This window comes from Blastococcus sp. TF02A-30 (genome assembly GCF_003319185.1).
In the GTDB taxonomy this organism is placed as follows: domain Bacteria; phylum Actinomycetota; class Actinomycetes; order Mycobacteriales; family Geodermatophilaceae; genus Blastococcus.
The window spans coordinates 274,434-330,484 of the sequence record NZ_QOHJ01000003.1; the positions used below are offsets into that span (position 1 = coordinate 274,434).

The window sequence follows — 56,051 nt, forward strand, 5'->3', positions numbered from 1 at the left end:
GAGCAGCTGGTCGGCCTGCTCGTCGGTGAGGGGGCGGCCGCGGCCGAACAGGCCGGTGGCGAGGTTCCGGCGCACCGCCTCCAGCTGCGCGCGGGCGCCGTCCTCGGTGTCGTCGGCGATCACGTTCACGCCGGCGATCACGTACGGGCGGTCCAGCTGCTCCGACGGCTTGAACTCGCTGCGGTAGGCCTCCACCGCGGGCTCGAGCATCTGCGGCGCGAAGTGCGAGGCGAAGGCGTAGGGCAGCCCGAGGGCGGCGGCCAGGGTGGCCCCGAACATCGACGAGCCGAGGATGTACAGGGGCACCCGCGAGCCCTTGCCGGGGATGGCGTCGACGCCGGCCACCCGGGTCTCCCCGTTCAGGTAGCCCTGGAGCTCCACGACGTCCTGCGGGAAGCGGTCGGCCGAGCGCGGGTCGCGGCGCAGCGCGTACATCGTGTTCTGGTCGCTGCCGGGCGCGCGGCCCAGGCCCAGGTCGATCCGTCCGGGGTACATCGCCTCGAGGGTGCCGAACTGCTCGGCGATGGTGAGCGGCGAGTGGTTGGGCAGCATCACGCCGCCGGCGCCGAGCCGGATGGAGCGGGTCTGCGCGCCCACGTGCGCGATGAGCACGCTGGTCGCGGACGACGCGATGGTCGGCATGTTGTGGTGCTCGGCGTACCAGACCCGCTCGAAGCCGTGCTCCTCCGCGCGCTGGGCCAGGGCGACGCTGGCCGCGATGCTGGTGGTCACGGTCTCCCCGCGGACGATCGGGGCGAGGTCGAGGACGGACAGCGGGATGCGCATGGGGGGCTTGCCTTTCACGTCGGTTGCCCCTTCCAACCGACGGGGCGGCCGGAGGCTTCCCCGGCCGCCCCCGCGATCAGCGGCTCTGCAGCGCGTCGAGGGCGACGGCCATCGACGCGGCCACCCGGAAGTCCAGCCGCGGGTCCGGGACGGTGACGACGTAGCGGTCGCGGATCGCCTTGCGCCGCTCGCTGGTCATGACCACGGCGCCGGTGGCGGTGTCCTGGAAGTCGAAGTGGAAGACGAACGGCACCCAGACGTCGCCCAGGTACGGGATGAGCTCCCAGAACCGGCGGAGGATCGCGATGACCGGCCGCCGTTCCCGCCCGATCGCGTCCACGCCCGGTGCGGAGAGGTTCCAGGTGGACCGCAGCAGGCTGGCGCCGAACTGCTTGCTGAAGTAGCCGATGACGGTGCCGAACTCGTCGCGCACGTCGTGCTCGGCGCGCACGTCCAGCCGCTGGCGGGCCGTGAAGGAGAACACCGGCCGGCTCTTCGACTCGTCGGCGTAGAAGACCACCTCCTCCTTGAGCTTCATCCGCTTCTGCTGGGCGAACGCCAGGAGGTGGCCCTCGCTGCCGTCGGGGTTCAGCGCCCGGATCTCGTAGCGGTTGACCATCACGGTGATCCGCTGGGAGATGGCGAAGGCCGGCACGTGCATGGCGGCCGGCTGCGGCTGCGAGGACGACGTCACGGGAGCTCCTGGTCGGATCGGAGGGGGCGCGTCCCATCCTGGCGCACGCGCCGTTCCCAGATCCCTTTCCCCCGCCCGGTGTCCGTGGTGCACTGCGCTCGTCGGAGGACGCTCGACGACGAGCAGCACCCGGGAGCCCGCATGGCGTGCGCGCAGGACGAGGAGGCGGCCCCCGCCGGGAACGGCGGACCGGGCCGGGCGGTCCGGTGACCGCGACCGCGCCGCGCGGCACCGGGGCCGTCGTCCCCGGCTCGGGGAACGGCATGCCCCCGCCGCGCCGCGCGGCGATCACCGCCCGCACGCTGCGCGCCGACCGCTGGTGGCTGCAACCGCTGGTCACCGTCGGGGTGCTCGTGCTGTTCATCGCCTACTCGACGTTCCGCGCCTTCCAGAACGCGCACTACTACGCCGAGCCCTACATCTCGCCGTTCTACTCGCCCTGCATCACGACCCGCTGCGAGGGCGACAGCTTCCCGGAGTTCGTCACGGGCCCGGCCTGGATCTCACCGGCGATCTACATCCTGGTGCTGCCCCTGGGGATCCGGCTGACCTGCTACTACTACCGGAAGGCGTACTACCGGTCGTTCTGGCTGGCGCCGCCCGCGTGCGCCGTCGCCGAGCCGCACCGCCGGTACACCGGGGAGACCAGGCTGCCGCTGCTCGGGCAGAACGTGCACCGGTACTTCCTCTACGCCGCCCTCGTCTTCAACGTCATCCTGTTCTACGAGGCGATCCGGGGCTTCCGCGACGAGAGCGGCGAGTGGGGGCACATGGGCCTGGGCACCCTGGTGCTGCTGGTCAACGCCGTGCTGCTGTTCCTGTACTCGGTGTCCTGCCACTCCTGCCGGCACATCGTCGGCGGCCGGCTGAACCACTTCTCGCGGCACCCGCTGCGCTACCGCGCGTGGACGCTGGTGTCCCGGCTGAACGCCCGGCACATGCAGTACGCCTGGGCGTCGCTGTTCACCGTCGCGTTCGCCGACTTCTACGTCTTCCTCCTGGCCACGGACACGATCAGCGACCTGAGGTTCTTCTGATGGAGCTCGAGCGGCACGAGTACGACGTCGTCGTCGTGGGGGCGGGCGGGGCGGGGCTCCGGGCCGCGATCGCGGCGCACGAGCAGGGGGCGCGCACCGCCGTCGTCTGCAAGTCGCTGCTCGGCAAGGCGCACACCGTGATGGCCGAGGGCGGGATCGCCGCGGCGATGGCCAACCTCTACCCCGAGGACAACTGGCGGGTGCACTTCCGCGACACCATGCGCGGCGGGAAGATGCTCAACCACTGGCGCATGGCCCAGCTGCACGCCCAGGAGGCGCCGGACCGGGTGCGCGAGCTGGAGGACTGGGGCGCGCTGTTCGACCGCACCCCCGACGGGCTGATCAGCCAGCGCGACTTCGGCGGGCACCGGTACGCCCGGCTGGCGCACGTCGGCGACCGCACCGGACTCGAGCTGATCCGCACGCTGCAGCAGCGCACGGTCGCGCTCGGCATCGACGTCTTCATGGAGTGCACGATCACCCGGCTGCTCACCGACGACGAGGGCGTCACCGGAGCGTTCGGCTACTGGCGGGAGAGCGGCCGGTTCGTCGCCTGGCAGGCGCCCTCGGTGGTGCTGGCCACCGGGGGGATCGGCAAGTCCTACAAGGTCACCTCGAACTCGTGGGAGTACACCGGCGACGGCCACTCCCTGGCGCTCCAGGCCGGCGCGACGCTGGTCAACATGGAGTTCGTCCAGTTCCACCCGACGGGCATGGTCTGGCCGCCGTCGGTGCGCGGGATCCTGGTCACCGAGAGCGTCCGGGGCGACGGCGGCGTGCTGCGGAACTCGGCGGGCAACCGGTTCATGTTCGACTACATCCCCGACTTCTTCCGCAAGGAGACGGCGGAGACCGAGGACGAGGCCGACCGCTGGTACGAGGACAAGAAGAACAACCGGCGGCCACCCGAGCTGCTCCCCCGCGACGAGGTGGCCCGGGCCATCAACAGCGAGGTCAAGGCCGGCCGCGGCTCGCCGCACGGCGGGGTGTTCCTCGACATCGCCTCCCGCCGCTCACCGGAGTACATCCGCAAGCGGCTGCCGTCGATGTACCACCAGTTCAAGGAGCTGGCCGAGGTCGACATCACCGCCGACCCGATGGAGGTCGGCCCCACCTGCCACTACGTGATGGGCGGGGTCGAGGTGGACCCCGACACCGAGGCCTCCCGCGTGCCGGGGCTGTTCGCCGCCGGTGAGGTCGCCGGGGGCATGCACGGGTCCAACCGGCTCGGTGGGAACTCGCTGTCGGACCTGCTGGTCTTCGGCCGGCGGGCCGGGCTGGCCGCGGCGGAGCACGCCGTCAAGCGCAGCGGGGCGGTGGCCCTCGCCGAGGCCGACCTGGTGGAGGCGGCGCGCGCGGCGCTGGCCCCGTTCGAGCGGGAGGGTGGCGAGAACCCGTACACCGTCCAGCACGACCTGCAGCAGACGATGCACGACCTGGTCGGCATCATCCGGACCGCGCCGGAGATGGAGCAGGCCCTCGCGCGGATCGCGGAGCTCCAGGAGCGGGTCGCCACCCTCTCCGTGGAAGGGCACCGGCAGTACAACCCGGGCTGGCACCTCGCCCTGGACCTGCCGCACATGCTGCTGGTCAGCGAGTGCATCGCCCGCGCCGCCCTCGCCCGGGAGGAGAGCCGCGGCGGGCACACACGGGACGACTTCCCGGCCACCGACGCCGGGTGGGCCCGGACCAACCTGATCTGCTCGCGCGCGCCCGACGGCTCGGTGGCGCTGGCGCGGCAGCCGCTGCCCGAGATGCCCGCCGAGCTCGCGGAGATCTTCGAGGAGACCGCATGAGCTACGACGCGCGGTTCCGGGTCTGGCGGGGGGACGCCTCCGGCGGCGATCTGCAGGACTTCACCGTCGCGGTGCACGAGGGCGAGGTCGTGCTCGACGTGGTGCACCGGCTGCAGGCCACGCAGGCCGGCGACCTCGCCGTCCGGTGGAACTGCAAGGCCGGCAAGTGCGGGTCGTGCAGCGCGGAGATCAACGGGCGGCCGCGGCTGATGTGCATGACGCGGATGAGCACGTTCGGCGAGGACGAGACCGTGACCGTCACCCCGCTGCGCGGGTTCCCGGTGATCCGCGACCTGGTCACCGACGTGTCCTTCAACTACGACAAGGCCGCCCAGGTGCCCGCGTTCACCCCCCGGCCGCGTGACCCCGACGGCAACCACCGGATGCAGCAGGTCGACGTCGAGCGCTCGCAGGAGTTCCGCAAGTGCATCGAGTGCTGGCTCTGCCAGGACACCTGCCACGTCATCCGCGACCACGAGGAGAACAAGGCGGCCTTCGCCGGGCCCCGGTTCCTCATCCGGCTGGCCGAGCTGGACATGCACCCGCTGGACGTCGTCGACCGCCGGGACGCGGCGCAGGACTCCTTCGGCCTGGGGTACTGCAACATCACCAAGTGCTGCAGCGAGGTCTGCCCCGAGGGCATCCACCTCACCGACAACGGGATCATCCCGCTCAAGGAGCGGGTGGTCGACCGGAGGTTCGACCCGCTCACCTGGCTGGGGTCGCGGATCGGCCGGCGGCGCGGTGACCCCGGTCAGGGACCGTCGCCGAAGTAGGTGCCCGCCGGCGGCAGCGGCCGGCGGACCACCGGCCGCACCCTGCGGGCGGCCCCCAGCCGGCTGGTGTAGCTCGCTGCGTCGGCGCGGATGTGCGCCAGGTCCTCGTCGGTGGTCGGCCGCACGACCTTGGCCGGGACGCCGGCGACGACCGACCCCGGGGGCACGGTCGCGTTCGGCGGGACGACCGCCCCGGCCGCGACGATCGACCCCGCGCCGATGTGCGCACCGTTCATGACGATGCTGCCCATCCCGACCAGGACGTCGTCGTCGATCCGGGCGCCGTGCAGCACGACCCGGTGGCCGACGGTCACCCCGCCACCCACCTGCAGCGGGAAGCCGGGGTCCGAGTGCAGCACGCACCCGTCCTGCACGTTCGTGCCGGGTCCGATGACGATGGTCTCCTCGTCGGCCCGGATCACGACGCCGTACCAGACGCTGGCCCCGGCGTTCAGCGTGACGGCGCCGACCACCACCGCGGTCGGCGCCACGAACGCCTCGTCGTCGATCTTCGGCGCACCGAAGTGCAGTTCCGCGATGTAGTTGTCCGCCATCTCCCGCGCCTCCCGGTCGTGCCGTCGAGTGTCGCGGAGACGGGCGCGTCCGAGGAGGGGTTCGGCCGCGCCGCTGACGGGGTCGCGCGGAGGGCGGACGTCCACACCGGGACGGTCCACGGGTTCACGGGCACGCCGCGGCCTCAGGCGGCCGGGCGCTGCCGGCTGCCCGACACCGCGCCGTTGATCCGGCGGGCCAGCCGCTCCGCGGCGCTGACCGGTTCGTCCGCCGCGGACGGCGCCGGCGGGAGCAGCACCCACAGCAGCAGGTACAGGAGGACGGCGGACCCGCCGACGAACGCGAAGCACACGAAGCCGACCCGCCAGAGCACGGCGTCGATGCCGCTGTACTCGGCGAGGCCGCCGCAGACGCCACCGGCCATGCGGTCGGTGCCGCTGCGGCGCAGGACCGGGCGAGCGGGGGCGGGGGCGGGGTTCAGGGGTGCAGTCATGCCACCAACCTGCCGCGCCACCGCCGTCCCCGACCATCGGGTGACGCCCTGATCCGTCCCCGGTTCCCGGAGGCCGGGGACCCCAGGGAGGTCCCCGACCGGCGGGTCAGCCGCGGTGGGCCAGGGCCTCGGCGTCCTGCCCGGTCCCGGCCTCCGCTTGGGACCCGGCCTCGATCGCCGGCATGGGCCCGGTGCCGTCGTCCGGCGGCAGCTCGCGGGCGACGTTCGCCGCGGGTGCGGGCCGGTTCGGGGCCCGTCCCGGAGGCTGCGGCAGCGCGCCGGGGTCGGCGCGTCCCCACTCGTTCTCCACGTCCGTGAGGAGCGCCTCAAGGTAGGAGCGCAGCTGCACGCGGCAGGCCTGCGCGAACGCCTTGAGGTAGGCGACCTGGTCCTCCAGCTCCTGCGGCGTGAGCCCGCTGGGCGCGGCGGCCGGCCCGGCCTCGGCGGTCATGCGGGTGGCGGCTTCCTGCGCGGCCTGGATGATCGCGCCGGCCGTCTCGCGCGCGTGGCGGAGCTGCTCCTCGTGCTGCGCGCGGGCATCGGCGGTGACCTGCCGGCTGAAGTCCTCGGCCTCGGCGACGTAGGCGTCCGCCGTCTGCTGCGCGGTGGCCAGCAGCCGGACCGCCTGCTCGCTGGGCGGCAGCGGGGCCTCGGCGGCGCCCTCCACCTGGGCCTGCAGCGCGTGCACGCGGTCGCGCAGCTCGGCCTTCTCGGCGTGCAGCCGGGCCAGCTCCTCGCCGAGCCGGTTGAGGAACCGGTCGACCTGGTCCTCGCTGTACCCCGGGCGCAGCATCGTCCCGCGGTCGAAGCGCACGTCCTGCACGTCGGCCGGGCTGATCCTGCGGCTGGAACCGTTCTCGGTGCTGGTCATTCGGTCACCTCTCCGTCTGCGCTGGGCCCCGGCCGGCTGGGGGCGAAGATCTCTGTCCTGATGCGCTCGCTGCGCAGGCCCGAGGCGCGCAGCCGGCCGGCGGTGTCCTCCACCATCGCGGCCGGCCCGGCGACGTAGGCGTCGCGGCTGAGCCAGGGGCCGTGCCGCAGGACGACCTCCCCGACGTCGCCGTGCTCCAGGTCGGACTCCTTGTCGTCGGAGACGGCGAGCGTGACCGACAACCAGGGGTGCTCCCGGTCGAGCCGGGCCAGCTCGGCCCGGTCGTAGAAGTGGTCCTCGGTGCGGGCACCGAGGAACAGGTCCACCCGCCGCGGCGGGCCGTGCCGCGCGATCTGGTCGACGACCGCCTTCACCGGCGCCCAGCCGGTGCCGCCGGCGACCAGCAGCAGGTCGCGGTCGGAGTCGGGGTCGAACGCCAGGTGCCCGACCGGCGGGCCCAGCCGCAGGATGTCGCCCTCGCCGGCCTGGCGGACCAGCGCGCCGCTGACCGGGCCGCCGTCGTGCGCCTTCACGTGGATCTCGAGCAGCCCGTCCTCCCGCGGCACGTTGGCCGGCGAGTAGTAGCGCCACAGCCGCGGCCGCAGGTCGCTCTCCAGGGAGATGGAGTCGCCCGGCAGCCAGGTGAGCTCCGGTTCCGGGCGCAGCCGGAGGACGGCGGTGTCGAAGGTGCGCCGCTCGTGGCTGACGACCTCCGCCTTCCACCACGGCGGCTCGTCGGAGGCCTCCTCGGCCGCCTCGACCATGACCTGGGCGACGAGCTCGTAGGCGGCGGCCCAGTCGGCGGCCAGCTGCTCGTCCCACTCGTCGTCGAAGTGCTGCAGCGTGGCCAGCAGGCTGGCGCCGACGGCCGGGTAGTGGGCCGGCAGCGCGCCGAACTTGCGGTGGTCGCGACCGAGCTGCTGGAGGATCGGCACCAGCGAGGGCAGGTCGTCGACGCGGGCGACGACCTCCCCGAGGGCGGCGAACAACCGGTCGCGCTGGTGGGCCATCGAGACCGGGAACATGCTCCGGGTCTCCGGGTGGGTCAGGAACAGGTGGGCGTAGAAGTACAGCGGCGCCTCGTCGCCGGCCGCGGCGGCCTTGGCGAAGTTGGCCCGCATGGCTGGGATGTCCACGACAGGTCTCCTCGGGTGCGGACCGCGGTCAGCCGGCGGTCGGCCTTCGGGTGCCCTGCTGGTCGGGACGGTGGTGGAACGACATCACTGCTCCTGCTCTCCCCCGTGACGTCGGTGCTGTACCTGCGTGGCCCTCCGATCGGTCACGCCGGTCGGACGGAGCGACTACGGAGAGCGTAACGAGGGTGACGGCTGACCACGACTCGTCACGGAGCGATGCATCACGGCGACTCTGCGTGAAGCCTCTCCTCTCTTCCACGATCCCCCGGGACCGGCGAGCATGCAGGGGCGGGAAGGAGGCAGCCGTGGCGGAGAACCCCCGGATCGGACCGGTCGAGCGGGCCACCGGTCGCGCGTGGGACGAGTGGATGCGCTTCTTCGAGGGCATCGGTGCTGCGGATCTGGACCACTCCCAGATCGCCCTTCGCGTCTACGAGCAGCTCGACGGGACCGTGGAACGGGTGGGCTGGTGGACCCAGTCGGTGACGGTCGCCTACGAGCAGCACATCGGCCGGCGGGTCCCCGGCCAGCGCCCCGACGGCACCTTCCAGACCAGCGTCAGCCGGGCCACGCCCTTCGCCATGCGGGATCTGATGGACCGCTGGGTCGCGTTCGCCACCGACGACCCCGTCGTCCGGGACGTCGTCGTACCGGAGGCGCCCAAGGTCAGCGGCACCGACCGGCGGATCACCTGGCGGACGAAGGCCGCGGACGGGTCGTCGGTCGTCGTCACCAGCGAGCCGAAGAGGAACGGGACGGCGTCGCTCGTCGCCACCCAGATCGGGCTGGCCACCCCCGAGCTGAACGACGCCGCCCGTCAGCGGTGGACCGAGGTGGTCGAACGCTTCCTCGCCGGTCTCACGGACTCGTAAGGACGACGAGCTGCTGGGTCGCCCGGGTCATCGCGACGTAGCGGTCCACGGCGCCCTCGACGCCGGCACCGAACCCGTCGGGGTCCACGAGGACGACCAGGTCGAACTCGAGCCCCTTCGCCAGCACCGGGGTCAGCGACCGGACGCGGTCGGTCCCCCGGAACGACGGGGAGCCGATGACGCAGCCGATCCCCTCGGCGTGCTCGGCCGCCCACTGCGCGAGGACCGCGGGCAGCTCCGCCGTCGTCCCGTGGCGGACCGGGACGCCGCTGCTGCGCACCGACGTCGGGACGTTCGCGTCCGGGAGCGCGGCCCGGATGACCGGCTCGGCCTCGGCCATGACCTCGGCCGGCGTCCGGTAGTTGATGCTCAGCGAGGCGACCTCCACGCCGCGCAGCCCGATCCGCGCCAGCCGCTCCTGCCACGACCCGGCGAAGCCGTGCCGCGCCTGGGCCCGGTCGCCGACGATCGTGAAACTGCCGGACGGGCAGCGCCGGAGCAGCACCTGCCACTCGGCGTCGGTCAGCTCCTGCGCCTCGTCGACGACCACGTGCCCGAAGGGTCCGGCGAGCAGGTCGCGCGTCGCCGCGGGCAGCGCTGCCTCGTCGACCAGGGCGTCGCGCAGGTCCGCGTGCCGGAGGCTCGTCATCAGCAGCAGCTCGGAGTCGTCGGCCTCGATCAGGTGGTCGATGACGTCGGCCATCCGCGCGCGCTCGAACGCCGCGGCGGCCTCGGCGCGACGGGCGCGGCGGGAGTTCTCCGGATCGCCGAGCCGGGCGCGGGCGGCGTCCAGGAACGGGAGGTCGGGCACCGTCCACGCCGATGCGTCGGCGCGCTGCAGCGTGCGGACCTCGTCGGCCGTCAGCTCCGGGGCGCACGTGCGCAGGTAGGCCGGCACCGACCAGAGGTCCCCGACCAGCTCCGCCGGCTCCAGCAGCGGCCACGCCCGCGAGAACGCCGCCCGCAGCTCGCGGTCCCGAGCGAGCACCTCCCGCAGCTCGCCGTCGTCCTCGTCTGCGGCCTTGTCCTCCAGGACGGTGAGCAGCGCCTCCCAGACCTGCTCCCGCGCGTCGTTGTGCGGGGTGCCGGGGTCGGGGGCCTCGAACGCCTCGGCCCAGTCGTCGGGGCCGAGCCGGAGGTCCGACCACGGCGTCTCGACGACGAGCCCGCGGGGAGGTGGCTGCTCGTAGAAGCGCACGGCGGCGTCGACCACCGCCTCGACGTCCACCCCCGCCTTGAGCCGGGCGACGTCCGGGTCGCCCTCCTCCGCCGCCGTGGCGCCCTCGGGGACGAGGTCGCGCAGCGTGCAGGTGCGCACGCCCTCCTCGCCGAGACCGGGCAGGACGTCGGAGACGTAGGCGAGGTAGGGCTCGTGCGGGCCGACGAACAGCACGCCGCCGCGCGCGGCCAGCCGCTGGTCGGCGTACAGCAGGTAGGCGGTGCGGTGCAGGGCGACGACGGTCTTCCCCGTGCCCGGCCCGCCGTCGACGACGAGGGCGCCGTCGGAACCCGCGCGGATGATCGCGTCCTGGTCGGCCTGGATGGTGCCGAGGACGTCGCGCATGCGGGGTGACCGGTCGCTGCCCAGGCTGGCGATGAACGCGGACTGGTCGTCCAGCGCGGCGTGCCCCTCGAGGCCTTCTGCGGTGAAGACCTCGTCCCAGTAGTCGGTGATCCGGCCGCGGGTCCACCGGTACCGGCGGCGGCTGGCCAGGCCCATGGGGTCGGCGTGCGTGGCGGCGAAGAACGGCGCCGCGGCCGGCGATCGCCAGTCGACGAGCAGCCGGCGGCCGTCGGGATCGGTGAGCCCGAGCCGGCCGATGTACAGCGGCTCGCCACCGTCGGTGCCGACGATGCGGCCCAGGCAGAGGTCGAGGCCGAACCGGCGCAGGGTGCGCAGCCGGGAGGTGAGCCGGTGGATCTCGAGGTCGCGGTCCAGGGCCTCCTGACCGGATCCACCCGGCGCCCGGCGCTCGGCGTCGAGCCGCTCGGTCAGCCGGGCGATCGCCTCGTCCAGGCCGGCGGTCATGGCGGCGAAGAACTGCTGGTCGGCGGCGATGAGGGCGGGGTCGTCCTTGGCCGCGAGGTGGTCGGGGAGGTCGAACGGGGCGGTGGTCAGGGCGCTCACGGCGGGCGATGCTCCACCCCTCCCCCGGTCTTGCCGCAAGCCCCGGGGTCGGCTATACGTTGAAGTGGGAAGAGAACCGTGGGCCCGCGGCCATGGCCTTCCCCCTCCACCAGGTGTCACAGCCGGCCTCGGGCCGGTGTCTCCATGTCGACCCGGATCGACGACCTGGAGGAGACATGACCAGCACCCGCATCCCCGCGACCGAGATCACCGGCCTCTACGGCACCCTGCTCAAGGCGATCAGCCGCAAGCTCCTCGGCTCGGTGCCGGAGGGCGCGGCGGTGATGTGGCACTACCCCGCCGTCCTGAAGGACTCGATGGCGTTCGGCCGCAAGGTCGATTCGTGGAACCGGCTGGATCCGCACCTGGCCACCTTCGCGAGCATGGCCGCGGCCGGTGCCATCGGCTGCAGCTTCTGCCTGGACCTCCACTACTTCATGTCCCACGACCGCGGCCTCGACCAGGCGAAGGCGCGGGAGGTGCCGCGCTGGCGGGAGTCCGCCGTCTTCACCCCGCTGGAGCGGCAGGTCATGGAGTACGCCGAGGCGATGAGCGCGACGCCCATCACCGTGACCGACGAGCTGTCGGCGGCGCTGCTCGAGCAGCTCGGTGCGCCCGCGCTCGTGGAGCTGACCGCCCGGATCGGCTTCATGAACTCCAGCGCCCGCGGGAACGTCGCCCTCGGCATCCGGTCGCAGGAGTTCGCGGCGTCCTGCGGGCTGCCGCCACTGGCCGCTCCCGCCACCGAGGGCGCCACCCCGGCATGACCGACGACCCGTTCCTCGCCCACCGCGGCCTGCTCTTCACCGTCGCCTACGAGCTGCTCGGTTCCGGCGCCGACGCCGATGACGTGGTGCAGGAGACCTGGCTGCGGTGGGCGGCGGTCGACCAGGCCGCGGTGCACGACCCGCGGGCGTACCTGGTGCGGATCGTCACCCGCCAGGCGCTGAACCGGCTGCGCACCGTGTCGCGACGGCGCGAGGACTACGTCGGCGAGTGGCTGCCCGAGCCGCTGCTGACCAGCCCGGACGTGGCCGAGGACGTGGAGCTGGCCGAGAGCGTCTCCATCGCGATGCTCACCGTGCTGGAGACGCTGGGGCCCACCGAGCGGGCTGTCCTGGTGCTGCACGAGGTGTTCGACGTGCCCTACGACGAGATCGCCGCCGCTGTGGGCAAGACAGCCGCCGCGGTGCGGCAGATCGCGCACCGGGCGCGGGAGCACGTGGCGGCGCGCCGGCCGCGGATGGCGGTCAGCCGCTCCGAGCAGCAGCAGGTCGTGGAGCGGTTCCTCGCCGCGCTCACCGCCGGGGACCTGCAGGGACTGCTCGACGTGCTGGCGCCCGACGTCGTCGTGCTCGCCGACGGCGGAGGGCTGGCGCCGGCGGCCCTGCGCCCGATCGCCGGCGGGCGGCGGGTCGCCAACGCGCTGTCCCGGTTCGCGGAGCTGGTCCCGGACGTGCCCATCACCACGCCGCTGCTCAACGGGACCGTGGGCGCGCGGATCGACCCGGGCGGCGAGTTCGACACGGCGATCGCGTTCGTCGTCCAGGCCGGCCGGATCACCCGCATGTACGCCATGCGGAACCCGAGAAAACTCGGCAGGCTCGACTCCGTAGCCGAGCTGCGGCGGTGATCGAGCCCGCGGCCCTCAGCGGGGAGAGCCGTGGACCGCAGCGACATCCTGATCATCGGTGGCGGCAACGCCGGCATCTCCCTGGCCGCGCGGCTGCTCCGCGACGGCGTCCGCGACGTGGCGCTGGTGGCGCCGCAACCGGTGCACCGCTACAAGCCGCTGCTCAACTACGTCGCCGCCGGGCAGGCCGCCATGGCCGGCCTGGAACGCCCGATGGCCGACGTCGTCCCCGACGGGTGCACCTGGATCCGCGACGCCGTCGAGGCCGTCGAGGCCGTCGACCCCTCCGCGATGACGGTGCGCACCCGCCGCAGCGGGACCCTGCGCTGCTCGACGCTCGTCGTGTGCCCGGGGCTGGTGGAGGACTGGGACGCTACGCCGGGGCTGCAGCAGGCGTACGCGGACGGGTGGGCGGCGTCGTCGTACGTGCCCGGCAGCGCGCCGCAGGTGTGGCCGCGGCTGTCGGCGCTGCGCGAGGGCACGGTGGTCTTCACCGTGCCGCCGGAGCCGGCGTCCTGCTCCCCGACGGCGCTCAAGCCGCTGCTCATGGCGTGCGACTCCTGGCAGCGCGCGGGTGTGCTGCCCTCCCTCCGGGTGCGGCTGGTGCTCCCGGAGGCGACCGCGACGGGGCTCCCGGAGGCGGACCGGTACCTGGAGGAGGCCTTCCGCGGCTACGGGGTCGAGGTGCTGCGGGAGGCGCGGATCGAGCGCGTGGACTCGGACACCCACGCCCTGTCGATCACGTCGCGGACCGGCCGGCACGTGCTCGACGACGTCGTCTTCGCGCACGCCGTGCCGCACTACCGGGCGCCGGGGTTCATCGCCGACGCCGGGCTCGCCACCGATCCGGCGCCCGGGCTGGTCGACGTCGACCCGGAGACGCTGCGCTCCCGCCGGCACGACGCCGTCTGGGCGATCGGCGACGCCGCCGACCTCGCCACCCGGCCCTCGGGCGGGGCGCTGCGCAAGCAGGTCGACGTCCTGGCCCGGAACCTCGCGGCTGCGCGGAAGGGCCGGGAGCTGGAGCGCTACGACGGCTACACGGTCATGCCCATCACCGTGAGCCGGCGGAAGCTGATGCTGAACGAGGTGACCCGCGACGGGAGCCCGAGCCCGTCGGTGCCGTTCCTCGACCCGTTCACGCCGCGCCGCTGGCAGTGGTCGTTCGACCGCTACGGCCTGCCGCAGGTCTACTGGCGCCGCATCCTGCGCGGCCGGGTCTGACCGGCCCCCCTTCGAGAGGTCGACGAAGGGTCGGGCGTGCGAGCGGATCAGGCCATGCCGGCGGGTGCGCTCTCCATCGCCCGCATGACCACGGCCCCGGAACGCAGCGCGAGGACGCGCCCCACCGCACCGCTGACGTCGCGGGACGGTGCGCTGGCCGCGTCCAGCCGAGCCACCAGCTCGGGCTCGAGGACGCCCTGGGCGGTCCGGGCGCCGGTCTCGGCGAACACGCTCCGGACGCGGTCCACCGAGCACGGCTCCACGACGGTGACCATCGCGGAGGACCGGCGCACCATCCGCTCCCCCAGGTCCCGGATGCCGTCGGTCGCGAAGCCGTGCTGGTGCGCCTCGGCGGCCAGGGCGCCGTCCACGCCGGGTTCCAGCACCAGCCACCCGATGCCGCCGATGAGCATCTCCACGCCGGCTGCGAGCACGGCACCGCCGGCCGTCGGCCGAACCGCGTCCGGCCGCTTCACGTCGATGGTGCGCAGCGAGCCGTCGCGGCTCACCACGAGGGTGGCGGCCGCGTGGATCCCCACCGTCCTCTCCCGCCGCGCGACCTCGAGGCTGTGCCAGGCGCGCTCCGCGCCGGCGGTCTCGGACCACACGGCGACGACGAGACCGAGCGGGGCGGCGGCGATGAGCATGACGGGACTCCTCCGGGGCGGATCGACGGATCGAGCGTCGACGCGGCGCTCCGCGGGCGCCTCACACGGCACGGGCGAGATGCGGGGGCAGCGGTCAGACGAGGCCGAGCTGCCGCGCCCGCCGGACGGCGTCGTTGCGCCGGGACACCCGCAGCTTGCGGTAGATGCCGCGCTGGTGGGTCTTCACCGTGTTGACGGAGATGAAGAGGTCGTTCGCGATGTCCTCGACCGACATCGCCTGAGCCATGCAGGCGAGGACCGCCCGTTCCCGCTCGGTCAGGGGCTCCAGCGGCGGTTCGGCCAGCTCCGCAGCGCCGTCCCCGGCTCCCCGCCCGCGGGCCGGGCCACCGAGCCAGGGGTGGGCCGAGGCCACATCGGGGAACGAGGCGAGCAGGTCCCTCCCGAGCGGTCCCGGCCGCAGCAGGAGCCGGCGCCGGCGCTCCGGCCGGGCGAGGTCGAGGGCCTCGCCCAGCGCCGCACGGGCCCCGATCACCTGCCCGTTCCGCTGGTGGATCCGCGCGGAGAGGAGCCAGGCGGCGATGCGGGCGTCCTCCTGGTCCGCGCTCCGATCGACGAGCACCGGAGCGAGCAGCTCCTCGGCCTCGGGCACCCTGCCGCCGGCCAGGGCGAGGCGGGCGCGCGCCACGGCCCACCCGGTGCTCTGGTTCCGGACGGTGCCCAGGGCGGCCTCCGCTGCCGGGGCGTCGCCCCGCTCGAGGTGCACGGCAGCGGCGGTGAGCGCCACCCGGTCCGCCAGCCAGACCGGCATCGCCCGGTTCGGGACGGCGGTGGGCACCCTGTCCAGCGCCGCGAGGGCTCGACGGAAGTCCCGACCGTCCGCGTGCTCGACCGCGCGCAGCAGCGGCACGAACGTGGCGACGAACGGATCGTGCCGCGCTCCCACGCTCCGCTCCGCGTCGTTGAGGTGGGCTCGGGCGGTCGTCGGGTCCCCCCGCTCGACGGCCACGAGCGCCAGCGCCAGGTGACCGGCCGCACCCGGCCGCGCGGGAGACGGCGAGGCCGCGGCCCAGGGTCTCCTCGGCAGCGCCGACGTGCCCCGTCCACAGCTCGACGGTGCCGACGCTGGACAGCAGGAGCGCCAGCAGCTCGGGGTGCTCCTCGGCGTCCGGCACCGCGGCCAGCGCCACCTCGCCGGTGGCCAGGGCGGACTCGGCGGCGGGCAGGTCCCCTGCCACCCGGGCGAGGATCGCCCGGATGGCCGCGACGGACGCCAGCAGGGCCGGCTGCTCACCGGGTGGCTCGCCCTCCGCCGCGGCCTCGGCCAGGCGGACCTGCTCCTGGCAGGCCGCGAGGTCGAGCCGGCTGAGCGCCTGCGCTGCGCGCACCACGGCCGGCCCGGCCCCCGTCACGGCATCGGGCAGATCGGCGAGGATCCCCGCCAGGTGGGCGCCGCCCCCTCCGGCGAGCAGAGCGCCGACCGCCAGCTTCCGCACCACCGTCGCGCACACCAGCTGCCAGTCCCCCGCAGCCGCCGCGTGGCGCACCGCCTCCACGACCAGTCCGGCAGCGTCGAACCACGCCGATGCCCGCAGGTGCAGCTCGGTGACCAGTTCCGGGTGCTCCCGCCCGAGCTCGTCCTCGAGGACCTGCACCAGCAGCGGGTGGTAGCGGTACCACCCGGGCGCCTGGTCGATGGGGGTGGTCAGGACGTTGTTCGACTGCAGCCCCCTGAGGACCGCCTCGCCGTCGGCCCGCCCGGTCAGGGCCTCCGCGAGCGCTGGGCACAGCCGGTCGACGATGCAGGTCCGCCGCAGGAAGTCGCGGACGTCGGGTGCCTGGACGTCGAGCACCTCGTCGACGAGGTAGGCGGTCAGGGCGGCATCGGCCGTGGGAAGACCGCCGAGGAAGGCCTCGGGTGAGCCGCGACGCTGCATCGCGACCGCGGACAGGCGCAGTCCCGCCGCCCACCCGTAGGTGTGCTCGGTCAACGCCGCGAGCTGCTCCGGCTGCAGCTCGACCCGGTGCTGGCGCAGCAGATCGGCTGCCTCGTCGGCGCTGAAGGCGAGATCCGCGCCCCGGATCCAGGCCACCTCGCCGCGCAGCTCGTAGCGGTGGAGCGGTAGAGGGCTCTCGTTCCGCGTCAGGAGCACCAGGCGGAGCAGCGGGGACGCGGTGCGGAGGACGAAGTCGAGGTCGTCGCCGATCTCCTGGTCGGTCACGACGTCGAACTGGTCGAGCACCAGGACCACCGGCTCGGTGCGCGTGGCCAGGGCGCGCGCCAGCCGGCCCAGCAGCTCGCGCGCGACGCTCCGGCCGAGGAACGGCTCCCCCACGTCGTGGGCGATCGGCACCCCGGCCCGTCGCAGCGCGGCGATGACGTAGGCCCAGAACACCCCGGGCTCGTTGTCGTCGGCATCCAGGGTCAGCCAGGCGACCGGGCCGGGAGCGCGGCCGGTCGTGCACCAGGTCGCCAGGAGCAGGGTCTTGCCCGACCCTGCCGCCGCGCTGACCACCGTCAGCGGACCCTCGACGCCGGACGACACGTCGTCGAGCAGCCGGGCGCGGTCGACCACCGGCGTGCGGATCACCGGGACCGACAGCTTGGCCGCGAGCAGGGCCTCGCCGGTCCGCCGACCGTCACCCGACGCTCCCACCACGCCCATGGGCCCCTGCCCCTCCCCGGGGAAGCCGCGCCCCACCCAGGACCGGGCCTCCGGTCCAGGGTGCGGCACGAACTCGCGGCGGGAGCCGGGCCACCAGGGCCGTCTCCCCGGGACCAAGGGCCCGGCGGGAGGCGGTCAGACGTTGAAGCGGAACTCCACGACGTCGCCGTCGGCCATGACGTAGTCCTTGCCCTCCATGCGGACCCAGCCACGGGACTTCGCCTCGGTCATCGAGCCGGCCTCGACGAGCTGGTCGAAGCTCACGATCTCGGCCTTGATGAAGCCGCGCTGGAAGTCGGTGTGGATGACGCCGGCGGCCTGCGGGGCGGTGGCGCCGACCGGGATCGTCCAGGCGCGGGCCTCCTTGGGCCCGGCGGTGAGGTAGGTCTGGAGGCCGAGGGTGCGGAAGCCGACCTTGGCCAGCTGGTCGAGCCCGGGCTCGCTCTGGCCGATCGACTCCAGCAGCTCGGCCGCCTCGTCGGCGGGGAGCTCGATCAGCTCGGACTCGGTCTGCGCGTCGAGGAAGATCGCCTCGGCGGGGGCCACCAGCGCGCGCAGCTCGTCGAGCTGCTCGGTGTTGGCCAGCTCGTCGGCGTCGACGTTGAAGACGTAGAGGAACGGCTTGGTGGTGAGCAGGCTCAGCTCGCGCAGCGGCTCGGGGTCGACGCCGGCGGCGAAGAGGGTGCGGCCCTCGTCCAGCACCTTCTGGGCCTCCAAGGCGGCGGACAGCAGCGCGGCGCGCTCCTTGTCCTTCTTCGCCTCCTTCTCCAGCCGCGGGACCGCCTTCTCCAGGGTCTGCATGTCGGCCAGGACGAGCTCGGTGTTGATCGTCTCGATGTCGTCGGACGGGCTGACCTTGCCCTCGACGTGCACCACGTCCGGGTCGGTGAAGACGCGGATGACCTGGCAGATCGCGTCGCTCTCGCGGATGTTGGCGAGGAACTTGTTGCCCAGACCGGCACCCTCGCTGGCGCCGCGCACGATGCCGGCGATGTCCACGAAGGACACCGTCGCCGGGATGATCTTCTGGCTGCCGAAGAGCTCGGCGAGCTTCGCCAGCCGCTCGTCCGGCACGCCCACGACGCCGACGTTGGGCTCGATGGTGGCGAACGGGTAGTTCGCCGCGAGGACGTCGTTCTTGGTCAGGGCGTTGAACAGCGTCGACTTGCCGACGTTGGGCAGGCCGACGATGCCGATGGTGAGACTCACGAGGATCCAGCGTACGGGGCGGGCTCACCGGCCCGGGACGGCGTCGCGGCGTCGGCTGCACGGCGCAGTGCCGGCGTGAGGCAGAACGAGACCGCGAGGGACGCTCCGGCGAGCACCGTCATCGCAGTGCCGACCGGGATCAGGTCGGCCAGGGCTCCGGCCAGCACCGCGCACACCCCCTGCAGCGTCATGCGCAGCGACGACTCCGCACCGAGCACCTGCCCGCGGAGGTCCGGCGCGGTGAGCGCGACCAGCCACTCCTGCTGGGTGAGCGACGCCGCGTACCCGGCCGTGGCGGAGGCGACGAGCACGCAGGCGACGGGCAGCGGCGGTTCGAGCACGAACACGAGGAAGGGGGCGGCGAGCAGGAGGCGCAGCGGCGTGCTGGTGCGGCGCCGCGCCTCGGCGGTCAGGAACCGGCCCACGACGAGGTCGCCGGCCATCATGCCCACTGCTCCGGCGGCCAGCAGCCACCCGCCGCGCTCGCCGGCGTAGGGCACGAACAGCGCCTCGCACCCGACGACCAGCCCGTTGGGCACCGCGAGCGCCACCAGCAGCGTGCGGGTGTGGCGGTGCGCGAGCAGTTCCCGGTTCCCGCGCCAGGTCTCGCGGATACCGGCCCGCGCGGTGCGCCGCGGTGCCCGCTCGGAGATGCCGAACCGCAGCACCGGCACTGCAGCCGCGGACACCACCGCTGCCAGCAGGAAGACCTGCGACGCCGTCAGGCCGGCCAGCAGCAGGCCGCCGGTCGCGAACCCGACGACCTGGAACGCGCCGACGGCGACGTTCATCGTCGACCGGGCCAGCGGGAAGCCGTCGGTCGGCACGATCTCGCTCAGCAGCCCCCACCGCGCACCCGAGCCGACCGAGAGCACGTACGCCGAACCGAGGACGAGCAGGAGGCGCGTCGTCGTCCCGAGGTCGGGGATCGTCTGGAGGCCGAGCACGCCGGCGCCGAGGAGCCCGACGACGGTCAGGGTGCGCCGCGGCGGGCTGGCGTCCGCGGCCGACATCAGCGTCGTCGCCCCCAAGACCTGCGCCACCGACGGCCCGAACATCGCCACCGCGGTGAGCAGCGCGGAGCCGGTCTCCCGGTGGACGACCGTCGCCAGGGCCAGGCTGGACGTGGTGGCGGCCAGCGTGGAGAGGGCGCTGCTGGTCCACAGCGCCCGGAACTCCGGCTGGGCGAAGAGCGCCCGGTAGGTCAGCACGCGGAAACCGTCCCCCGTCGGCTGTGCCGCACCCAGAGTTTCGCCTACGGTCGAAACGTGGGTGAGTTCGTCGTCGACGCCGACGTGATGGCCCGCGCCCGATTCGGGACCTCGCAGCTCACCGAGACCCTCGCCGGGCTGAAGCTGCTGCTCCAGCCGGCCGTCCCGCCCTGGTACCGAGACTGGCACGCCGCCCACGCGCCGGCGCTGCGCGAACGGCTGGCCGCAGACCCCGTCGCGGCGGCGATCCTCGGCGCCGCGTTCCGGCCCACGTGGACCGCCGACTTCCTGACCGTGCCGCCCACCGCGCCCGACCAGGCGCTGGACGAGGAGCTGCGCTACCTCGAATCGCTGGACGACGACCGGATCCGGGCGGACCTGGAGTTCACATCGGGGCCGCTCCCGGTCGAGCTCGCGGCGACGGGGCTGGCGCGAACGGCCTCCGACGTCCTGCGGTGGACCTGGGAGCACGCGATCAGGGCCGACTGGGAGCGGCGGCTGCGGGTGCTCCGCGCCGACGTCGTCTCCCGGACGTCCCGGCTGAGCAGCAAGGGGTGGTCCGGTGCGCTGGACGGACTGGCGCCCGGTGTCCGGTGGCTCGCGCACGGCCGGCTCCAGGTCAACGCGCACCCGTACCCGCCGCGGGACATCCGCGGCCGGGATCTGATGTTCATCGCCGCGCACACGCCGGGGAGCTGGGTGAGCTGGCGGCAGCCGGACGTGTTCGCGGTCGTCTACCCGGTGACCGGCGTCTTCGCAGCCGGGCCGGCTCCGCTGCCCCAGCCGCTGGTCCGGCTGCTGGGTCGCAACCGGGCCCGCCTGCTCGCCGCGCTCGGCACGCCCCGGAGCACCACCGCACTGGCCGCCGAGACCGGCCTTCCGCTGGGCAGCGTCGGCGGGCACCTGCGGGTGCTGCTGGACGCGGGCCTGCTCGAGCGCCGCCGGTCGGGGCGTGAGGTCCTCTACTGGCGCAGCGACGCGGGTGAGCAGCTGGTAGCCGTCTCGGGCGGCCTCAGCTGAGGAGGAGGAAGGGTTCGCCGAAGAGGATCTCGGTGCCGTCGGGCCGGTAGGTGTGCCATCGGCCGGCGGGATCTCGGTCGATCCGGAAGCCGTGGTGGACCTTGGTGTGGTGCCGTTCGCACAGCAGCCCGGAGTTCTCCAGGGTGGTCTCGCCGCCGAAGAGCCATTCGAAGAGGTGGTGGACGTCGCACCACCACGACGGGGCGTCGCAGCCGGCGAACACGCAGTGCCCGTCGCGCTGCTCCACCGCCCGGCGCAGCCCGGGTGGGGCGACCCGCTGCTCCCGACCCAGGTCCAGGGGTTGGGAGTCCGGGCCGAGCACGATGCGGGTGACCTGCCCGTCGCAGGCCAGCCAGCGGGCCTTCGCCGCGGAGATCACCGCGCCGAACCCGGTGCGCCCCGCACCCTGCCCGACGGCGGGGTCGACCAGGTCGGCCAGCGGCACGGTGACCGCGACCTGGGGTTTGCGAGTGCGCAGCACCGGCAGCGTGGCCGAGGCCAGCGCGTTGTCGCACAGCTGCACCAGCGCGTCGGCCTGCCGCTGGGACCGGCTGCGGTCATCCCCGGCCGGGCGGGAGGCCTGCAGGATGGACTCGACCGCGGCGAGCAGCTTCTCCCCGCCGATCGCGTCCAGCTCGAACCGGCCGGACATGCTGCCGTCGTCGTGCCGGGTCCAGGACAGCCGCCGGGACTCGGTGGGGTCGGGCTCCGGCCCGTCGGGGTCCAGCCGGGCCAGGTAGTGGGCGACCACCTGCCGCAGCTCGGCGTACGGCCGGGTGGCCGCCACCCCCGCGAGCAACCGGTCCACCTCACCGACGTCCACGCCCTGCTCGGCCGCGGCGGCCAGGTTGCCCGGTTCCACCACCGGCGCCACCGCAGCCAGCGCCTCCACCGGCAGTGCACCCGCCGACGCTGCTTCAGCGATCGCCGGTAGCTGTTCCAGCGCCCGGCCGGCGCGCACCAGCTGGTTCGCCGATCCGGCCGGCAGCCGCGCGTGCCCGCGCAGCCAGGACGCCATCGTCGCCTTGCCGTCGTGCTCGCCGGCCCCGGCGACCTCGCAGCGGCGCACCGTCCGGGCCACCTCCGCACCCACCCGGTTCAGCACCGCCAGCAGCGGACCCAGCCGCTCGATCAGCGCAGGCCCGGCCAGCTCCTCGATCGGCTCCGCGGCCAGCTCGTCGAGCGCACCGGCCACCCGGTCCACAGCCGACGAAGCGTTCGAACCCATGTGCGAAGTCTAGCGCCGATACACGTGCCACGCAGAACGTTTCCCCAGTTCAGCAGCCTGTCCACAGATCTGGCGACACCCTTGACAGGCGGTCCGTCAGCGACCCATCAGCGACCTGGCGACGGCAGCAGCCCGCGCTCCACCGCGACCAGCACCGCCCGCGTCCGGTCGTCGACACCCAGCTTCGCGAAGACCCGCAGCAGGTGCGTCTTCACCGTCGCCTCGCCGATGTAGAGCTCCCGCCCGATCTCGGCGTTCGTCAGCCCGCGAGCCACCCCGGCCAGCACCTCGAGCTCGCGCGCCGTCGGCACCTCGGGCAGCGGCGCGCGCAACCGCGACACCAACCGCGCGGCCACCGGCGGCGACAGCACGGTCTCCCCGCGAGCGGCGGCCCGCACCGCGTCGGCCAGCTGCGGGAGCGGCGCGTCCTTGAGCAGGTAGCCGGTCGCCCCGGCCTCGACGGCGCGCACGATGTCGGCGTCGGTGTCGTACGTGGTCAGCACGAGCACCCGCACCGACGGGTGCGCCACGGCCAGCCGCTCGGTCGCCGCGACGCCGTCCATCCGCGGCATCCGCAGGTCCATGAGGACGACGTCCGGCGTCGTCTCCGCGGCCCGGGCCAGCGCCTCCAGCCCGTCCGCCGCCTCGCCCACCACCTCCAGGTCGGGCTGCTGCGCCAGCCACCCGACGAGCCCGCCGCGCACGACGGGGTGGTCGTCGACCACCAGCACCCGGACGGTCACGCGCCCGGCACCCGGACCGTGACGCGGGTCCCCGCCCCCGGCACCGACGCCACCTCCAGCGCACCGCCGACCTGCCCGGCGCGGTCGCGCAGCCCGTCCAGCCCCGAGGCCGGGGTGGTGTCGGGGTCGAACCCGACGCCGTCGTCCTCCACGTGCACGGACACCTGCCGGTCGCCCAGCCTCCCCACGGCGGCGAGCCGGATGACGACGGCGCTGGCCCCCGCGTGCCGGCGGACGTTGGTCAGCGCCTCCTGGGCGCCGCGCAGCAGCACGACCTCCTCGTCGCGGCGCAGGGCCAGCCCCTCCCCCAGCGCGCTGGTGTCGACGCGCACCGCCGTCCCGGTCTCCCGTCCGAACCGGTCGGCCAGCCGCTGCAGGGCCTCGACCAGCGTGGAGCCGTCGAGGTGCACCGGCCCGAACGCGGCGACGACGGCCCGCGCCTCCTGCAGGTTGTCCCGCGCGACCTCCTCGATGAGCGCCAGCCGCTCGCGGGCGCCGTCGACGTCGCCGTCCAGCTGCCCGGCGGCGGTCTGGGCCAGGACGACGATGCTCGTGTAGCCCTGGGCGAGGGTGTCGTGCACCTCGCGGGCCAGCCGCTCGCGCTCGGCCAGCACACCCCGCTCCCGCTCGGCGGCGGCCAGCTCGGCGCGGGTGCTGCGCAGCTGCTCGATCAGCTCGGCGCGCTGCTCGCTCTGCGCCAGCACCCGGCCGATCCAGAGCCCGAGGGCCAGGCTGAACACCAGGCTCACCCCGGTCTCCAGCACCACCTCGCCGGCGTTCTCACCCGAGTCCGGCCGCAGCAGCGGCCCGAGCGTCGTCGCCCCCGCGAGCAGCACGGTCCAGACGACGCCGGCCGGCCGGCCCTGCACCACGAACCACACCTGCGGATAGGCGAGGAAGAGCAGGAAGAGCAGCGAGGGCGCCACCCAGCCGAGCACGCCGAACCCCGCGACGAGCGCGCCCAGGTAGCCGACGGCGTGGACGGGCCGGCCGCGCAGGAGCGCCGGCACCCCCAGCAGCACGTACGCCGCGGCCAGCCCGCCCAGGGCGGCGAGGGCGAACACCCGGTCGGTACCACCGACGTCGTTCTGACCGAGGAGGGTCGCGACGACGGCCAGCCCCCACATCGCCGCCGAGATCAGGTGCATCCCCGCGACCGTGGTCCGCCATCCCCGCTCGGACAGCGGCGCGGCCGCCTCCTCGTCCCCGGCCGGGGGCAGGAAGGCGGCCGACCACCGGCGCGACGTCACCCGTCGCCCCGGCGCCACCGGAACGTGCGCACGCAGACCACGACACCGATGATCACCCATGCCCCCAGCACCAGGGCAGTGGTGCCGTGCTCCCACGAGCCGGCGACCTCGCCCGCGGCGGCGCGATCGGGCAGGAAGACCGACCGCATGCCCTGCGTGAGCCACTTGAGCGGGAACACCGCGGCCACCTGCTGCATCCACGACGGCAGCTCCGAGAAGACGAAGAAGACGCCGGAGAAGAACTGCAGGACGACGGAGAACCCGGTGATCCCGGCGGACGCCGCCCGGGCGCTGCCGACGAAGGGCGAGACCGCGATGCCCAGCACCGTGCCCGAGAGGATGCCCAGGACCGCGACCCACCCGAAGGTGGCCCAGCGCTCCGCGTCGGCCGGCAGCGGGACGTCGTAGGCGACCGCGGCCACCGTCAGGAGCAGGGCCAGCTGCGCCGCCGTCGTGAGCACCACCTGCCCGGCCTTGCCGATCACATAGGACGTCGGCGGGGTGCCGAGCACCTGCAGCCGGACCAGGTCGCCGCGCTCCCGCTCCTCCGCGATCGCGATGCCCACCGCCTGGAAGCTGGTCAGCATGATCCCGGTCGCGGCGATGCCGGCGAGGAAGTAGTCCTCGAACCGCACGTCCGGCCCGGTCGTCTGCCCGCCGAACACCGAGCCGAAGATCAGCAGCATGATCACCGGGTAGGCGAAGGAGAACACCACCTGCCCGGGATCGCGCAGGTAGAGCCGCAGCTCCAGGCCGATCCGGGCGAGGCCGATCGGCAGCGCGCCGGGAGGCGCGGGGCGGACGGCCGGAGGAAGAGCGGTCGCGGGCAGGGCGGTCATCGGGTGCCTCCGTCGGCGTCGGTCGCGGTGCCGGACGCCGGGACGGCGCCGACGAGCTGCAGGTAGACCTCTTCGAGGCCGGGGCGGGTGACGGTCAGGTCCGGCAGCTCCGCCAGGGGGCGCGCGGCCAGCAGATCGCGCAGCACGGCCGACGGCTCGGTGGTGACCACGGTCCGGAAGCCGTCCCCCTCCCGCCAGCGGACGGTGGACCGCGCGCGCAGCTCGCCGCCCATCTCCTCCGGCGGCGCGACGTCGACCAGCCGGCCCGCGTCGATGACCCCGACGCGGTCGGCGAGGTGCGCGGCCTCGTCCAGGTAGTGGGTGGTCAGCAGGATCGTCGTGCCACCTGCCCGCAGCCGCTCGAGCACCGTCCAGAACTGGCGGCGGGCCACCGGGTCCAGGCCGGTCGTCGGCTCGTCGAGGAAGAGCAGCTCCGGGCGCCCCTGCATGCTCAGCGCCACCTCGAGCCGGCGGCGCTGCCCACCCGACAACCGGGCGGATCTCACGCCGGCCGCCTCGGTGAGGCCCACCGCCGCGATCAGCTCGTCGGTGCCCTCGGCCTCCGCGTGGTAGACGGCGTAGTGGTCCAGCGTCTCCCGGACGGTCAGCGCGTCCCCGGCGCCGGTGGCCTGGCCCACCACCCCGATCCGGTCGCGCCACGACCGGCCGGCCGTGGCCGGGTCCTCGCCGAGGACGAGCACCTCGCCGCCGTCCCGTCGACGCAGGCCCTCGAGGATCTCGACCGTCGTCGTCTTGCCCGCCCCGTTGGGGCCCAGCAGCGCGAAGACCTCGCCGCGGCGCACCTCGAGGTCGATGCCGTCGACGACGGTCCGCTGCCCGTACCGCTTCGTCAGGCCGCGCACCCGCACGGCCGGGGATCGCTCGGCCGCCGTCGCCCCGGGGGCCGGCGCCTGCTGTGTCGTGGTCATGCTCCGACCCTCCCGCTGCGGGCGACCGCCCGGGACGGCCGAACCGCTGGTCCGCCGTCCACCGATCGGTGGACCCGGTCAGCGCCCTCCCGGCCCGGTCGGCGTGAGCACCGCGAGTTCCTGGGTGCACCGGGTCAGGGCGACGTAGAGGGCGTTCCACCCGCGCGGCCGGGCGGTGATCCCGTCGGGGTCGACGACCACGGTGGCGTCGAACTCCAGGCCCTTGGCGGCCTCGGAGGTGAGCACCGGCACGTCGTCGTCGACCGCCGCCCGCAGCTCGGCCAGCCTGCCGGGCGCGGTGATCACCCCGACCGTGCCGCCCGCGTAGCGCGCGCGCAGGGTCCGCACCGTCGCGCCGGCCACGTCGGCCAGGGCCTCGTCGCCGCAGGTTCGCCGCCACGGCTCTATCCCGGTGGTGCGCACCGCTCGGGGCGGGCGGTTGCGGCTGCCGGCCCGCTCGAGCACCTGACCGGTCAGCGCCATGACCTCGCGAGGCGTGCGGTAGCAGATGGTCAGGTGCGCCGGTCGCCAGCGCCGGCCGAACGCCGGCCGGAGCGCGTCGGCCCAGTCCGTGTGCGGGTGCGGCGCTCCCGTCTGGTCGATGTCGCCGACGACGGTGAAGCTGCGCGTCGGGCAGCGGCGCACCAGCATCAGCCACTGCATGGCGGAGAGCTCCTGGGCCTCGTCGACGACCACGTGCCCGTACACCCAGTCCCGGCGGGCGGCCGCACGTCCGGCGGTGAACGCGCCGAGCGGCCGCGGCGTCTCGTCCCCCAGCAGATCGGTGAGGGCGTCGAGCAGCGGGATGTCGCCGGACGACCAGCCCTCGGGCTGCCGCACGAGCGCGGCGACGTCGTCCGCGCCGAGACCGGGGGCGAAGCGGCACAGGAGGTGCCCGTCGCCGAGCAGCCGCCGCAGGAGCGCGGCCGGGTCGAGGCGTGGCCACCAGGTGGCGAGGGCGGCCGCCACGCCGCGGTCGCGGGCGATCCGGTGCCGCAGGAGTTCGACGTCGTCCTCCGACAGCACGCCGTCGACGTCCGAGCCGCGGACGCCGAGGTGCGCACCGCGGTCGTCGGCGCGCGCCAGCCCCGCGTCCACGCGGGCGAGCACGTCCTCGAACCCCTCCTCGGCCCGCGCCAGGAGCTCCTCGGCCCGGTCGGCGACGGCGTCGGCGAGCGCGTCGTGCACCTGCTCGACGAAGTACCGCCTCGCCGAGTGGTACGACCGCCCGTCCGACCGGGCCGCGCGCAGCGCGACCGCCACCCGACGCTCGGGCAGCTCGTACTCCTCGCCGTCGAAGGTCAGCCGGAGGGCGGACGCGCGCGGTGTCACGGCGTCCACGTAGGCGGTGAGCGCCGCCTGCCACAGCGCCCGGCCCTTGATCTCGGCGACCACGCGCTCCTCGGTGCGCTGGACGGCCACGCCCGGGAGCAGCCGGTCGCACGTGGTGGCCACGACCTGCGTCTCGCCCAGCGCGGGCAGGACCTGACCGACGTGGTCGAGGAAGCGGCTCGACGGCCCGATGACCAGCACGCCCCGCTCGGCGAGCTGGGGGTGGGTGAACAGCAGGTAGGCCACCCGGTGCAGCGCGACCAGGGTCTTGCCGGTACCGGGGCCGCCCTGGACGACGAGCGCCCCGTCGGCAGCGGCGCGCACGATCGCGTCCTGCTCGCGCTGCAGCGTCGCGACCGCCGTGCCCATGCGGCCGGTCCGCCGCTGGGCGAGGGCGTGCAGCAGCGCACCCTCGCCCACGAGGTCGCCATCCTGCGCCGACGGGTCCAGCGGCTCGTCGTCGACGCCGACGACGCGACGCCGCTCGGTGCGGATGTGCCGCCGCCGCGCCTGCCCCTGGGGATCGAGCGCCGTCGCCGTGTAGAAGGGCCGGGCGGCCGGTGCCCGCCAGTCCACGACGAGCGGTTCGGAGCCGGCACCGCCGTCGTCCGCGGGTATCCCGACGCGGCCGAGGTGGCGCACCGTGCCGTCGAGCCCGTCCAACCGTCCGAAGACCAGCCCGTCCTCGGCGCCCTCCAGCTCGTCGAGGCGCCGGCGGAGCAGCCGCGCCCGCGGCTCCGCGTCCGCCGCCCCGGCGGAGAGCTCGGCCAGGCTGCCGCGCAGCCCGCCGAGCAGCTCCTCGCGGCGGACGTGGGCGCGGTCGACCACCGCCTGCTCGGCGGCGATCGCACCTCCCCGATCGGCGCGGCTCACCGGGAGAGCGCCTGGAAGCGCCGGACGCTGAGCGCCGCGAACACCGCGGTGAGCACCACCGGCCAGACGACGGCGAGCAGTGCCGCGTGCTCCGTGGCCCAGCCGCCGCCGGAGCCCACGGGGGCGCCGAACAGGTCGCGGACCGCCGTGACCGTGCCCGCCACGGGGTTCCACTCGGCCAGCACCGCCAGCCAGCCCGGCATCGCGGAGGCGGCCACGAACGCATTGGACAGGAAGGCGAACGGCCAGACCAGGATCTGCACCGCCATGACGGCCGACGGGTCGCGGGCGAGCAGCCCCAGGTAGATGCCGATCCACAGGAACGCCAGGCGGAGCAGCAGGAGCAGCCCGATCGCCGCCAGGGAGGGGACGAGCCCGGCCGGGCGCCAGCCGATCGCCAGCGCCGCTGTGACGAGGACCAGCAGGCCCAGCACCGAGGACGCCATGTCGGCCAGGCAGCGCCCGGCGACCACCGCCGACGGCGCCATCGGCAGCGACCGGAAGCGGTCGGTGATGCCGCGCGCGGTGTCGGTGACGACGGCGGTCATGGTCGCCTCGACGCCGAACACCATCGCCAGGGCGAGCATCCCGGGGACCAGGAAGTCGCGGTAGCCACCACCCCCGGGCACGACCATCCCGCCGCCGAGCAGGTAGGTGAACATCAGCAGGAGCAGCACGGGGAACAGCGCGTTCACGAGGACGGCGACCGGCTGCCGGCGCCAGTGCGCGACGTCCCGCCCGGCCACCGCGAACGCGTCCGCGACCGCCCAGCGCAGCCGGTCGGCCACCGGCTCGCGGACCACCGCGGCGGTCATGCCGGCACCTCCGCCGCGGTCCGGTCGTGCCCGGTGATCCACAGGTACGCCTCGTCGAGGGTCGTGGGGCGCAGGACGACGTCGTCGACGGCGATCCCGGCCTCGTCGAGCGCCCGCACCACGGCCCCGACCACCCCGGGCCGCCGCTGCACCGGGACCACGACGCGCTCCCCGCCCCCGTCCGGCTCGCGCGCGGGTGGCCCGGCCGCCGCCCGGCCGGCGATCGCCGCCGCCTCGGCCGCCCGCAGCGGATCGCCGACGACCAGCTCCAGCCGGTCACCACCGATCGCGGCGGCGAGCTCCCGGGGGGAGCCGGACGCGACGACCCGGCCGCCGTCCAGCACGCAGACGTCGTCGGCCAGCTGCTCGGCCTCCTCGAGGTACTGCGTGGTCAGCAGGACGGAGGTGCCCCGCGCCACCAGGTCGCGGACGGCGTCCCACACGTCGCGGCGCCCGGCCGGGTCCAGCCCCGTCGTGGGCTCGTCGAGGAAGAGCACCTGCGGGGCCAGCACCAGCCCGGCGGCGATGTCCAGGCGCCGCCGCATGCCGCCGGAGAACTGGCGCACCGGCTGCGCCCCGGTGCCGGCGAGGCCGACCTGCTCGAGCAGCTCCTCGGCCCGCCGCCGCGCCCCCGGCCCGCCGAGGTGGTGCAGCCGGCCGAACAGCACGAGGTTCTCCCGGGCGGACAGGACGTCGTCGACCGCCGGCTGCTGGCCGATGAGCCCGATCCGGCGGCGAACCTCCCGGGGACGGCGGACGACGTCGACGCCCGCGACCTCCACCCGTCCCCCGTCGGGCCGGATCAGCGTGGTCAGCACCCGCACCGCGGTCGTCTTGCCCGCGCCGTTGGGGCCGAGAAGCGCGCAGACCCTCCCGCTGGCCACCCGCAGGTCCACGCCGTCCAGCACCACCTTCTCCCCGTACCGCTTGACCAGGCCGGTCACCGAGATCGCGTCCGCCACCACTGCCTCCGTACGCTGTACGAAATCATCCGACCGGCGACACCGTACGCCGTACGGTGAGACTTCGCCACGGCCTCGCCCGGCCGGCCCGGCGGTGCGGGAGAGTGAGGGCATGGCCACCGACTCCCCGGGCGCAGCGGACCCCGCCCGCACCATGGCGCTGCTCTGGCGCGCCCCGGCCGAGCCCGCCTCCCGCCCCGGTCCGCGGGCCACGCTCGACGTCGACCGCATCGTGGCCGCCGCGATCCGCCTGGCCGACGCCGACGGGCTGCCCGCGCTGTCGATGCGCCGCGTGGCGGCCGAGCTCGGCGCCGGTGCCATGACGCTGTACACCCACGTGCCCGGCAAGGCGGAGCTGGTCGCGCTGATGTACGACGCCGTGCTCGGCGAGCTCTACCCCGAGCCGCCCACCGGTGACTGGCGGACCCGGCTGACCGCGGTCGCCCGCGCCAACTGGGAGCTGCTCGTCCGCCATCCCTGGGCCGCCACCGTGGGCACCGGCCGGCCGATCCTCGGCCCGAACCTCATGGCCAAGTACGACGCCGAGCTGGCCGCCGTCGACGGGCTGGGGCTGAGCGAGGTGGACATGGAGCTGGTGCTGATGCTGGTCAACGGCTTCGTGAAGGGCATCGTCGGGGGGTTGCACGAGAAGGTCGCCGCCGAGCAGGACAGCGGTCTCACCGAGCTCGAGTGGTGGCGGGCCACCGAGCCGCACGTCGAACGGGTCTTCGACCCGCAGCGCTACCCCACAGCGGCGCGGGTCGGCCCCGTCTCGGGCCCGGAGCTGGGCGCCTACCCCGCGGAGCGCGCGTTCGAGTTCGGCCTGGCACGGGTGCTGGACGGGGTGGCGGCCTACCTGGACCGCTGAGCACGGCGGCGTCCGAATCCCGCCAGTGCGGGCCCGCCCGGGCTGCCATGCTCGTGCCATGACCGACCTGCTGGACCACGAGCGCTGCTACCGCGCGGTCGCCGGCCGGGACGCCCGGTTCGACGGCTGGTTCTTCACGGCGGTCCGCACCACCGGCATCTACTGCCGCCCCTCGTGCCCGGCCCGGACCCCGAAGGCCGCCAACGTCTCGTTCTTCAGCACCGCGGCCGCCGCCCAGGGCGCCGGCTACCGGGCCTGCAGGCGCTGCCGGCCCGACGCCGTCCCCGGCTCCCCGCAGTGGGACGTGCGCGCCGACGTCGTCGCCCGCGCGATGCGGCTGATCGCCGACGGCGAGGTCGAGCGCTCCGGCGTCCCCGGCCTGGCCCGGCGGGTCGGCTACTCCGAGCGCCAGCTGCACCGGCTGCTCGTCGGCGAGCTCGGCGTCGGGGCGCTCGCCCTCGCGCGGGCCCAGCGCGCCCAGACCGCCCGGCTGCTCCTCGAGACCACCGGGCTGCCCGTGGCCGACGTCGCCTTCGCGGCCGGCTTCGCCAGCATCCGGCAGTTCAACGACACCGTGCGGGAGGTCTTCGCGACCACGCCCACCGAGCTGCGCCGCGGCCCGGGCCGCACGACCGGCGCCGCCCCCGGCGAGCTCACCCTGCGCCTGGCCGCCCGGGCCCCCTACGACGCCGCCGAGGTGCTGCTCTTCCTCGGCGCGCACGCCGTCCCGGGGCTGGAGGAGTGGGACGGCACCACGTTCTCCCGCGTGCTCGACCTGCCGCACGGGCCCGCCGTCGTCCGGCTGTCCCCCGCCCCGGACGGCGGGGTGACCGCCCGGCTGCACCTGTCCCGGCTGCGCGACCTCGGCGTCGCCGTGGCCCGCTGCCGCCGGATGCTCGACCTGGACGCCGACCCGGTGGCCGTCGACGAGGTGCTCGGCGCCGACCCGGCACTGGCCGCGTCGGTGGCCGCGGCGCCGGGACGGCGCGTGCCCGGCTCCCCCGACGCGCCCGAGCTCGCCGTCCGCGCCGTGCTCGGGCAGCAGGTCTCCGTCGCGGGTGCCCGGACCCTCACCGCGCGGCTGCTCACCGCGGCCGGGACCCCGCTCCCCGAGCCGGTGGGCACGCTGACCCACGCCTTCCCGCGGCCCGAGGCGCTCGCGGCCGCCGACCTGACCGCCGTGGGCCTGACCGGTGCCCGGCGCGCGACCGTGCACGCGCTGGCCGCGGCGCTCGCCTCCGGCGAGGTCGCGCTCGACCCCGGCGCCGACCGCGAGGAGGCCGCCCGGCAGCTGCGCGCCGTTCCCGGCATCGGCCCCTGGACGACGGCGCTCGTCGCGCTCCGGGGCCTGGCCGACCCCGACGTGTGGCTGCCCGGCGACCTGGCGTTGCGACGCTCCCTCGCGGCCCTCGGCAGCAGCGACACCGACGCCGCCACCCGCTGGCGCCCGTGGCGTTCCTACGCGGTGATGCACCTGTGGGCGCTCGCCGCCCCCGGGCTGTTCACCCGCCCGGCCACCCCGCTTCCCCGCCCGGCCCTGCCCCTCCCCCGCCCGATCCCCGAACGGAGCGCCTCATGACTCCCCCTCCCGCCCGCTGGGCCACGGTGGCCACCCCGCCCGGGCCGTTCACCGTCGTCGTCACCGACGGACCGGACGGCCGGGACGTCGTCCTCGCCAGCGGCTGGACCGACGACGTCTCCGTGCTGCTGCCGGTGGTCCACCGCTCGCTGCGGCCGACCTGGGTGGAGCACGCCGACGGGCTGCCGGTCCTGGACGCCGTCGACGCCTTCTTCGCCGGGGAGGTGACCGCCATCGACGACGTGCCGGTCCGCCAGCGCTCGGGGCCCTTCCTCGAGGACGCCTGGCAGGTGCTGCGGACGGTGCCCGCCGGGTTCCCCGACACCTACGCGGAGTTCGCGGCCCGCTGCGGCCGGCCGTCCGCGGTCCGCGCGGCGGCCAACGCCTGCGCCCGCAACGCCGCGGCGCTGTTCGTGCCGTGCCACCGCGTGCTCGGGTCCTCCGGTGGGCTGGGCGGGTTCCGGTGGGGCACCGACGTGAAGCGCCGGCTGCTCGACCACGAGGCGGCCCACGCGCCGCTGGCCGCCGCCTGAACTGTCGGACCCCTCCGGCACCCTGCCGGGCATGGATGCCGCTTCCCTGCTCCTCGGGCTCCTCCTCGGCGCGCTGCTGGCCACCGCGGTCACGCTCGGCGTGGTCGCCCTGCTCGCCCGCCGCCGCCCCGACGACCCCGGCCTCGAGCCGGTGCACGAGTCGCTCGACCACCTGCACCGGCTGCTCGCCGGGATGGAGCGCGCCCGCGCCACCGCCCACGGCGAGCTGCGCGAGCAGATGGGCACCGTCGGCCAGGCGTCGAGCCAGCTCAAGCAGGAGACCGCGGCGCTCGTCACGGCGCTGCGCACCCCGCACGTGCGCGGCCGATGGGGCGAGGTGCAGCTGCGGCGGGTCGTCGAGGTGGCCGGCCTCCTCGAGCACTGCGACTTCGTCGAGCAGCCGGCGGGGACCAACGACGAGGGCGCCGGCGTCCGCCCCGACCTGGTGGTCACCCTCGCCGACGGGCGGCAGGTCGTCGTCGACGCGAAGGTGCCCTTCACCGGCTACATCGAGGCCACCCAGGCCACCGACCAGGCGGTGCGCGCGCAGCGGGTGGTCCAGCACGCCCGCCAGCTGCGCACCCACGTCGACCAGCTGTCCGCGCGCCGCTACCCCACCGCGTTCCGGCCGGCCGCGCCGTTCACCGTGCTCTTCGTCCCGTCCGACGGCTTCCTGACGACCGCGCTGGAGGCCGAGCCCGGGCTGCTCGAGTACGGGTTCTCCCGCGACGTCGTCCTGGCCACGCCGAGCACGCTGCTCGCGCTGCTGCGCACCGTCGCCTACTCCTGGCGGCAGGAGCGGCTCGCGCGCGACGCCGACCAGGTGCTCGAGGTGGGCCGCCGGCTGCACGCCCGCCTGGCCACCCTGTCCGGGCACCTCACCCGCCTGGGCTCGGCCCTGGGCACCACCATGACCCGCTTCAACGAGACTGTCGGCTCCTACGAGCGGTCGGTGCTCACCGCGGCCCGGCGCTTCGACGACCTGGGCATCGCCGAGCACCCCGTGCCCACCCCCGAGCCGCTGGAGACGGTCGTCCGGTCGCTGCGGCCGGCCGGTCCGGAGCTGCCCGGGGACGACGACGGCGGCGCGCTGCCCGACGCGCCCTTCGACATCCCCCGGGACGGCACCCGCGGGTGAGCCCGCGCGCGGACCGGTCCGCCGCGCCCCGTCCGTCCCACCCAGCAACCCCTGTCACCAGCCGGCCGCACCCGGCACGACTCGGCGGCCGTCCTGCACGTGGGAGGCGGTCGCGCTCGCTACCTTTGACCACCGAGGGAGGGCCGTCCGGGTCCACCCGCGGTGGAACGGAGGTGCGCCATGGCCACGGCGAGTACTGCCGACCCGTGGCGGCAGGGCGGTCGCCCCGACCGGCCGTTCCCCGTCCGGGCGCCCCAGGGAGACCACGCCATGTACGCCGAGCGAGCCTCCCGCCCCGGCCGGCCCCCGGTGCCGCCGCGCGGCCGACCCGCCGAACGCCCCCGCCGAGACCCCCGCGACCTCGACGACCACGCCCGCCCGCGGCGCGCCCCGCGCGACGAGGAGCACGACCGCCCGCGCCGCCCCGCCCGGGAGGACCACTACGCCCGCCCCTCCGAGCGCGTGACCGGGGACGGCCGCCGGGCGGCTGCCCGGTCCGCCGAGGCCCGCCCGTCGGCCCGCGGCCGCACCGCCGCCGTCGAGAGCGGCCGGTTCCGCGGCGCGGTCGCCGTGCTCGGGATGTTCCTCGTCACGCTGGCCGGCGCCGGTATCGACTCCTACGTCGGTATCGGCCTCGGGCTCATCACCCAGGTCGCGCTGACCGGCTCCACGGTGCTGGCCGCCCTGAGCGTGCGCCGCCGCGACCTGCTGTCGGTCGTCGTCGCTCCCCCGCTGGTCTTCATCGGCGTGGCCGCGCTGAACATCGCGCTGGCCCCGTCGGCCTCCTTCAGCCTGCCGACGGTCGCCACGCTGCTCATCCGCGGCTTCCCGACCATGGCGATCGCCACGGCCGCGGCGGTCGTGGTCGCGCTGGCCCGGCTGATCGCCCGCCGCTGACCCGGCCACCCCACGTACGACGAAGCGCCCGCCCCGGTCCGGGGCGGGCGCTTCGTCGTACGGGGCTCAGTCGACCGGCGCGGTGCGCTTGGGCCGCAGCTCGTGCGGCAGCGCGAAGACCAGCCGCTCCTCGGCCGCCTTCACCGTCGAGACGTCGGCGTAGCCGCGCGCGGCCAGCCAGTCGAGGACCTCGCTGACCAGGATCTCGGGCACCGACGCGCCGCTGGTGACGCCCACCGTGCCGACGCCCTCCAGCCACGCCTCGTCGATCTCGGCGGCGTAGTCGACCAGGTAGGAAGCGCGGGCACCGGCCTCGAGCGCCACCTCGACCAGCCGCACCGAGTTCGACGAGTTCGTGGAGCCGACGACCAGCACGAGGTCGCACTCGGCAGCCATCTGCTTCACGGCCTGCTGCCGGTTCTGCGTCGCGTAGCAGATGTCGTCGCTCGGCGGCGCCTGCAGCCCGGGGAAGCGGTTCTTCAGCTGGTCCACGGTCGTCAGCGTCTCGTCCACCGAGAGGGTGGTCTGCGACAGCCAGACGACCTTCTCCGGGTCGCGCACCTGGACGTTCGCGACGTCCTCGGGGCCGTCCACGAGCTGGACGTGCTCGGGCGCCTCACCGGCGGTGCCCTCGACCTCCTCGTGGCCGCGGTGGCCGATCAGCAGGATGTCGTAGTCGTCCTTGGCGAATCGCTTGGCCTCGGAGTGCACCTTGGTGACCAGCGGGCAGGTGGCGTCGATCGTGCGCAGCTGCCGCTCGGCGGCCTCGGCGTGCACCGCCGGGGAGACGCCGTGCGCGCTGAAGACGACGACCGCACCCTCGGGGACCTCGGAGGTCTCCTCCACGAAGATCGCCCCCCGCCGCTCCAGCGTGGCGACGACGTGCTTGTTGTGGACGATCTGCTTGCGGACGTAGACGGGGGCGCCGTGGATCTCCAGGGCGCGCTCGACCGCCACCACCGCCCGGTCCACGCCGGCGCAGTAGCCCCGGGGATCGGCCAGCAGGACCCGTCCGCGCTGATCAGCCATGCACCCAGGGTACGTGCTGGAGAACCCCCTGCAGGGGCCGTCACCGGCCACCCGGGACGGTGTAACGGCCCACACCTGGTGTCGGGCGCGCCGATCTGGGGCAGGGTGTCGCCATGGCCCGTGAGATCCCTGAGGTTGTCCGCGCAGCCGCCGGCCTGGCGGCCACCGTCCTGGACGAGGCGCGCAAGCTGCCCGAGACGCTGCCGGGGCTGCCCGTGCGCGTCATCGGGCTGGCGATGCAGCACGCGATGAAGGTCCAGCAGCAGTACGCCGGCCTGGTCGCCCGCGGCGACGAGCTGTTCACCGGGATCCGCGGTGACCGCGAGCCGGGGCTGGCCACCTTCGACGACGACGACGTCGAAGCAGCGCCGGCCAACGGCTTCCGCGACTCCGCCTTCGACCGCGCCGGCACCGTGTCCGACGCGGAGCTCGACGAAGCCGCGGCGCAGGTCGATGAGGGGCAGACCGCCCCCGAGGAGCTCGCCGCCGAGGCCCCCGCCACCGAGGACGTGCTGGAGGAGCTCGCCGTCGACGAGCTGGTCGAGGCCGCCCCCACCCTGGAGGAGACCGCCCCTGCGGTCACCGAGGACGCCGACGCCATCGAGAACGCGCTGCTGGAGTCGTCCGACGCCCCGGCCGCGCCCGCCGTCGAGACCGGCGCGGACGTCTCCACCACCGTCGACGTGCTCACCGCCGACGGGGGCGACGTCACCACCGTGGACGCCACCGTGACCGACGAGGGCGTCGCCGCCCCCGTCACCGACGACGCCGGCGCCGATGCCACTGCCGTCGACGAGGGCGGGACCCCCGTGGCCGCTGCCACGACGGAGCCCGCCACCGCCGAGCCCGCCACCGCCCCGGTCGAGGGCTACGACGGCTTCTCCATCGCCCAGCTGCGCGGCCGGCTGCGCGGGTACGCGCTCAGCACGGTGGCCGACCTCGTCTCGTACGAGGAGGCCAACCGCGCCCGTGAGCCCTACCTCCGGATGCTGCGCAACCGGCTGGAGAAGCTCGAGGAGCAGGCGGTCGAGAGCAGCCCGCTGGCCCCGCGCGGCCAGTAGCGGTCGGAGGCCCGTGGCAGTCTCGGGGGCATGACCGCGCCGTCGTCCCCCGAGGCTCCCTGGCCGGTCCGCACCGTCGCCCGGAAGATCGCCGACTGGATCGGCCGGCTGGGTGAGGTGTGGGTCGAGGGCCAGGTGGCGCAGCTGTCCCGGCGCGGCGGCGCGGCCACCGTCTTCCTCACCCTGCGCGACCCGGCGGCCGACCTGTCCGTCCCGGTCACCTGCCACCGCGACGTGGCCGACCGGCCCGGGCTGGAGCTGACCGAGGGCGCGCGGGTGATCGTGCGCGCCCGGCCCGACTACTACGTCGCCCGCGGCTCCTTCTCGCTGCGGGCCACCGAGATCCGCGCGGTCGGCCTCGGGGAGCTGCTGGCCCGGATCGAGCGGATCCGCCGGCTGCTCGCCGCCGAGGGGCTGTTCGACGCCGCCCGCAAGCGGCCGCTGCCGTTCGCGCCCGCCGTCGTCGGCGTCATCACCGGCCGCGACAGCGCCGCCGAGCGCGACGTCCTGGTCACCGCCCGCCGCCGCTGGCCCGCGGTGCGGTTCGCCGTGCACAACTGCGCCGTGCAGGGCCCGCAGGCCGCGGCCAACGTGATCGAGGGGCTGCGCCGGCTCGACGCCGACCCGGCCGTCGAGGTCATCGTCATCGCCCGCGGCGGCGGCTCGGTCGAGGACCTGCTGCCCTTCTCCGACGAGGGGCTGGTCCGGGCGATCGCCGCCTCCCGCACACCCGTGGTCACCGCGGTCGGGCACGAGACCGACACCACGCTGGTCGACCACGTCGCCGACGTCCGCGCCGCCACCCCCACCGACGCGGCGCACCGGATCGTGCCGGAGATCGGCGAGCAGCGGCGGCTGGTCGAGGGGCTGCGCGCCCGCGCGCGCTCGCTGCTGGGCACCCGGCTGGAGCAGCAGGTCCGCTGGCTGGAGTCGGTGCGCACCCGCCCGGTGCTGGCCTCGCCCGACCGGCTGCTGCACGGCCGCGAGGAGGACGTCGCGGGGCTCCGCTCCCGCGCCCGCCGCACGCTGGTCCACCGGGTCGAGGGCGCCGAGCGCGACCTGGAGCACGCCCGCGCCCGGGTGGCCGCCCTCTCCCCCGCGGCCACCCTGGAGCGCGGCTACGCCGTGGTGCAGAAGGCCGACGGCGCGCTCGTCCGCGACCCGGCCGAGGTCGCCGACGGCGAGCTGCTCCGGGTGCGGGTGGCCGGCGGCCGGCTGCCCGTGCGCGTGGACCGCACCGCCGACCGGGAGGATGGACAGCCGTGAGCACCGCCGAGCAGCCCGCCGAGCCGACGACCACCTACGAGCAGGCGCGGGAGGAGCTGGCCGACGTCGTCCGCCGGCTCGAGGCCGGGGGGCTCACGCTCGAGGAGTCGCTGACCCTGTGGGAGCGCGGCGAGGAGCTGGCCACGCTCTGCCAGCACTGGCTCGACCGGGCCCGCGAGCGGCTGGCCGCCGCGGCGCCCGCCGACGACCAGGGCTGACCGGCTCAGGCCGGCTGCTCCTCCCCCGCGGGAGGAGCCAGGAGCAGCCCGGCCTCGGTCAGGGCGTCGAGCACGCGGTCGGCCTGCCGGCGCAGGTCCGGGTCGTCGCCGTCACCGCCCTCGCCGAGGGAGCGGGCCACGAGCTCGCGCAGCGCGTCGTCCTCCGACGGCGCCGGCCGGGCCGCCGGGACGCGGGTGACCATGCCGCAGGGGCACGAACCGCCCTCGGCCGGGGCGACGTGGTCACCGCGGGCGCAGAGGTCCTCGGCCACGCGATCAGCCCTCGACCGGCCGGACGGCCGCGGCCACGGTGCGCAGCTCGTCGTCGGACGCCGATCCGCTGACCACGACGACGACGCCCTCGCTCTCCCGGCTCAGCGCGGTCTCGCCGCGCTCGGTGGTCCACCGGGTCCACTGCTGCCCGCCGATCTCCTCGGTGCCCTCCTCGGTGGCATCCAGCAGCACCGCCAGCACCGGGTCGGCCCGCCGGTCGTCGCTGACGACGAAGCCCGCGAACTCCTCCCCCGGCGTCAGGTAGCCGATCTCCAGCGTCACCGAGTCGCCCTCGGTGGCGTTCCCCGCATCGGTGCGGGCGCTGGTCGGCCGGAAGTCCTCGTCGAGGCCCTCGGGTGCCTGCACCGGGTAGCCGGCCCGCTCGGTGGCCAGCCGGACCGTGCTCGCCGGGTCGACCACGCGGACCCCCTCGTCGGGGCCGGAGCGGAACGCCTGCCAGCCGACGAGCAGCAGGCAGATCACGACCAGCGGCAGCAGCGAGCGCAGCATGTTGGCCGCGGTGAACGAGTTCGCCCGCTGCTGGGCCGGTGAGAGCGGGGGCGCGGCCGGCTCCTCCTCCCGGGGGGAGGCGGGGCTCGGGCTCGGCGGGCCGGCTTCGGTCATGCCCCTAGGATCGCAGGAGCGCTTCACCATCCCGCCGCCCAACGACTGTGCGGTCGATCATGGAGGTCCTGTGCAGCTCCCCGTCCCCGACGGCCCCGTCCACCCGAGCCCGGGGCGGAGCTTCTCCGCCGACCGCCCGGCCCCCGACCGCAACCTGGCGATGGAGCTGGTGCGGGTCACCGAGGCCGCCGCCATGGCCGCCGGCCGCTGGGTCGGCCGCGGCGACAAGAACGGCGGGGACGGCGCGGCCGTCGACGCCATGCGCGCGCTCATCGGCACGGTGAGCATGAAGGGCGTCGTGGTCATCGGCGAGGGCGAGAAGGACGAAGCGCCCATGCTCTACAACGGCGAGCAGGTCGGCGACGGCAACGGGCCCGAGTGCGACGTCGCCGTCGACCCCATCGACGGCACCACCCTGATGGCCAAGGGCATGCCGAACGCCATCGCGGTCATGGCGGTGGCCGACCGCGGCGCCATGTACGACCCGTCGGCCGTCTTCTACATGGAGAAGATCGCGACCGGCCCGGCCGCGGCCGACGTCGTCGACATCACCGTCCCGGTGGCGGAGAACATCCGCCGCGTGGCCAAGGCCAAGCGCGTCTCCCCCGGCGACGTCACCGTCTGCATCCTGGACCGCCCGCGCCACGAGCAGCTGGTGCACGAGGTCCGCGACGCCGGCGCCCGGATCAAGTTCATCACCGACGGCGACGTCGCCGGCGCGATCGCCGCCGCCCGCGAGGGCACCGGCGTCGACCTGCTGCTGGGCATCGGCGGCACGCCGGAGGGAATCATCGCCGCCTGCGCGCTCAAGTGCATGGGCGGCGGCCTGCAGGGCCGGCTCTGGCCCAAGGACGACGACGAGCGGCAGAAGGCGATCGACGCCGGGCACGACCTCGACCGGGTGCTGCAGATCGACGACCTGGTCCGCGGCGACGTGTTCTTCGTGGCCACCGGCGTCACCGACGGCGAGCTGCTGCGCGGCGTGCAGTACCGCGCGGGCGGCTGCACGACGCAGTCGCTGGTCATGCGCTCGCGGTCGGGCACGATCCGGTCGATCGAGAGCCTGCACTCGCTGGAGAAGCTGCGCGCCTACTCCGCGGTGCCCTTCGACCGGCAGTAGGTCACTCCGCCCGCCGCTGGGCCAGCCGTTCCATGAGCTGGCGCCAGCGGCTGGGGGACTCCCCCGGCGCCAGGCTGCGCAGCTTCAGGTCGCCGAACACGGTCCGCGCGTGCACGACGACGAGCGGGGTGCCGGCGACCCGGGGCACCGGTGCCAGGTCGACCATGCGGTCGCCGAACACCGTGCGTCCCTCGAGCTGCGCGTCGACCCCCTCGGCCACGATCACGTCGACGTCGCCGAAGACCGTGCCGAGGCGCAGGTCGAGGCGCGCGGCGCCGGTACGCAGCCCGCGCAGGTCGAGCTGCACGTCGCCGAACACGGTCGTGGCCCTGGTCGGCACGGTGGGCCCGGCGACCTTGATGTCGCCGAAGTAGCTGCTCAGCGTCTCCGGGGCCCGCCGGCCGACGATCTCGACCGGCGCCTCGGTCGGCAGGTCGTCGACCAGCTGGGCGAGCTCGGCGGTGGTCACCGCCACGTAGGCGGTGCCGGCGCGCTGACCGAACTCGTCGAGGTCCAGCCGCCCCTCGGCCAGCGCCTTCTGCAGTCGGGCGACCACGGCCTCGCGGTCGGCGTCGGAGGCGCGCACCCCGGGCAGCGCTGCGTCGTCGGTCACGCCTCCCGACGCTAGCGGACCCACCCCCGGACGCGGACCGGCCCGGCGCCCCGTGCGGGGTGCCGGGCCGGTCGCGGTGGGTCACTCGGTGCCGAAGGCGTCCGCGCAGAACTCGAGGGTGTCGGTCTCCTGGCGGCCGGCGCAGCTGTCGCCGTAGGCCTCGTAGAGGGAACCGGAGGGCGAGTCCCAGAAGAGGTCGTCGCAGGCCTGCATGTCGCCGTCGTAGCAGTCCTCGGCGAGACCGTCGAGGCCTGCGTCGTCGCCCAGGCCGTCGGGTTCGGAGGTCGCGGCCGGGATGGCCGAGCCGCTCCCGCCGTCGTCGTCCCCGTTGGCCAGGACGAGGAACAGGGCGATGCCGGCGGCGGCGATCAGCACCACACCGGCGACGACCAGCCCGATGACCAGGTTGCGGCTGCTCTTCGGGGGCTGCTCCCCCGGGACGCCGGGGCGGCTGCCCGGCGGCGCCCACGGCTGCCCCGGCGGCGGGTAGCCGCCCTGCCCCGGCTGCGGGTACGGCTGCTGCCCGTGAGCGGGCTGCTCACCGTAGGGCTGGCCGTAGCCGGGCTGCTGGCCGTAGGGCTGCTGGCCGTAGGGCTGCTGCCCGTAGCCCGGCTGACCCCAGGGCTGCTGCGCGTAACCCGGCTGCTGGCCGTAGGGCTGCTGCCCGGTCGGCCCGTCCGGCCGGTCCGAGGGCGGCTGCGCCGGCGCGTCACCTCCGCCCTCGGGACCCTGCGGCGGGTACGGCGGCTGCGACATCGGGCTCTCCTCGGGACAGGTGATCTTCCTCGCGGATGCTAGGAGAGCGCCGGCCGACGGCCCAGCACCCCCGTCCCGGGGGCGTCGCCCGGACCGCCGCCCGCCCCGGGCGGAGGCGGGATCTAGGGTCCTTCGCGGAGCACTGCCACCATCGACACCACCCGGGAGCAGACGTGGCCACCGAGCAGGACGGCACCGACTACCGCATCGAGCACGACTCCATGGGGGAGGTCCGCGTCCCCGGCTGGGCGAAGTGGCGGGCCCAGACCCAGCGCGCCGTCGAGAACTTCCCGATCTCCGGCACGCCGATCGAGCGCGAGCTGATCGGGGCCCTCGCCGCCATCAAGGGCGCGGCGGCCACCGTCAACGCGCAGCTGGGCGTCCTCGACGGCGCCGTCGCCGGTGCGATCACCGAGGCCGCCGGCGCGGTCGCCCGCGGCGACTGGGACGACCACTTCCCCATCGACGTCTTCCAGACCGGCTCCGGGACGTCGAGCAACATGAACACCAACGAGGTCATCGCGACCCTGGCCACCGAGGCGCTCGGCTCGCCGGTCCACCCCAACGACCACGTCAACGCCTCGCAGTCGTCCAACGACGTCTTCCCGTCGGCGATCCACATCGCCGCCACCCGCGCCGTCGTGCGCACCCTGGTGCCGGCGCTCATGCACCTCGAGGCCTCGCTGTCGCGCAAGGCCGAGGAGTTCGCCACGGTCGTGAAGAGCGGCCGCACCCACCTGATGGACGCCACCCCGGTCACCCTCGGCCAGGAGTTCGGCGGTTACGCCGCGGCCATCCGCTACGGCATCGAGCGGCTGGAGGCCTCGCTCCCCCGCATCGGCGAGCTGCCGCTGGGCGGCACCGCCGTCGGCACCGGCATCAACACCCCGCCCGGGTTCGCCGCGGCGATCATCGAGCGGCTGGCCGAGGACATGGAGCTGCCGCTGTCGGAGGCGCGCGACCACTTCGAGGCGCAGAGCTCGCGCGACTCGCTGGTGGAGGCCTCCGGGCAGCTGAAGACGATCGCCGTCGGGCTGATCAAGATCGCCAACGACCTGCGCTGGATGGGGTCGGGTCCGCGCACCGGCCTGGGCGAGATCCAGCTGCCCGACCTGCAGCCGGGCAGCTCGATCATGCCGGGCAAGGTGAACCCGGTGATCCCCGAGGCGGTCATCCAGGTGGGCGCCCAGGTCATCGGCAACGACGCCGCCGTCACCTACGCCGGCACCACCGGCGTCTTCGAGCTCAACGTGACGCTGCCGCTCATGGCCCGGAACGTGCTGGAGTCGATCCGGCTGATCGCCAATGTGAGCCGGCTGCTGGCCGACCGCTGCGTCGACGGGATCGTGGCCAACGTCGAGCAGTGCCGCGAGTACGCCGAGTCCTCGCCGTCGATCGTCACGCCGCTGAACAAGTACATCGGCTACGAGGAGGCCGCCAAGGTCGCCAAGCAGTCGCTGGCCGAGCAGAAGACGATCCGCCAGGTCGTGGTCGAGCGGGGCTACGTCGAGCAGGGCAAGCTCACCGAGCAGCAGCTCGACGAGGCGCTCGACGTCCTGTCGATGACCCACCCCTGACCCGTCGCTGAGCCGCCGCGAACGGGGCGGCACGCCGGAGGTCACGCCCGGCTCCGCCCCCTTCGGGCGGGGTCGGGCCGCATTCGCCGTCGGGAAGGGCTAGCGTCGTCGTCGATGAGCGAGACAGATGTAGCACTGCGCTACCCCGGTGGAGAACTGCCCCTGCCCGTCAAGCACGGGACCGAGGGCTCCGACGGCCTCGACACGAGCAAGCTGCTGGCGACGACCGGACGGGTCGCCCTCGACATCGGCTTCGTGAACACGGCCAGCTGCACCTCGGCGATCACCTACATCGACGGTGACGCCGGGATCCTGCGGTACCGGGGCTACCCGATCGACCAGCTGGCGGAGAGCTCGAGCTTCCTCGAGGTCACCTACCTGCTGATCTACGGGGAGCTCCCGACCGCGACCCAGCTGGAGGAGTTCGACCAGCGGATCCGCCGGCACACGCTGCTGCACGAGGACCTCAAGCAGTTCTTCAAGGGGTTCCCGCGCGACGCGCACCCGATGCCGGTGCTCTCCTCGGCGGTCAGCGCGCTGTCCACCTTCTACCAGGACAGCCTGGACCCGTTCAGCCCCGAGCAGGTCGAGCTCTCGACCGTGCGGCTGCTGGCCAAGCTGCCCACCATCGCGGCCTACGCCTACAAGAAGTCGGTCGGCCAGCCGTTCCTCTACCCGGACAACTCACTGGGCCTGGTGGAGAACTTCCTCCGCATGACCTTCGGGTTCCCGGCCGAGCCGTACGACGTCGACCCGGAGCTGGCCAAGGCGCTGGACATGCTGTTCGTCCTGCACGCCGACCACGAGCAGAACTGCTCCACCTCGACGGTGCGGCTGGTCGGCTCGTCGCACGCGAACCTCTTCGCCTCCGTCTCGGCCGGCATCAACGCGCTCTTCGGCCCGCTGCACGGCGGGGCCAACCAGTCGGTGCTGGAGATGCTCGAGGGCATCCAGGCCGACGGCGGCGACATCGCCTCCTTCGTGAACCGGGTGAAGAACAAGGAGCCCGGCGTCAAGCTCATGGGCTTCGGCCACCGGGTCTACAAGAACTACGACCCGCGCGCGGCGATCGTGAAGAAGACCGCCGACACGGTGCTCGACAAGCTCGGGGGCAACAACCAGCTGCTGGACCTCGCCCGCCAGCTGGAGGAGGTCGCGCTCTCCGACGACTACTTCGTCGAGCGCAAGCTCTACCCGAACGTCGACTTCTACACCGGCCTCATCTACCGGGCGATGGGCTTCCCGACCCGGATGTTCACCGTGCTGTTCGCGCTCGGCCGGCTGCCCGGCTGGATCGCGCAGTGGCGGGAGATGATCGCCGACCCGACGACGAAGATCGGGCGCCCCCGGCAGATCTACACCGGGGAGACCGAGCGGGCCTACGTCCCGCTCGACGCCCGCTAGCCCCAGCCGCACCCCGGGCCGGGTGATCCTCCGGGATCACCCGGCCCGTTGCGTGCTCCGGCGTGGTCCCTACGGTGGGCTGCGCCGAGGACCGCACCGAGGAGGACAACGCATGGCCGACCCCGCCGACGACGTCCTCGTCCTGCCCCCGATCCCCCTCGCCTCCGGCAGCGTCCTCGAACCGGAGGACGACGGGCCGCCGGTGCGCATCTCCGCGGTCGAGGTCGTCGTCTCCACCGAGGACGGCGCCCAGCTGCGCATCCCGCTCGTGCGCCGGCACGGCGCCTGGTGGGCGCCCTGACCCGGTGACCGCCGCCCGGACGCCTCATCCGTTCGGGCGCCACCCGACTTCCACCCTCACCCGGAGGGGTGAGAACTCCTCACCCCCTCCTCAGGCGCCCCTCGCGGCACGTCGATACGAGGGCCAGAGCCTGCTGCACCCGCAGCGGGCCGGCCCTCGAGACCGCCGGGAGACGCCGCAGTGCCCGCACCACGCACGCCCGTCCGCCCTGCCTCCTCCCGTGCCACCTCCGCTGCCCGCTCCGCGACCCGGCCGGTGGTCAGCGCCCGCGAGGCGCAGGCCCTCCGCGAGGCCCTCGCCCTGCGCCAGGCGCTGGCCGCCCGACCCGACCTCACTCCCGAGCAGGTGGCCGCCGCGCGCGCCGCCGTCGCGGCGAGGAAGCCCACCGCCGCGAAGCGGCCCGCCCCGAAGAAGCGCCCCGCCGCTGCGAGGAAGCGACCCGCCGCGAAGAAGCGGCCGTCCGGTACGCGGCCCGCCGGCACGCGCGCGGCCGCCGCGCGCACCGGCTCGAGCTGGTCCACCCGGCTCGGCGTCGTCGCCCTGAGCACCCTGCTGCTCCCCGCCGCCCTGGCTCTCGTGCTGCCCGGCGCCGGCACGCCGGAGGACGGGCCGCAGGACGTCACCACCCTGGCCCTGACCGCCCGCAGCTCGCTGCTGGAGCAGGCCGACACCTACCACCAGCTGGAGGCGCGGGCCGGGCAGGAACGCACCGCCCTGCAGCAGGCGCGGGACGCCGAGGGTGCCGCCCGCGCCGCGGTCGCCGCCCAGCAGCACGCCGTGGGCACCACCGCCGCCGCGCTGTACCGGGCGCCGGCCACCAGCCGCTTCCCGGTCCTCGGCCTCAGCGCCGGCGACCCGTCGTCCACCCCCGACGTGCTCTTCCGGGCTGCGCTCGCCGACCGGGCCGAGCGCGCGCGGGAGGAGTACGTCGTCCGGGCCGAGCGCACCGTCGCCGCCCTGGAGGCGGCCCAGCGGCGCGTCGCCGACGCCGAGGCGGCCGTCGCCGCCGCCGAAGCCGAGGTCGAGGCGGTGCTGTCCGCCGTCCGCCGTCAGGTCGACGGCCTCGGCACCGACGTCACCGGCGTGCTGGCCGGTCTGGGCCCCATCCCCGCCGCCGGGGAGCAGCAGGCCCGCAACCAGGCCGCCGTGCAGCGCTGGCAGCAGTACCTCGCCGGCCTCACCGCCGCGGGCATCGAGCCACCCGCAGCCGCCGAGCTCACCGACCTCGCGGACCTGCCGGCCGGGCTCTCCCCCGCGCTGGACGCCGCCGGTCAGCCGATCCCGGGCGTGGCCTGGGCCGTGATCGGCAGCAGCCCGGTCACCGTGCTGCCCGCGGAGACGGTGGCCGCGGTGAGCAACGCCTTCTCCCAGCTCGGCAAGCCCTTCGTCGCCGGCACCGCCGGCCCCGAGACCTACGACTGCGGCGGCTTCACCGCCGCCTCGTGGCTGCTGGCCGGCTACGCGCTGCCCGCGACGCCGCAGGAGCAGTGGACGTCCGGTGCCCCCGTGCCGGTGGACCGGCTGCAGGTCGGCGACCTCGTCTTCTCCCCCGGCGGCCAGGACGTCGGCCTGTACCTGGGCGACGGCGACGTGCTGGGCGCGTCCGCCGCCACCTACCAGGTGGGCGTGCGCTCGATGGCCGCCGACTCCACCGCCGTCCGCGTGCCCCTGGCCGCCCCGGCCGAGCCGAACGCCGCCCTGGCCGTCGGTGAGACCACCGGTCCGTGCGGCGCCCCGCTGCCGCAGCCGGGCATCGCCAGCCCCGAGTGGGGCGGCTGGAGCAACGGCCGGATCCCGGTCCAGGCCCTGTGCCAGCTCGGCGTCTACCAGCACGCGCTGCGCTGCGACGCCGCCGCCGGGTACGCGCAGATGAGCGACGCCTTCCAGGCGCAGTTCGGCACACCGCTGTGCATCACCGACTCCTACCGGTCGGTGGGCTCGCAGATGGCCGCCTTCCGCGCCAAGCCGAAGCTGGCCGCCGTGCCCGGGACGTCCAACCACGGGTGGGCGCTGGCGGTGGACCTGTGCGGCGGCATCAACATCGCCGGGACCCCGCAGTGGACCTGGATGACCGCCAACGCAGGCCGCTTCGGCTTCGTCCAGCCCGCCTGGGCCGCGCCGGGTGGCGAGAAGCCCGAACCCTGGCACTGGGAGTACGGCTACATCTCCTGACCAGGGCTTGCGTCATGGCCTCGCCGTCGGGCCCTCGCCGGGCGGGGACGCGGCGTCCGTCACCAGCCCCAGGGCAGGTCGGCGAGCTCCGTCCAGGGCAGCGTGACGCTCGGCTCGCAGGACTCCCCCGCCAGCCGGGCGGCGACCCCGCGCCCGGCGCAGGCGACCGGGTGGTGCGGCGTCACGACCACGTGCATGTCCGGCATGGCCAGGCCGGTGGCGGCGATCCGGTCGATCAGCAGCTCCGGCGCGACCAGCGCGGCGGTGGCCAGCACCGGCACGGTCCGGTGCGACCACAGCGCCACCGGTCCCTCGACCCGCAGCTGCAGCTCGACGTCGTGCGCGCGGCCCAGCGCCGCCGAGCGGGCACGGTGGCGCTCGGCCGGCCCGGCCGCCGGCGACGGGACCCACGCCACGGCCAGGTCCCCGCGGCGCACGACGACCCGCCAGGCGACGGCCGTCGACGCCGGATCGGTCCAGTCGAGGACCGCGATGCCCTCGCGGGCCGCCGAGGCGTCGGTCACCGGACGGGCGTCCACCCAGGCGGCGAGCGCGGCGGCGATGCCCTCGGGAGTCGGTGCGACGCCGGCCCGCGTCATGTCGTCGGCGAGCTCCCCGGCGGCGATGCGGGTGCTGCGCTCGTCCTCCTCCACGACCAGCTGGGAGCCGGCGCCGGGCCGGCGCAGCACCTCGGCGCGCAGCCCGTCCACGGCGAGCTCGGGCAGCAGCGCCGTCGCGACGTCGAGCAGGTCGACGACGTCCACCCGCACCGGGCGCAGGCGCTGGAGCAGACCGGCGGACGAGCCCCCGAACCGGAACTGGCTCATGCCCGGTCGTCCCCTCGCAGGCGGGCCCGCAGCGCCTCCGGGAGCGCGGGCAGGGCCAGGACCGCGGTGAGCTCCGGATCGCTGAGCCGGACCGGCAGCACGTCGGGGTCCCAGCCGGTGGCCAGCCGGACCCGGGCGGCCGAGGCCGGCCACACCGCGTCGCGGGCGGCGGCCACGTGCAGCTCGGTGAGCACGTCCTCGAGGTGGATCGCGGCGACCGGGTGCACCCGCGGGTCGGCGAACGCGGCACGGACGGCGGTCGCCAGGGCGGTGCGCTCGTCGGCGGCCAGCCAGTGCGGCACGAGCACCGGCGGCACCGGGTCCCCCGCGGGAAGGGCGGTCACCGGTCGCCGTCCCGCACGGTCCCCGCCGGCAGCGCGCGGGCGGTGGGGGGACGGGGGGTCACGCCCTGGATATCGGCAGCGCAGGGGCCCGATGGACCCCTTTCCAGCAGGAAATCCGCGACGCACCGTCACCGGTACGCCGTCCGGCGGCCGGCGCGGCGTCACCCGGGCGGGCGCCGGGCGGTGTCCGCTGATCATCACGACGGACCGGGCGGGCCCTCGACGTCGGTCTAGGGCCCGCCCGGTCCGTCGTGATCTCGGCGAGGGCGACCAGGGGCGAGCTCAGTCGGCGAGTTCGGACAGGCGGGTCTTGAGGGCCTTCTCGACCCGGTCGGCGTAGACGTTCATGTTGCGCACCGAGGTGTTGAGCTCCGAGGAGAGCTGCGTCTTGGTCTGCCCGCCCCAGGTGGTCAGGTACCAGGTCGCCCAGCCCAGGACGTTCGGCTGGCCGGCGCGCTGGTCGCGGCGGGCGGTCGGGTCCGGGGCGCAGGCCGCGGTCAGCGCGTGCGAGAGCAGCGTCTGCTCCGCCTCACCCATGATCTCGTCGGGCGCCTCGGAGGAGTCGGGCAGCAGGATCTCGGTCGAGTCCGGGCCGCCGTCCAGCGACTGCAGGTTGCGCAGCCCGTTCAGGGTCGCGACCGTCTGGGAGTTGCGGCGCAGCGTGGCCACGCTCTGCCCCATGAAGGCGGCGAGCTCCTTCTCGCTGGGCCGGCGCTGGTGCTCGGCGATGAACGACGCGATCGCCTTCTGCTGCTTGTGCTCGGTGTCGGCCGCGGTCCGGCCGTGCGCGTTGCGCCCCAGGTCGTGCACCCACTTGGACAGCTGGGTGGCCAGGAAGGCGCCGAACGGCACGCCCTTGGTCTCGTCGTACTGCGCGACCGCCTTGAGCACCCACTCGAACACCTGCTGCCCGAGGTCGTCGGGGTCGGGCAGGTGCAGCCGGATCGTGCTCATGTTGCGCTGCAGCCGCTTGAGGCTGACCGGGCCGTAGTGGCGGCACAGCTGGTCGAGGAAGGCCGGCGGCAGGTCACGCGGGTCGCGGCGGCGGACGTCGGTCTCGGCGCGCAGCCCGATGGTAGTGGTGCCGTGCCCGGCGCACCAGGCCTTGACCCAGTCGGCCAGCACCGACGCCGAGCCGCGGGCGCCGTCGACGCGGTAGAGGCCGTCGCCCTGGTCGTAGGTGACGGTGACGCCGTCGGGCAGCTCGGCGCGGAACTCGTCGAGCGGGAGCTCGCGGTCCACCCGGAAGTGGACGCGGTCGCGGGCGGTGATGGGCGCGAGCACCCACCCGTCCGCCTCCGGGATGCCGCCGAAGACCAGCGGCTGGCGGAGACGGGCACGGTTGTCGAGAGCGGTCGGGGAGGACGAGAAGCGGTCGGACACCGGAACTCCTGGCGGTACGGGGAAGAGAGGACCTCGGGGAAGGAGGCCCCGCGAAGCTCGGGAGACGGCCGTCAGGCCGGGATCCGCTCACCCGGGCCGGCAGCCCGGGGAGCAGGGACGGCGGGCAGCGCCTCGAGGACGTCGGCGGCGGTCGCGCCGCGGTCGGCACGCTCGATGAGGAGCGCTGCGGCGGCGCGCTCGGCCTCGCTGGGCTCGGCCACGTAGACCGGCATGTGGTCGTAGAGCCCGGTGAACATCTCGCTCACGAACGCGTAGGCGGCCTGCGCCTGCGGCGAGAACTTGGCGACGCCGGCTCGCGGGCCGAGCTCCACGCCGACGGTGACCCGGACGACGCGGTCGTCCTTGCTCAGCCCCGTGACGGCGAAGGACACCTGGTCGTGCTGCGCGGCCAGCGTCGAGAGGGCGGCCAGGCACTTCCGGGTCGCACCACGACGCGGCCGGAGCTGCACGTGGACGACCACGGTCTCCTGCTCGCCCTGGTCGACGCCGTTCTGCGCGTTGGATGCACTGTGTTGCATGGTGATCGCCCCCTGTCACTTGCTTGGGGAGAAATCTGCCGCATGCAAGCCGCCACGAGGGCACAAGACTCGCCGTGCCCTACGCAGTTGTGAGGGGGCGACTTCGGCAGAAGTTGCCCGTGTCGGCCGCTGTCAGCGGGCAGACCGGGACACGCGGGCGACCTCTGCCAAAACCATGCCCCCGACCGCCATGCAGATCTGTCAGGCCTGCAGCTGCTCGCCGCCCTGTGCCGCCGCCGGGTCGGCCTCCGGGGTCGCGGGGGCCACGGGCGCGAACGCCGCCAGTGCGCCGAGCGTGTCCGCGGTGACCTGGGCGGCGAGGAGGTTGGCCTCGACGATCTGCCGGTAGACCTCCTCGCGGTGGATCGCGATCTCGCGCGGGGCCTTGAAGCCGAGCCGGACCGTGCCGCCGCGCACCTCGACGACGTGGACCTCGATGTCGTCGCCGATGCGGATGGTCTCGCCGACGCTGCGGGTGAGTGTGAGCACGTGTACCCCTCCATGGGTTGTGTGGCCGTCCGTGGCTGCGCGCGGCGGTGTCGCCGCCCGCGGATTCTCTATCGGCGCATGGGCCGCCGGACCGGATGGGTGCCGTCGGGCAGGAGCACCTGCCGTGCGCGCGCGGTGGTCTCGTTCACCACGACCGGGGCCCGCAGGTTCGCGGTGGCGGCCGTGACGTCCCCGTCCGGGATGGTCACCAGGCAGTAGACGCGTGCGTCGTCGGCCGGGGCGAGGCCGAGCTCCGCGCGCGCCGCCGCCGGGAGGACCGGGGCGTACTCCGGGAAGTACGCCGCCGCGGGCACCGCGACGAACCGCGGACCGTCGGGGGCGACGGCCTGCAGCCACCACAGCAGACCCGTGCCGTCGGCCGGGACCAGCGCGTAGTCCCGGTGCGCCGGGAAGCCCGGCAGCGGCTCGGTCAGGGACAGGACCTGCACCGCTGGGGCGGCGGCGGGCGTCCGGACCGGCGCGCTCGCGGGGGTGGGCGAGCGGTTGGCCAGGACGGCGGGGCACGGCGTCATGCGGTGCACCTCCTCGGGCGGGCGAGGGCGGGGGGGCCGGACATCAGCGGAGGTAGTCCAGGAGCGTGGGGGAGATGACCTTCGCCGTCGCGGCGAGCGCTGCCTCGTAACCGGTCTTCTGCATCTCGAGGTTCATGATCGTCTCGGGTAGGTCGATGTTCTCCGTCTCGGCGAGCTGCGACTGGAGGATCAACTTCCGGTCGGCGTTGATCTGCTCGACCCGCTCCAAGCGGGAGGCGCGGGCGCCAATGTCGGCCACGGCGCCCTGCATGGTCTTCAGGACGTCGTCCAGCTTGCCGAGCTGCCCCTGGAGGGCCGTGTGGTCGTCGGCCCGCAGGGCATCGGCGATCCCGCCCACGACGGCGAACAGGTCGTCCGCCCCGGCTCCGAATGCCTCCGGGCCGCTGAGATCCACGCGCAGCAACTCGCTGTCCGAGACCCGGCGGGTGACCGTGCCCGCGGTGACGCCAGGCGTCACCGCGGTGCCGATGTAGGTGCCGGCGGGGTCGTAGGCGTTGGGCCCTGCGGTGACCCCGCCGAACAGCGGCCGCCCCATGACCTTGGTGTTGGCCATGTTGAGCAGCCCCTCGCGCAGCGACGCCACCTCGGTGGCCAGCGCCTGCTGGCTGGTCGTGGAGACCGCGCCTTCGTTGAGGCCCTGGACGGTGAGGTCACGCACCCGCTGGGTCATGTTCATCATGTCCAGCAGGGTCGAGCTGCCCTGTTCCAGCCAGCTCTTCGCGTCGGTGACGTTGCGCGCCTGCTGCGCCACCGACGCCTGCTCGGCACGGGTCTGCATGGCCCGGTTGGTGGCTGTCGGCGAGTCCGACGGCTTGTTGACGAGCCGGCCCGAGGTGAGCTGGTTCTGCAGCCGGCCCAGGGCGTCGAGGTTGCGGTTGAGCCCCTGCAGGCTGGTGAGCGTGACCGCCCGCTGCGTGATGCGCACTCAGATCACAGCCCCACGCGGCCGGTGCGGTTGATCAGCACGTCGAGCATCTCGTCGATCGCGGTCACCAGTCGCCCGGCCGCCGAGTAGGCGTGCTGGAACGAGAGCATGTTGGTCATCTCCTCGTCGATGTTCACGCCGGCGACCGACTCCCTGGCGGCGTCCACCTGCGTGGTGATGACCGCCTGGATGTCGACGTTGCGGTTGGCCGTGGCCGCCTCGACGCCGAGCTGGACGACGAGCTTCCGGTAGTTGGCGTCCGGGCCCGACGGGGCGTTGCGCAGCTGGGCGATCCGGTCGGCGTTGCTGTTGTCCGTGTTCGCCCCACCGGTGATGACCGAGGCCGCGATGCGGGCGGGGTCGATGATCGCCACGCGGATGGTGGCGGCGGTGATCGCGCCGCCGTCAGCGGAGTCGAAGACCGCTCCACCCGGGTTCCCGAGCTTGTCGGACGTGGGGTTGGTGGGCGAGTTGACGTGGAGCCCGTTCACGGCGTCGGCGACACCCTTGGCCAGCTGGTCGAGTTCCTTCTGGTACTTGGGAAAGGTCCCGTTCAGCACACCGACCTGCCCGGCCGCCGTGCCGTCGGCCGCGACTGTGTAGCCGCCGACCGCGGTGACCAACCGGACCGGGTTTCCCGCCGTGTCGCCCATGTCCAGGCCGCCGGCGACGGCCAGCTTGGCGGCGCTTGCGCCGCCGACGATGGTGACCCCGCCCACGACGACGTCGAGCATGCCGTCCTTGCCCTGGCGGACGGTGGCGCCGACCTGGTCGGCCAGCTGCATGACCAGCACGTCGCGCTGGTCGGCCAGGTCGTTGGCGGGCAGGCCGGTCTGGGTGGCCCGCTGGATCGCCTGGTTGAGGTCGGCGATCGTCGCTGCGGCCGCGTTGACGTCCTTGACCAGGACGGTGAGGTTCTCACGTGTCTGCTTCCACTGCGCGTCGAGCGAGGCGGAGGCGAAGTGGAGTCCGCCGACCAGGGTCTGCATCTGCTGCAGCGCCTGGGCGCGGGCGGCATCGGTGTCGGGGTTGTTCGCGACGGCCTCCCAGCCGTCCCACACGTCGGTGAGCATGCTCTGCAGGCCCTGGTCCCCGGGCTCGCGGAACGCGGTCTCCACCTGCTCCAGAGCGCCGGCCTCGACGGCTTGGCGGGCGTAGTTGGCGTGCTCGGTGTGCCCGCGCCCTTCCAGGAAGACGTCGCGGATGCGCGTGATGTCGTCGGCCGACACCCCGCCACCGATGCCGTCGCTGGTGGAGTAGAAGGCCGGCACCGCGCTGCCGCCGATGGCCTGCATGTCCGCGCGCTGGCGGCTGTAACCGTTGGTGTTGACGTTGGCGATGTTCTGCCCGGTGACGTCGAGCGCGCGCCGCTGCGCCCAGAGGGACGTCGTCGCGGCGTTGAGCCCGGAGAAGGTGCCGCTCACAGGGCGCCGTCCAGGGTGACCGCGCGGTGCGCGCCGTCGTCGTGCCGGCCCGTGGAGCCGTAGGTCCCGGCGGACGGGGTGCGGGTCTGCACGAGGGCGTCGCCGATGGCGGCGAGGCCGCCCTCGATCAGCTCGCGGTTGGCGTCGCTGAGGCTGCGCAGGTCAGTGATGAGCACCAGCAGCGCCTCGTGGTGCTTGGCCAGCAGATCGCTCCAGGGCGCGGGGGCAGCCTCGGCGACCTGCTTCAGCGACGGGTTCGCCTCCAGGCCCAGCGCGGCCGCGATCGCCTCGGTGGCGGCCGAGCGCTCGACCTCGAGCAGCCGCAGCTGGTCCAGGACCACCTCGATCTCGTGCGCGATCCGCGCCAGCCAGCGAGTCTTGCCCGTCACGATCAGGTATTGCTTCTCCTCCGCCTTGAACAGCAGGAGGTCCAGGAGCTCCTGCTCCCGCCACAGCAACGTCGACAGGTGCTGGTAGTCCACGCGTCCACCGCCTCTCCGTCTCTCGTGCCGGGCGCCGCCCCGGTCCCCCCGGTCGGCGCTCCCTCGTCAGGGCTGGCTTCGGCACCCGCACCCGCCCCCTCAAGCCGAGCGGGCGAGGAGCGCTCAAGTCAGGACGGAAAGTTGCCGATGGGCGGTGCCACCTCGCCCACGGTCAGCCGAGAAGGAGGACGTGAGCCCAGCCCGTGCCCTCGCCTCCGAGCGCCTTCAGCGCGAGCGGTTCCCGCGCGAGCGAACCGCGTCCGGTCGCACCCCGCACCCCTCCAAGTCCACCGGTGGCCCCGGCCGGACCCAGGCCGAGATCGACGCCCTGGTGACCGAGCACCTGCCCCTGGCCGCCTTCGCGGTGAACGCCGTCGCGGCGCGCATCTCGCTGCCGGCGCACGTGAGCCGGGACGACCTGCTGTCCTGCGCGCACGTCGCGCTGGTGGAGGTAGCCCGGCGGTTCGACCCCTCCGCCGGCGCGTCGTTCGCCACCTACGCCCTCGCCCGGCTGCAGGGCGCGGTCCTCGACGAGCTGCGCTCCGGGGACTGGGCCAGCCGCTCCGTGCGCGCCGCGGCGCGGCGCACCGACGCCGCCGCCGACGCGCTCACCATCTCCCTGGGCCGCCCGCCCACACGGGAGGAGCTCGCGGAGGTGCTGGGCGTGCCACGCAGCGAGCTGGACAGCCTGCAGGTCGACGTGCACCGCGCGGTCATGGTGAGCATCGACGCCGAGACCAGTGCCGACGGCGCATCGCTGGACCTGCCCGACACCGGTGAGTCCCCGGAGCGGGCCCTGCTGCGCGGCGAGCGCGCCCGCTACCTGCACGAGGCGATCCGGGCCCTGCCCGACCGGCTCGACGAGGTCGTAGAGAGGAATTTCTTCGGTGACGAATCGCTCACCGACATCGCCGACGATCTCGGGGTCACCCTCTCTCGGGTCTCGCAGATGCGCGCCCGGGCGCTGACCTTGCTGCACGCGGCCATGAGCGAGGTGTGGGACGGCCGCGCCGTCCCCGCCGACGGCGGGGTTCGGGCCCGCAACCAGCAGCGCAGCTACGTCGAACGAGTGGCGGCCCGCTCCCCCGCCATCCCCCGCCCCCGGGCCGGCTGGCCGATCCCGGGTCGGGCGCAACCCGCCTGAGTGAGGAACGGCCGAAAAGAACTCGGTTTCGCCTCAAGTCCCAGGCGCCCCAGGCCGTAACTCCCTATGCACCACCGCACGACCCGCAGCACGGATGCAGCGGGAATCCAGTAAGACCCCGTCCAAGGAGGAACACCATGGGTCTGCGCGTCAACAACAACATCGCGGCGCTCAACGCTTACCGCAACCTGTCCATCACGGACAACCAGATGTCGAAGTCGCTGGAGAAGCTCTCCTCCGGCTTCCGCATCAACCGCGCCGCCGACGACGCGGCCGGGCTCGCCATCTCGGAGGGCCTGCGCTCGCAGATCGGTGGCCTGAAGGTCGCCGTCCGCAACACCCAGGACGGCATCTCGGTCGTGCAGACGGCTGAAGGTGCGCTCACCGAGACCACCTCCATCCTGCAGCGCATGCGTGACCTGTCGGTCCAGGCCGCCAACGACGGTGGCCTGAACACCGACGCCAAGAACAACATCCAGAAGGAGGTCGAGCAGCTCAAGGAGGAGCTGACCCGGATCGCCGACACCACCAAGTTCAACGGCGAGAAGTTGCTGGACGGCAACTTCTCCAAGAACTTCCAGGTGGGTGCCAACCAGGGCGAGGTCATCGAGGTCGAGGTCGGGACCTCGATGTCGGCTGTGGGCCTCGAGGTCAACGACGTCGACGTGACGACCGGCGGCAACGCCTGGACCGCCGCTTCCGGTTCGATCGACTTCGACGCCGCCGCCGCTCCTGGCACGGCGATCGCGATCACCTACGCCGGCAGCACGCACACGCTGGACCTCAGCGACTGGTCGACGGGCGCCACCAGCGCCGACGCCGAGAAGAACCACGCCCTCGTGCAGTCGCAGTTCGACAAGAAGCTGCAGG

Annotated in this window: 58 protein-coding genes (2 of these 58 cut by a window edge); 25 read left to right on the plus strand and 33 right to left on the minus strand. The window is 74.5% G+C overall.

What is annotated here, in order from left to right:
- Both DQ241_RS08525 and DQ241_RS08530 read right to left on the minus strand, forming a co-directional pair.
- Positions 1-804 carry the 5' portion of an LLM class flavin-dependent oxidoreductase gene (locus tag DQ241_RS08525; RefSeq protein WP_233492318.1) on the minus strand. The gene continues 195 nt to the left of window position 1, outside the view, so the window shows 804 of its 999 coding nt (coding positions 1-804); the start codon lies at positions 802-804; its stop codon lies beyond the left edge, outside the window.
- Between the two features lie 58 nt (positions 805-862).
- Positions 863-1,480, minus strand: a complete 618-nt coding sequence (locus DQ241_RS08530) for a hypothetical protein (protein ID WP_233492319.1) — start codon at positions 1,478-1,480, stop codon at positions 863-865.
- Positions 1,481-1,686: 206 nt separating this feature from the next.
- Here DQ241_RS08530 and DQ241_RS08535 point away from each other — a divergent pair, with 206 nt between their 5' ends.
- The 3 genes from DQ241_RS08535 to DQ241_RS08545 are packed head-to-tail and all read left to right on the plus strand — an operon-like array spanning position 1,687 to position 5,089.
- Positions 1,687-2,517, plus strand: coding sequence for a hypothetical protein (locus DQ241_RS08535; RefSeq protein ID WP_113829742.1), 831 nt, complete (start codon positions 1,687-1,689; stop codon positions 2,515-2,517).
- On the plus strand, positions 2,517-4,313 hold the full coding sequence (locus tag DQ241_RS08540) for a fumarate reductase/succinate dehydrogenase flavoprotein subunit (RefSeq protein ID WP_199584218.1): 1,797 nt from the start codon (positions 2,517-2,519) through the stop codon (positions 4,311-4,313). The genes DQ241_RS08535 and DQ241_RS08540 overlap by 1 nt, the downstream gene beginning before the upstream one ends.
- Entirely contained in the window at positions 4,310-5,089 is a 780-nt protein-coding gene (locus tag DQ241_RS08545; RefSeq protein WP_113829743.1) for a succinate dehydrogenase/fumarate reductase iron-sulfur subunit, read from the plus strand. The genes DQ241_RS08540 and DQ241_RS08545 overlap by 4 nt, the downstream gene beginning before the upstream one ends.
- Here the strand turns inward: DQ241_RS08545 and DQ241_RS08550 are convergent.
- The 4 genes from DQ241_RS08550 to DQ241_RS08565 form a co-directional block, all read right to left on the minus strand.
- Positions 5,068-5,643, minus strand: coding sequence for a gamma carbonic anhydrase family protein (locus DQ241_RS08550; RefSeq protein ID WP_113829966.1), 576 nt, complete (start codon positions 5,641-5,643; stop codon positions 5,068-5,070). The two genes, DQ241_RS08545 and DQ241_RS08550, sit on opposite strands and share 22 nt — an antisense overlap.
- A 143-nt stretch (positions 5,644-5,786) precedes the next feature.
- The gene (locus DQ241_RS08555; protein ID WP_113829744.1) at positions 5,787-6,095 is read right to left on the minus strand and encodes a PspC domain-containing protein; all 309 of its coding nucleotides are present in this window, start codon (positions 6,093-6,095) and stop codon (positions 5,787-5,789) included.
- A 106-nt stretch (positions 6,096-6,201) separates the two neighbouring features.
- Positions 6,202-6,966 (minus strand): DivIVA domain-containing protein, encoded by a 765-nt coding sequence (locus tag DQ241_RS08560; protein ID WP_113829745.1) that lies wholly within the window; start codon positions 6,964-6,966, stop codon positions 6,202-6,204.
- Positions 6,963-8,102 (minus strand): globin domain-containing protein, encoded by a 1,140-nt coding sequence (locus DQ241_RS08565; RefSeq protein WP_113829746.1) that lies wholly within the window; start codon positions 8,100-8,102, stop codon positions 6,963-6,965. The genes DQ241_RS08560 and DQ241_RS08565 overlap by 4 nt, the downstream gene beginning before the upstream one ends.
- A gap of 305 nt (positions 8,103-8,407) precedes the next feature.
- Between DQ241_RS08565 and DQ241_RS08570 the strand changes: the two genes are divergently transcribed.
- Entirely contained in the window at positions 8,408-8,974 is a 567-nt protein-coding gene (locus tag DQ241_RS08570; RefSeq protein ID WP_113829747.1) for a hypothetical protein, read from the plus strand.
- Here the strand turns inward: DQ241_RS08570 and helR are convergent.
- Positions 8,961-11,102 (minus strand): RNA polymerase recycling motor ATPase HelR, encoded by a 2,142-nt coding sequence (gene helR / locus DQ241_RS08575; RefSeq protein WP_113829748.1) that lies wholly within the window; start codon positions 11,100-11,102, stop codon positions 8,961-8,963. The two genes, DQ241_RS08570 and helR, sit on opposite strands and share 14 nt — an antisense overlap.
- A 176-nt stretch (positions 11,103-11,278) precedes the next feature.
- On the opposite strand from helR, the gene DQ241_RS08580 reads away from it, so the two are divergent.
- From DQ241_RS08580 to DQ241_RS08590, 3 genes are read left to right on the plus strand one after another with little or no spacing between them, the layout of a single operon-like run.
- The gene (locus DQ241_RS08580) at positions 11,279-11,869 is read left to right on the plus strand and encodes a carboxymuconolactone decarboxylase family protein (RefSeq protein WP_113829749.1); all 591 of its coding nucleotides are present in this window, start codon (positions 11,279-11,281) and stop codon (positions 11,867-11,869) included.
- Positions 11,866-12,735 (plus strand): RNA polymerase sigma-70 factor, encoded by an 870-nt coding sequence (locus DQ241_RS08585; protein WP_113829750.1) that lies wholly within the window; start codon positions 11,866-11,868, stop codon positions 12,733-12,735. The genes DQ241_RS08580 and DQ241_RS08585 overlap by 4 nt, the downstream gene beginning before the upstream one ends.
- 30 nt (positions 12,736-12,765) lie before the next feature.
- Positions 12,766-13,959, plus strand: a complete 1,194-nt coding sequence (locus DQ241_RS08590) for an NAD(P)/FAD-dependent oxidoreductase (protein WP_113829751.1) — start codon at positions 12,766-12,768, stop codon at positions 13,957-13,959.
- Between the two features lie 47 nt (positions 13,960-14,006).
- Here DQ241_RS08590 and DQ241_RS08595 read toward each other — a convergent pair whose 3' ends face one another.
- Together DQ241_RS08595 and DQ241_RS08600 are read right to left on the minus strand one after the other, a co-directional pair.
- Positions 14,007-14,606: a hypothetical protein gene (locus DQ241_RS08595; protein ID WP_113829752.1), complete on the minus strand. Its 600-nt coding sequence runs from the start codon at positions 14,604-14,606 to the stop codon at positions 14,007-14,009.
- Between the two features lie 94 nt (positions 14,607-14,700).
- Positions 14,701-15,510 carry a helix-turn-helix transcriptional regulator gene (locus DQ241_RS08600; RefSeq protein WP_158545902.1) on the minus strand — a complete coding sequence of 270 codons (810 nt, stop codon included), beginning with the start codon at positions 15,508-15,510 and terminating at the stop codon, positions 14,701-14,703.
- Positions 15,511-15,658: 148 nt separating this feature from the next.
- On the opposite strand from DQ241_RS08600, the gene DQ241_RS08605 reads away from it, so the two are divergent.
- Both DQ241_RS08605 and DQ241_RS20560 read left to right on the plus strand, forming a co-directional pair.
- Complete coding sequence (locus tag DQ241_RS08605) at positions 15,659-16,486, plus strand: hypothetical protein (RefSeq protein WP_113829753.1); 828 nt, start codon at positions 15,659-15,661, stop codon at positions 16,484-16,486.
- A 57-nt stretch (positions 16,487-16,543) separates the two neighbouring features.
- Positions 16,544-16,690 (plus strand): hypothetical protein, encoded by a 147-nt coding sequence (locus DQ241_RS20560; RefSeq protein WP_158545903.1) that lies wholly within the window; start codon positions 16,544-16,546, stop codon positions 16,688-16,690.
- Positions 16,691-17,365: 675 nt separating this feature from the next.
- Here DQ241_RS20560 and ychF read toward each other — a convergent pair.
- Both ychF and DQ241_RS08615 read right to left on the minus strand, forming a co-directional pair.
- Entirely contained in the window at positions 17,366-18,439 is a 1,074-nt protein-coding gene (gene ychF, locus DQ241_RS08610) for a redox-regulated ATPase YchF (RefSeq protein WP_113829754.1), read from the minus strand.
- Entirely contained in the window at positions 18,436-19,650 is a 1,215-nt protein-coding gene (locus DQ241_RS08615) for an MFS transporter (protein ID WP_113829755.1), read from the minus strand. Before DQ241_RS08615 ends, ychF begins: the two co-directional genes overlap by 4 nt.
- Positions 19,651-19,707: 57 nt before the next feature.
- On the opposite strand from DQ241_RS08615, the gene DQ241_RS08620 reads away from it, so the two are divergent.
- The gene (locus tag DQ241_RS08620) at positions 19,708-20,670 is read left to right on the plus strand and encodes a helix-turn-helix domain-containing protein (protein WP_113829756.1); all 963 of its coding nucleotides are present in this window, start codon (positions 19,708-19,710) and stop codon (positions 20,668-20,670) included.
- On the opposite strand, the gene DQ241_RS08625 is transcribed toward DQ241_RS08620, so the two are convergent.
- From DQ241_RS08625 to DQ241_RS08660, 8 genes are all read right to left on the minus strand, one after another.
- Positions 20,663-21,898: an HNH endonuclease signature motif containing protein gene (locus DQ241_RS08625; protein ID WP_199584219.1), complete on the minus strand. Its 1,236-nt coding sequence runs from the start codon at positions 21,896-21,898 to the stop codon at positions 20,663-20,665. The genes DQ241_RS08620 and DQ241_RS08625 overlap by 8 nt on opposite strands.
- A gap of 107 nt (positions 21,899-22,005) precedes the next feature.
- Positions 22,006-22,641: a response regulator transcription factor gene (locus tag DQ241_RS08630; RefSeq protein WP_113829758.1), complete on the minus strand. Its 636-nt coding sequence runs from the start codon at positions 22,639-22,641 to the stop codon at positions 22,006-22,008.
- Positions 22,638-23,891 (minus strand): sensor histidine kinase, encoded by a 1,254-nt coding sequence (locus tag DQ241_RS08635; protein ID WP_233492321.1) that lies wholly within the window; start codon positions 23,889-23,891, stop codon positions 22,638-22,640. Before DQ241_RS08635 ends, DQ241_RS08630 begins: the two co-directional genes overlap by 4 nt.
- Complete coding sequence (locus DQ241_RS08640) at positions 23,888-24,730, minus strand: ABC transporter permease (protein WP_113829760.1); 843 nt, start codon at positions 24,728-24,730, stop codon at positions 23,888-23,890. The genes DQ241_RS08635 and DQ241_RS08640 overlap by 4 nt, the downstream gene beginning before the upstream one ends.
- Entirely contained in the window at positions 24,727-25,659 is a 933-nt protein-coding gene (locus tag DQ241_RS08645) for an ABC transporter ATP-binding protein (protein WP_113829761.1), read from the minus strand. The genes DQ241_RS08640 and DQ241_RS08645 overlap by 4 nt, the downstream gene beginning before the upstream one ends.
- 78 nt (positions 25,660-25,737) lie before the next feature.
- Positions 25,738-27,864: an AAA family ATPase gene (locus DQ241_RS08650; RefSeq protein WP_113829762.1), complete on the minus strand. Its 2,127-nt coding sequence runs from the start codon at positions 27,862-27,864 to the stop codon at positions 25,738-25,740.
- Positions 27,861-28,679, minus strand: a complete 819-nt coding sequence (locus tag DQ241_RS08655) for an ABC transporter permease (RefSeq protein WP_113829763.1) — start codon at positions 28,677-28,679, stop codon at positions 27,861-27,863. Before DQ241_RS08655 ends, DQ241_RS08650 begins: the two co-directional genes overlap by 4 nt.
- Positions 28,676-29,641, minus strand: a complete 966-nt coding sequence (locus DQ241_RS08660) for an ABC transporter ATP-binding protein (RefSeq protein ID WP_233492322.1) — start codon at positions 29,639-29,641, stop codon at positions 28,676-28,678. The genes DQ241_RS08655 and DQ241_RS08660 overlap by 4 nt, the downstream gene beginning before the upstream one ends.
- Before the next feature lie 112 nt (positions 29,642-29,753).
- On the opposite strand from DQ241_RS08660, the gene DQ241_RS08665 reads away from it, so the two are divergent.
- From DQ241_RS08665 to DQ241_RS08685, 5 genes are all read left to right on the plus strand, one after another.
- On the plus strand, positions 29,754-30,509 hold the full coding sequence (locus DQ241_RS08665) for a TetR/AcrR family transcriptional regulator (protein WP_113829765.1): 756 nt from the start codon (positions 29,754-29,756) through the stop codon (positions 30,507-30,509).
- 58 nt (positions 30,510-30,567) lie between these two features.
- A complete protein-coding gene (locus DQ241_RS08670) occupies positions 30,568-32,088 on the plus strand; it encodes an AlkA N-terminal domain-containing protein (protein WP_113829766.1) in 1,521 nt (506 codons plus the stop codon).
- Positions 32,085-32,621, plus strand: a complete 537-nt coding sequence (locus tag DQ241_RS08675) for a methylated-DNA--[protein]-cysteine S-methyltransferase (RefSeq protein WP_113829767.1) — start codon at positions 32,085-32,087, stop codon at positions 32,619-32,621. The genes DQ241_RS08670 and DQ241_RS08675 overlap by 4 nt, the downstream gene beginning before the upstream one ends.
- A gap of 31 nt (positions 32,622-32,652) precedes the next feature.
- Positions 32,653-33,759 carry a DNA recombination protein RmuC gene (locus DQ241_RS08680; protein WP_113829768.1) on the plus strand — a complete coding sequence of 369 codons (1,107 nt, stop codon included), beginning with the start codon at positions 32,653-32,655 and terminating at the stop codon, positions 33,757-33,759.
- 270 nt (positions 33,760-34,029) lie between these two features.
- Positions 34,030-34,656: a DUF6542 domain-containing protein gene (locus DQ241_RS08685; protein ID WP_113829769.1), complete on the plus strand. Its 627-nt coding sequence runs from the start codon at positions 34,030-34,032 to the stop codon at positions 34,654-34,656.
- Between the two features lie 66 nt (positions 34,657-34,722).
- On the opposite strand, the gene DQ241_RS08690 is transcribed toward DQ241_RS08685, so the two are convergent.
- Positions 34,723-35,685, minus strand: a complete 963-nt coding sequence (locus DQ241_RS08690; RefSeq protein ID WP_113829770.1) for a 4-hydroxy-3-methylbut-2-enyl diphosphate reductase — start codon at positions 35,683-35,685, stop codon at positions 34,723-34,725.
- 113 nt (positions 35,686-35,798) lie between these two features.
- On the opposite strand from DQ241_RS08690, the gene DQ241_RS08695 reads away from it, so the two are divergent.
- The 3 genes from DQ241_RS08695 to DQ241_RS08705 are packed head-to-tail and all read left to right on the plus strand — an operon-like array spanning position 35,799 to position 38,230.
- On the plus strand, positions 35,799-36,746 hold the full coding sequence (locus DQ241_RS08695) for a hypothetical protein (protein WP_113829771.1): 948 nt from the start codon (positions 35,799-35,801) through the stop codon (positions 36,744-36,746).
- Between the two features lie 30 nt (positions 36,747-36,776).
- Positions 36,777-38,012 carry an exodeoxyribonuclease VII large subunit gene (gene xseA, locus DQ241_RS08700; RefSeq protein ID WP_113829772.1) on the plus strand — a complete coding sequence of 412 codons (1,236 nt, stop codon included), beginning with the start codon at positions 36,777-36,779 and terminating at the stop codon, positions 38,010-38,012.
- Complete coding sequence (locus tag DQ241_RS08705; protein ID WP_113829773.1) at positions 38,009-38,230, plus strand: exodeoxyribonuclease VII small subunit; 222 nt, start codon at positions 38,009-38,011, stop codon at positions 38,228-38,230. Before xseA ends, DQ241_RS08705 begins: the two co-directional genes overlap by 4 nt.
- A 5-nt stretch (positions 38,231-38,235) precedes the next feature.
- Here DQ241_RS08705 and DQ241_RS08710 read toward each other — a convergent pair whose 3' ends face one another.
- Positions 38,236-38,502, minus strand: coding sequence for a hypothetical protein (locus tag DQ241_RS08710; protein WP_113829774.1), 267 nt, complete (start codon positions 38,500-38,502; stop codon positions 38,236-38,238).
- 4 nt (positions 38,503-38,506) lie between these two features.
- Positions 38,507-39,127: a DUF4245 domain-containing protein gene (locus DQ241_RS08715; RefSeq protein WP_113829775.1), complete on the minus strand. Its 621-nt coding sequence runs from the start codon at positions 39,125-39,127 to the stop codon at positions 38,507-38,509.
- 70 nt (positions 39,128-39,197) lie between these two features.
- Here DQ241_RS08715 and glpX point away from each other — a divergent pair, with 70 nt between their 5' ends.
- Entirely contained in the window at positions 39,198-40,247 is a 1,050-nt protein-coding gene (glpX, locus tag DQ241_RS08720) for a class II fructose-bisphosphatase (protein WP_255410973.1), read from the plus strand.
- Between the two features lies 1 nt (position 40,248).
- On the opposite strand, the gene DQ241_RS08725 is transcribed toward glpX, so the two are convergent.
- On the minus strand, positions 40,249-40,860 hold the full coding sequence (locus DQ241_RS08725) for a DUF1707 domain-containing protein (protein WP_113829776.1): 612 nt from the start codon (positions 40,858-40,860) through the stop codon (positions 40,249-40,251).
- 81 nt (positions 40,861-40,941) lie between these two features.
- Positions 40,942-41,616, minus strand: a complete 675-nt coding sequence (locus tag DQ241_RS08730; protein WP_113829777.1) for a hypothetical protein — start codon at positions 41,614-41,616, stop codon at positions 40,942-40,944.
- Between the two features lie 173 nt (positions 41,617-41,789).
- On the opposite strand from DQ241_RS08730, the gene DQ241_RS08735 reads away from it, so the two are divergent.
- From DQ241_RS08735 to DQ241_RS08750, 4 genes are all read left to right on the plus strand, one after another.
- Positions 41,790-43,193: an aspartate ammonia-lyase gene (locus tag DQ241_RS08735; protein ID WP_113829778.1), complete on the plus strand. Its 1,404-nt coding sequence runs from the start codon at positions 41,790-41,792 to the stop codon at positions 43,191-43,193.
- Between the two features lie 114 nt (positions 43,194-43,307).
- Complete coding sequence (locus DQ241_RS08740) at positions 43,308-44,597, plus strand: citrate synthase (protein ID WP_113829779.1); 1,290 nt, start codon at positions 43,308-43,310, stop codon at positions 44,595-44,597.
- A gap of 112 nt (positions 44,598-44,709) precedes the next feature.
- A complete protein-coding gene (locus DQ241_RS08745; RefSeq protein WP_113829780.1) occupies positions 44,710-44,898 on the plus strand; it encodes a hypothetical protein in 189 nt (62 codons plus the stop codon).
- A 180-nt stretch (positions 44,899-45,078) separates the two neighbouring features.
- Entirely contained in the window at positions 45,079-47,070 is a 1,992-nt protein-coding gene (locus DQ241_RS08750; RefSeq protein ID WP_113829781.1) for an NlpC/P60 family protein, read from the plus strand.
- Between the two features lie 59 nt (positions 47,071-47,129).
- On the opposite strand, the gene DQ241_RS08755 is transcribed toward DQ241_RS08750, so the two are convergent.
- The 9 genes from DQ241_RS08755 to DQ241_RS08795 form a co-directional block, all read right to left on the minus strand.
- Positions 47,130-47,897, minus strand: coding sequence for a hypothetical protein (locus DQ241_RS08755; RefSeq protein ID WP_113829782.1), 768 nt, complete (start codon positions 47,895-47,897; stop codon positions 47,130-47,132).
- Positions 47,894-48,241, minus strand: a complete 348-nt coding sequence (locus tag DQ241_RS08760) for a hypothetical protein (RefSeq protein WP_113829783.1) — start codon at positions 48,239-48,241, stop codon at positions 47,894-47,896. Before DQ241_RS08760 ends, DQ241_RS08755 begins: the two co-directional genes overlap by 4 nt.
- Before the next feature lie 282 nt (positions 48,242-48,523).
- Positions 48,524-49,624 carry a flagellar biosynthesis protein FliA gene (locus tag DQ241_RS08765; protein WP_113829784.1) on the minus strand — a complete coding sequence of 367 codons (1,101 nt, stop codon included), beginning with the start codon at positions 49,622-49,624 and terminating at the stop codon, positions 48,524-48,526.
- A 71-nt stretch (positions 49,625-49,695) separates the two neighbouring features.
- On the minus strand, positions 49,696-50,163 hold the full coding sequence (locus DQ241_RS08770) for a hypothetical protein (RefSeq protein WP_113829785.1): 468 nt from the start codon (positions 50,161-50,163) through the stop codon (positions 49,696-49,698).
- A 201-nt stretch (positions 50,164-50,364) separates the two neighbouring features.
- On the minus strand, positions 50,365-50,652 hold the full coding sequence (csrA, locus tag DQ241_RS21285) for a carbon storage regulator CsrA (protein WP_255410974.1): 288 nt from the start codon (positions 50,650-50,652) through the stop codon (positions 50,365-50,367).
- A 68-nt stretch (positions 50,653-50,720) separates the two neighbouring features.
- A complete protein-coding gene (fliW, locus tag DQ241_RS08780) occupies positions 50,721-51,185 on the minus strand; it encodes a flagellar assembly protein FliW (protein ID WP_113829786.1) in 465 nt (154 codons plus the stop codon).
- A gap of 43 nt (positions 51,186-51,228) precedes the next feature.
- Positions 51,229-52,131 (minus strand): flagellar hook protein, encoded by a 903-nt coding sequence (locus tag DQ241_RS08785; RefSeq protein WP_113829787.1) that lies wholly within the window; start codon positions 52,129-52,131, stop codon positions 51,229-51,231.
- 5 nt (positions 52,132-52,136) lie between these two features.
- Complete coding sequence (gene flgK / locus DQ241_RS08790; protein WP_113829788.1) at positions 52,137-53,555, minus strand: flagellar hook-associated protein FlgK; 1,419 nt, start codon at positions 53,553-53,555, stop codon at positions 52,137-52,139.
- Positions 53,552-54,037, minus strand: a complete 486-nt coding sequence (locus tag DQ241_RS08795; protein ID WP_113829789.1) for a flagellar protein FlgN — start codon at positions 54,035-54,037, stop codon at positions 53,552-53,554. Before DQ241_RS08795 ends, flgK begins: the two co-directional genes overlap by 4 nt.
- A gap of 190 nt (positions 54,038-54,227) precedes the next feature.
- Here DQ241_RS08795 and DQ241_RS08800 point away from each other — a divergent pair, with 190 nt between their 5' ends.
- Positions 54,228-55,181, plus strand: a complete 954-nt coding sequence (locus tag DQ241_RS08800; RefSeq protein ID WP_113829790.1) for a sigma-70 family RNA polymerase sigma factor — start codon at positions 54,228-54,230, stop codon at positions 55,179-55,181.
- A 137-nt stretch (positions 55,182-55,318) separates the two neighbouring features.
- A protein-coding gene (locus DQ241_RS21370; protein WP_113829791.1) for a flagellin crosses the window boundary here: on the plus strand, positions 55,319-56,051 show its 5' portion. 401 nt of this gene lie beyond the right edge of the window; 733 of the gene's 1,134 nt are visible here — the first part of the coding sequence; the start codon lies at positions 55,319-55,321; its stop codon lies beyond the right edge, outside the window.

Coding starts and splice junctions, on each gene's coding strand:
- DQ241_RS08540 (WP_199584218.1), top strand. CDS start 2,517: ATGGAGCTCGAGCGGCACGAGTACGACGTCGTCGTCGTGGGGGCGGGC.
- DQ241_RS08640 (WP_113829760.1), bottom strand. CDS start 24,730: ATGACCGCCCTGCCCGCGACCGCTCTTCCTCCGGCCGTCCGCCCCGCG.
- DQ241_RS08625 (WP_199584219.1), bottom strand. CDS start 21,898: ATGGGTTCGAACGCTTCGTCGGCTGTGGACCGGGTGGCCGGTGCGCTC.
- DQ241_RS08655 (WP_113829763.1), bottom strand. CDS start 28,679: ATGACCGCCGCGGTGGTCCGCGAGCCGGTGGCCGACCGGCTGCGCTGG.
- DQ241_RS08595 (WP_113829752.1), bottom strand. CDS start 14,606: ATGCTCATCGCCGCCGCCCCGCTCGGTCTCGTCGTCGCCGTGTGGTCC.
- DQ241_RS08675 (WP_113829767.1), top strand. CDS start 32,085: ATGACTCCCCCTCCCGCCCGCTGGGCCACGGTGGCCACCCCGCCCGGG.
- DQ241_RS08695 (WP_113829771.1), top strand. CDS start 35,799: ATGGCCCGTGAGATCCCTGAGGTTGTCCGCGCAGCCGCCGGCCTGGCG.
- xseA (WP_113829772.1), top strand. CDS start 36,777: ATGACCGCGCCGTCGTCCCCCGAGGCTCCCTGGCCGGTCCGCACCGTC.
- DQ241_RS08585 (WP_113829750.1), top strand. CDS start 11,866: ATGACCGACGACCCGTTCCTCGCCCACCGCGGCCTGCTCTTCACCGTC.
- DQ241_RS08545 (WP_113829743.1), top strand. CDS start 4,310: ATGAGCTACGACGCGCGGTTCCGGGTCTGGCGGGGGGACGCCTCCGGC.
- DQ241_RS08685 (WP_113829769.1), top strand. CDS start 34,030: ATGTACGCCGAGCGAGCCTCCCGCCCCGGCCGGCCCCCGGTGCCGCCG.
- DQ241_RS08745 (WP_113829780.1), top strand. CDS start 44,710: ATGGCCGACCCCGCCGACGACGTCCTCGTCCTGCCCCCGATCCCCCTC.
- DQ241_RS08560 (WP_113829745.1), bottom strand. CDS start 6,966: ATGACCAGCACCGAGAACGGTTCCAGCCGCAGGATCAGCCCGGCCGAC.
- DQ241_RS08680 (WP_113829768.1), top strand. CDS start 32,653: ATGGATGCCGCTTCCCTGCTCCTCGGGCTCCTCCTCGGCGCGCTGCTG.
- DQ241_RS08670 (WP_113829766.1), top strand. CDS start 30,568: ATGACCGACCTGCTGGACCACGAGCGCTGCTACCGCGCGGTCGCCGGC.
- DQ241_RS08580 (WP_113829749.1), top strand. CDS start 11,279: ATGACCAGCACCCGCATCCCCGCGACCGAGATCACCGGCCTCTACGGC.
- DQ241_RS08740 (WP_113829779.1), top strand. CDS start 43,308: ATGAGCGAGACAGATGTAGCACTGCGCTACCCCGGTGGAGAACTGCCC.
- DQ241_RS08770 (WP_113829785.1), bottom strand. CDS start 50,163: ATGCAACACAGTGCATCCAACGCGCAGAACGGCGTCGACCAGGGCGAG.
- DQ241_RS08690 (WP_113829770.1), bottom strand. CDS start 35,685: ATGGCTGATCAGCGCGGACGGGTCCTGCTGGCCGATCCCCGGGGCTAC.
- DQ241_RS08665 (WP_113829765.1), top strand. CDS start 29,754: ATGGCCACCGACTCCCCGGGCGCAGCGGACCCCGCCCGCACCATGGCG.
- DQ241_RS08645 (WP_113829761.1), bottom strand. CDS start 25,659: ATGACCACGACACAGCAGGCGCCGGCCCCCGGGGCGACGGCGGCCGAG.
- fliW (WP_113829786.1), bottom strand. CDS start 51,185: ATGACGCCGTGCCCCGCCGTCCTGGCCAACCGCTCGCCCACCCCCGCG.
- DQ241_RS08715 (WP_113829775.1), bottom strand. CDS start 39,127: ATGACCGAAGCCGGCCCGCCGAGCCCGAGCCCCGCCTCCCCCCGGGAG.
- DQ241_RS08730 (WP_113829777.1), bottom strand. CDS start 41,616: ATGTCGCAGCCGCCGTACCCGCCGCAGGGTCCCGAGGGCGGAGGTGAC.
- DQ241_RS08755 (WP_113829782.1), bottom strand. CDS start 47,897: ATGAGCCAGTTCCGGTTCGGGGGCTCGTCCGCCGGTCTGCTCCAGCGC.
- DQ241_RS08555 (WP_113829744.1), bottom strand. CDS start 6,095: ATGACTGCACCCCTGAACCCCGCCCCCGCCCCCGCTCGCCCGGTCCTG.
- DQ241_RS08550 (WP_113829966.1), bottom strand. CDS start 5,643: ATGGCGGACAACTACATCGCGGAACTGCACTTCGGTGCGCCGAAGATC.